59 protein-coding genes (2 of these 59 only partly in view) are annotated in these 55279 nt (G+C 69.3%); 34 read left to right on the top strand and 25 right to left on the bottom strand.

Annotated features, from left to right (window positions below; all coding sequences use genetic code 11):
* Positions 1-257: the 3' portion of an ABC transporter ATP-binding protein gene (locus ACGFMK_RS09365; RefSeq protein ID WP_247059524.1), read on the top strand. It extends 445 nt beyond the left edge of the window; the window shows 257 of its 702 coding nt (coding positions 446-702); its start codon lies beyond the left edge, outside the window; the stop codon is at positions 255-257.
* Positions 254-2503 (top strand): FtsX-like permease family protein, encoded by a 2250-nt coding sequence (locus tag ACGFMK_RS09360; RefSeq protein ID WP_392759937.1) that lies wholly within the window; start codon positions 254-256, stop codon positions 2501-2503. Before ACGFMK_RS09365 ends, ACGFMK_RS09360 begins: the two co-directional genes overlap by 4 nt.
* Before the next feature lie 92 nt (positions 2504-2595).
* Here ACGFMK_RS09360 and trmB read toward each other — a convergent pair whose 3' ends face one another.
* The 6 genes from trmB to ACGFMK_RS09330 form a co-directional block, all read right to left on the bottom strand.
* Positions 2596-3279: a tRNA (guanosine(46)-N7)-methyltransferase TrmB gene (trmB, locus tag ACGFMK_RS09355; protein WP_392760121.1), complete on the bottom strand. Its 684-nt coding sequence runs from the start codon at positions 3277-3279 to the stop codon at positions 2596-2598.
* A 44-nt stretch (positions 3280-3323) separates the two neighbouring features.
* On the bottom strand, positions 3324-3875 hold the full coding sequence (locus tag ACGFMK_RS09350; RefSeq protein ID WP_392760119.1) for a hypothetical protein: 552 nt from the start codon (positions 3873-3875) through the stop codon (positions 3324-3326).
* A 176-nt stretch (positions 3876-4051) separates the two neighbouring features.
* On the bottom strand, positions 4052-4810 hold the full coding sequence (locus ACGFMK_RS09345; protein ID WP_392759934.1) for a hypothetical protein: 759 nt from the start codon (positions 4808-4810) through the stop codon (positions 4052-4054).
* Positions 4807-5718, bottom strand: coding sequence for an ABC transporter ATP-binding protein (locus ACGFMK_RS09340; RefSeq protein WP_392759932.1), 912 nt, complete (start codon positions 5716-5718; stop codon positions 4807-4809). Before ACGFMK_RS09340 ends, ACGFMK_RS09345 begins: the two co-directional genes overlap by 4 nt.
* A gap of 99 nt (positions 5719-5817) precedes the next feature.
* Positions 5818-6570 carry an ABC transporter permease gene (locus tag ACGFMK_RS09335; RefSeq protein WP_323325080.1) on the bottom strand — a complete coding sequence of 251 codons (753 nt, stop codon included), beginning with the start codon at positions 6568-6570 and terminating at the stop codon, positions 5818-5820.
* 29 nt (positions 6571-6599) lie between these two features.
* A complete protein-coding gene (locus ACGFMK_RS09330) occupies positions 6600-7538 on the bottom strand; it encodes an ABC transporter ATP-binding protein (RefSeq protein WP_392759930.1) in 939 nt (312 codons plus the stop codon).
* Between the two features lie 207 nt (positions 7539-7745).
* On the opposite strand from ACGFMK_RS09330, the gene ACGFMK_RS09325 reads away from it, so the two are divergent.
* Together ACGFMK_RS09325 and ACGFMK_RS09320 are read left to right on the top strand one after the other, a co-directional pair.
* A complete protein-coding gene (locus tag ACGFMK_RS09325) occupies positions 7746-8342 on the top strand; it encodes a TetR/AcrR family transcriptional regulator (protein ID WP_392759928.1) in 597 nt (198 codons plus the stop codon).
* On the top strand, positions 8339-9250 hold the full coding sequence (locus ACGFMK_RS09320; protein WP_392759926.1) for an SDR family NAD(P)-dependent oxidoreductase: 912 nt from the start codon (positions 8339-8341) through the stop codon (positions 9248-9250). The genes ACGFMK_RS09325 and ACGFMK_RS09320 overlap by 4 nt, the downstream gene beginning before the upstream one ends.
* On the opposite strand, the gene ACGFMK_RS09315 is transcribed toward ACGFMK_RS09320, so the two are convergent.
* Both ACGFMK_RS09315 and ACGFMK_RS09310 read right to left on the bottom strand, forming a co-directional pair.
* Positions 9247-9903, bottom strand: coding sequence for a response regulator (locus ACGFMK_RS09315; RefSeq protein WP_392759924.1), 657 nt, complete (start codon positions 9901-9903; stop codon positions 9247-9249). The genes ACGFMK_RS09320 and ACGFMK_RS09315 overlap by 4 nt on opposite strands.
* Positions 9900-11054 (bottom strand): sensor histidine kinase, encoded by a 1155-nt coding sequence (locus ACGFMK_RS09310; RefSeq protein WP_392760117.1) that lies wholly within the window; start codon positions 11052-11054, stop codon positions 9900-9902. The genes ACGFMK_RS09315 and ACGFMK_RS09310 overlap by 4 nt, the downstream gene beginning before the upstream one ends.
* 209 nt (positions 11055-11263) lie before the next feature.
* Between ACGFMK_RS09310 and ACGFMK_RS09305 the strand changes: the two genes are divergently transcribed.
* From ACGFMK_RS09305 to ACGFMK_RS09245, 13 genes are all read left to right on the top strand, one after another.
* A complete protein-coding gene (locus tag ACGFMK_RS09305; RefSeq protein WP_392760115.1) occupies positions 11264-12778 on the top strand; it encodes a dynamin family protein in 1515 nt (504 codons plus the stop codon).
* A 60-nt stretch (positions 12779-12838) separates the two neighbouring features.
* Positions 12839-13486 carry a hypothetical protein gene (locus ACGFMK_RS09300; RefSeq protein ID WP_392759923.1) on the top strand — a complete coding sequence of 216 codons (648 nt, stop codon included), beginning with the start codon at positions 12839-12841 and terminating at the stop codon, positions 13484-13486.
* 46 nt (positions 13487-13532) lie between these two features.
* Positions 13533-14012: a hypothetical protein gene (locus ACGFMK_RS09295; RefSeq protein WP_392759921.1), complete on the top strand. Its 480-nt coding sequence runs from the start codon at positions 13533-13535 to the stop codon at positions 14010-14012.
* Positions 14009-14623: a TetR/AcrR family transcriptional regulator gene (locus ACGFMK_RS09290; RefSeq protein WP_392759919.1), complete on the top strand. Its 615-nt coding sequence runs from the start codon at positions 14009-14011 to the stop codon at positions 14621-14623. Before ACGFMK_RS09295 ends, ACGFMK_RS09290 begins: the two co-directional genes overlap by 4 nt.
* 191 nt (positions 14624-14814) lie before the next feature.
* Positions 14815-15156 carry a nucleotide exchange factor GrpE gene (locus ACGFMK_RS09285; protein WP_392760114.1) on the top strand — a complete coding sequence of 114 codons (342 nt, stop codon included), beginning with the start codon at positions 14815-14817 and terminating at the stop codon, positions 15154-15156.
* Positions 15153-16991, top strand: a complete 1839-nt coding sequence (locus ACGFMK_RS09280; RefSeq protein WP_392759917.1) for a dynamin family protein — start codon at positions 15153-15155, stop codon at positions 16989-16991. The genes ACGFMK_RS09285 and ACGFMK_RS09280 overlap by 4 nt, the downstream gene beginning before the upstream one ends.
* A gap of 103 nt (positions 16992-17094) precedes the next feature.
* Positions 17095-17808, top strand: coding sequence for a hypothetical protein (locus ACGFMK_RS09275; RefSeq protein ID WP_392759915.1), 714 nt, complete (start codon positions 17095-17097; stop codon positions 17806-17808).
* Positions 17809-18157: 349 nt separating this feature from the next.
* Positions 18158-19981: a phosphoenolpyruvate carboxykinase (GTP) gene (locus ACGFMK_RS09270; RefSeq protein WP_392759913.1), complete on the top strand. Its 1824-nt coding sequence runs from the start codon at positions 18158-18160 to the stop codon at positions 19979-19981.
* A 58-nt stretch (positions 19982-20039) separates the two neighbouring features.
* Complete coding sequence (locus ACGFMK_RS09265) at positions 20040-20882, top strand: TIGR03621 family F420-dependent LLM class oxidoreductase (protein ID WP_392759911.1); 843 nt, start codon at positions 20040-20042, stop codon at positions 20880-20882.
* A gap of 13 nt (positions 20883-20895) precedes the next feature.
* Entirely contained in the window at positions 20896-21771 is an 876-nt protein-coding gene (locus ACGFMK_RS09260) for a TIGR03621 family F420-dependent LLM class oxidoreductase (RefSeq protein ID WP_392759910.1), read from the top strand.
* Positions 21768-22373: an ATP-binding cassette domain-containing protein gene (locus ACGFMK_RS09255; protein WP_392759909.1), complete on the top strand. Its 606-nt coding sequence runs from the start codon at positions 21768-21770 to the stop codon at positions 22371-22373. The genes ACGFMK_RS09260 and ACGFMK_RS09255 overlap by 4 nt, the downstream gene beginning before the upstream one ends.
* Complete coding sequence (locus ACGFMK_RS09250; RefSeq protein WP_392759907.1) at positions 22367-23647, top strand: hypothetical protein; 1281 nt, start codon at positions 22367-22369, stop codon at positions 23645-23647. The genes ACGFMK_RS09255 and ACGFMK_RS09250 overlap by 7 nt, the downstream gene beginning before the upstream one ends.
* Before the next feature lie 30 nt (positions 23648-23677).
* Positions 23678-24256, top strand: coding sequence for an EndoU domain-containing protein (locus ACGFMK_RS09245; RefSeq protein WP_392759905.1), 579 nt, complete (start codon positions 23678-23680; stop codon positions 24254-24256).
* On the opposite strand, the gene ACGFMK_RS09240 is transcribed toward ACGFMK_RS09245, so the two are convergent.
* The 3 genes from ACGFMK_RS09240 to ACGFMK_RS09230 form a co-directional block, all read right to left on the bottom strand.
* Positions 24253-25068 (bottom strand): GNAT family N-acetyltransferase, encoded by an 816-nt coding sequence (locus ACGFMK_RS09240; RefSeq protein WP_392759903.1) that lies wholly within the window; start codon positions 25066-25068, stop codon positions 24253-24255. The two genes, ACGFMK_RS09245 and ACGFMK_RS09240, sit on opposite strands and share 4 nt — an antisense overlap.
* On the bottom strand, positions 25069-25341 hold the full coding sequence (locus tag ACGFMK_RS09235; protein WP_392759901.1) for a helix-turn-helix domain-containing protein: 273 nt from the start codon (positions 25339-25341) through the stop codon (positions 25069-25071).
* Between the two features lie 114 nt (positions 25342-25455).
* On the bottom strand, positions 25456-27075 hold the full coding sequence (locus ACGFMK_RS09230) for an alpha/beta hydrolase (RefSeq protein ID WP_392759900.1): 1620 nt from the start codon (positions 27073-27075) through the stop codon (positions 25456-25458).
* 189 nt (positions 27076-27264) lie between these two features.
* On the opposite strand from ACGFMK_RS09230, the gene ACGFMK_RS09225 reads away from it, so the two are divergent.
* Positions 27265-27546 (top strand): DUF3311 domain-containing protein, encoded by a 282-nt coding sequence (locus tag ACGFMK_RS09225; RefSeq protein WP_392759898.1) that lies wholly within the window; start codon positions 27265-27267, stop codon positions 27544-27546.
* A complete protein-coding gene (gene mctP / locus ACGFMK_RS09220; protein WP_392759896.1) occupies positions 27543-29201 on the top strand; it encodes a monocarboxylate uptake permease MctP in 1659 nt (552 codons plus the stop codon). Before ACGFMK_RS09225 ends, mctP begins: the two co-directional genes overlap by 4 nt.
* On the opposite strand, the gene ACGFMK_RS09215 is transcribed toward mctP, so the two are convergent.
* Positions 29195-29800 (bottom strand): hypothetical protein, encoded by a 606-nt coding sequence (locus ACGFMK_RS09215; protein WP_392760113.1) that lies wholly within the window; start codon positions 29798-29800, stop codon positions 29195-29197. The genes mctP and ACGFMK_RS09215 overlap by 7 nt on opposite strands.
* A 32-nt stretch (positions 29801-29832) precedes the next feature.
* On the opposite strand from ACGFMK_RS09215, the gene ACGFMK_RS09210 reads away from it, so the two are divergent.
* On the top strand, positions 29833-30408 hold the full coding sequence (locus ACGFMK_RS09210; protein ID WP_323325036.1) for a peroxidase-related enzyme: 576 nt from the start codon (positions 29833-29835) through the stop codon (positions 30406-30408).
* Here ACGFMK_RS09210 and ACGFMK_RS09205 read toward each other — a convergent pair.
* The 3 genes from ACGFMK_RS09205 to ACGFMK_RS09195 all read right to left on the bottom strand — a co-directional run bounded on the left by ACGFMK_RS09205 (position 30405) and on the right by ACGFMK_RS09195 (position 33131).
* Complete coding sequence (locus ACGFMK_RS09205) at positions 30405-31331, bottom strand: GNAT family N-acetyltransferase (RefSeq protein WP_392759894.1); 927 nt, start codon at positions 31329-31331, stop codon at positions 30405-30407. The two genes, ACGFMK_RS09210 and ACGFMK_RS09205, sit on opposite strands and share 4 nt — an antisense overlap.
* A 221-nt stretch (positions 31332-31552) precedes the next feature.
* The gene (locus ACGFMK_RS09200; RefSeq protein ID WP_323325032.1) at positions 31553-31702 is read right to left on the bottom strand and encodes a hypothetical protein; all 150 of its coding nucleotides are present in this window, start codon (positions 31700-31702) and stop codon (positions 31553-31555) included.
* 238 nt (positions 31703-31940) lie between these two features.
* A complete protein-coding gene (locus ACGFMK_RS09195) occupies positions 31941-33131 on the bottom strand; it encodes an AAA family ATPase (protein ID WP_392759892.1) in 1191 nt (396 codons plus the stop codon).
* 124 nt (positions 33132-33255) lie between these two features.
* Here ACGFMK_RS09195 and ACGFMK_RS09190 point away from each other — a divergent pair, with 124 nt between their 5' ends.
* The gene (locus tag ACGFMK_RS09190; RefSeq protein ID WP_392759890.1) at positions 33256-33747 is read left to right on the top strand and encodes a hypothetical protein; all 492 of its coding nucleotides are present in this window, start codon (positions 33256-33258) and stop codon (positions 33745-33747) included.
* A 59-nt stretch (positions 33748-33806) separates the two neighbouring features.
* Here the strand turns inward: ACGFMK_RS09190 and ACGFMK_RS09185 are convergent, their stop codons facing one another.
* A complete protein-coding gene (locus tag ACGFMK_RS09185; protein ID WP_392759889.1) occupies positions 33807-34541 on the bottom strand; it encodes a MerR family transcriptional regulator in 735 nt (244 codons plus the stop codon).
* 176 nt (positions 34542-34717) lie between these two features.
* On the opposite strand from ACGFMK_RS09185, the gene ACGFMK_RS09180 reads away from it, so the two are divergent.
* Positions 34718-35257 carry a DoxX family membrane protein gene (locus ACGFMK_RS09180; RefSeq protein ID WP_392759888.1) on the top strand — a complete coding sequence of 180 codons (540 nt, stop codon included), beginning with the start codon at positions 34718-34720 and terminating at the stop codon, positions 35255-35257.
* 49 nt (positions 35258-35306) lie between these two features.
* On the opposite strand, the gene ACGFMK_RS09175 is transcribed toward ACGFMK_RS09180, so the two are convergent.
* Complete coding sequence (locus tag ACGFMK_RS09175; protein WP_392759887.1) at positions 35307-36596, bottom strand: acetyl-CoA C-acetyltransferase; 1290 nt, start codon at positions 36594-36596, stop codon at positions 35307-35309.
* A gap of 93 nt (positions 36597-36689) precedes the next feature.
* On the opposite strand from ACGFMK_RS09175, the gene ACGFMK_RS09170 reads away from it, so the two are divergent.
* Positions 36690-38024: a 3-oxoacyl-ACP reductase gene (locus tag ACGFMK_RS09170; protein WP_392759885.1), complete on the top strand. Its 1335-nt coding sequence runs from the start codon at positions 36690-36692 to the stop codon at positions 38022-38024.
* 3 nt (positions 38025-38027) lie between these two features.
* The gene (locus ACGFMK_RS09165; RefSeq protein WP_392759883.1) at positions 38028-38885 is read left to right on the top strand and encodes a MaoC family dehydratase; all 858 of its coding nucleotides are present in this window, start codon (positions 38028-38030) and stop codon (positions 38883-38885) included.
* Here ACGFMK_RS09165 and ACGFMK_RS09160 read toward each other — a convergent pair.
* Positions 38877-39533: a TetR/AcrR family transcriptional regulator gene (locus tag ACGFMK_RS09160; RefSeq protein ID WP_328446940.1), complete on the bottom strand. Its 657-nt coding sequence runs from the start codon at positions 39531-39533 to the stop codon at positions 38877-38879. The two genes, ACGFMK_RS09165 and ACGFMK_RS09160, sit on opposite strands and share 9 nt — an antisense overlap.
* Before the next feature lie 127 nt (positions 39534-39660).
* On the opposite strand from ACGFMK_RS09160, the gene ACGFMK_RS09155 reads away from it, so the two are divergent.
* A complete protein-coding gene (locus ACGFMK_RS09155) occupies positions 39661-40323 on the top strand; it encodes an SCP2 sterol-binding domain-containing protein (RefSeq protein WP_392759881.1) in 663 nt (220 codons plus the stop codon).
* A 93-nt stretch (positions 40324-40416) separates the two neighbouring features.
* Positions 40417-40968, top strand: coding sequence for an SCP2 sterol-binding domain-containing protein (locus tag ACGFMK_RS09150; RefSeq protein WP_392760111.1), 552 nt, complete (start codon positions 40417-40419; stop codon positions 40966-40968).
* A 45-nt stretch (positions 40969-41013) separates the two neighbouring features.
* On the opposite strand, the gene ACGFMK_RS09145 is transcribed toward ACGFMK_RS09150, so the two are convergent.
* Positions 41014-41202: a hypothetical protein gene (locus ACGFMK_RS09145; protein ID WP_392759879.1), complete on the bottom strand. Its 189-nt coding sequence runs from the start codon at positions 41200-41202 to the stop codon at positions 41014-41016.
* 1461 nt (positions 41203-42663) lie between these two features.
* On the opposite strand from ACGFMK_RS09145, the gene ACGFMK_RS09140 reads away from it, so the two are divergent.
* From ACGFMK_RS09140 to ACGFMK_RS09130, 3 genes are all read left to right on the top strand, one after another.
* Complete coding sequence (locus tag ACGFMK_RS09140; protein WP_392759877.1) at positions 42664-43341, top strand: hypothetical protein; 678 nt, start codon at positions 42664-42666, stop codon at positions 43339-43341.
* A 69-nt stretch (positions 43342-43410) separates the two neighbouring features.
* A complete protein-coding gene (locus ACGFMK_RS09135; protein ID WP_392759876.1) occupies positions 43411-44817 on the top strand; it encodes a transcriptional regulator in 1407 nt (468 codons plus the stop codon).
* A complete protein-coding gene (locus ACGFMK_RS09130) occupies positions 44818-46644 on the top strand; it encodes a DEAD/DEAH box helicase (RefSeq protein WP_392759874.1) in 1827 nt (608 codons plus the stop codon).
* Here the strand turns inward: ACGFMK_RS09130 and ACGFMK_RS09125 are convergent.
* Positions 46637-47944, bottom strand: coding sequence for a DNA cytosine methyltransferase (locus tag ACGFMK_RS09125; protein WP_392759872.1), 1308 nt, complete (start codon positions 47942-47944; stop codon positions 46637-46639). The genes ACGFMK_RS09130 and ACGFMK_RS09125 overlap by 8 nt on opposite strands.
* On the opposite strand from ACGFMK_RS09125, the gene ACGFMK_RS09120 reads away from it, so the two are divergent.
* Positions 47932-48456: a very short patch repair endonuclease gene (locus tag ACGFMK_RS09120; protein ID WP_392759871.1), complete on the top strand. Its 525-nt coding sequence runs from the start codon at positions 47932-47934 to the stop codon at positions 48454-48456. The two genes, ACGFMK_RS09125 and ACGFMK_RS09120, sit on opposite strands and share 13 nt — an antisense overlap.
* An 81-nt stretch (positions 48457-48537) precedes the next feature.
* Here the strand turns inward: ACGFMK_RS09120 and ACGFMK_RS09115 are convergent, their stop codons facing one another.
* A complete protein-coding gene (locus tag ACGFMK_RS09115) occupies positions 48538-49008 on the bottom strand; it encodes an FxsA family protein (RefSeq protein ID WP_392759869.1) in 471 nt (156 codons plus the stop codon).
* A 190-nt stretch (positions 49009-49198) separates the two neighbouring features.
* Here ACGFMK_RS09115 and ACGFMK_RS09110 point away from each other — a divergent pair, with 190 nt between their 5' ends.
* The 3 genes from ACGFMK_RS09110 to ACGFMK_RS09100 are packed head-to-tail and all read left to right on the top strand — an operon-like array spanning position 49199 to position 50041.
* The gene (locus ACGFMK_RS09110) at positions 49199-49465 is read left to right on the top strand and encodes a hypothetical protein (RefSeq protein ID WP_392759868.1); all 267 of its coding nucleotides are present in this window, start codon (positions 49199-49201) and stop codon (positions 49463-49465) included.
* Complete coding sequence (locus ACGFMK_RS09105) at positions 49456-49680, top strand: hypothetical protein (protein WP_392759866.1); 225 nt, start codon at positions 49456-49458, stop codon at positions 49678-49680. Before ACGFMK_RS09110 ends, ACGFMK_RS09105 begins: the two co-directional genes overlap by 10 nt.
* 31 nt (positions 49681-49711) lie before the next feature.
* Positions 49712-50041: a hypothetical protein gene (locus ACGFMK_RS09100; RefSeq protein ID WP_392759865.1), complete on the top strand. Its 330-nt coding sequence runs from the start codon at positions 49712-49714 to the stop codon at positions 50039-50041.
* Here ACGFMK_RS09100 and ACGFMK_RS09095 read toward each other — a convergent pair.
* Positions 50030-50581 carry a TetR/AcrR family transcriptional regulator gene (locus ACGFMK_RS09095; protein ID WP_392759864.1) on the bottom strand — a complete coding sequence of 184 codons (552 nt, stop codon included), beginning with the start codon at positions 50579-50581 and terminating at the stop codon, positions 50030-50032. The genes ACGFMK_RS09100 and ACGFMK_RS09095 overlap by 12 nt on opposite strands.
* Before the next feature lie 80 nt (positions 50582-50661).
* Here ACGFMK_RS09095 and ACGFMK_RS09090 point away from each other — a divergent pair, with 80 nt between their 5' ends.
* The gene (locus ACGFMK_RS09090) at positions 50662-51570 is read left to right on the top strand and encodes a zinc-binding alcohol dehydrogenase family protein (RefSeq protein ID WP_392759862.1); all 909 of its coding nucleotides are present in this window, start codon (positions 50662-50664) and stop codon (positions 51568-51570) included.
* On the opposite strand, the gene ACGFMK_RS09085 is transcribed toward ACGFMK_RS09090, so the two are convergent.
* The 3 genes from ACGFMK_RS09085 to ACGFMK_RS09075 all read right to left on the bottom strand — a co-directional run.
* Entirely contained in the window at positions 51567-53513 is a 1947-nt protein-coding gene (locus ACGFMK_RS09085) for an ABC transporter ATP-binding protein (RefSeq protein WP_392760109.1), read from the bottom strand. The genes ACGFMK_RS09090 and ACGFMK_RS09085 overlap by 4 nt on opposite strands.
* A 20-nt stretch (positions 53514-53533) precedes the next feature.
* A complete protein-coding gene (locus ACGFMK_RS09080) occupies positions 53534-54115 on the bottom strand; it encodes a TetR/AcrR family transcriptional regulator (protein ID WP_392759861.1) in 582 nt (193 codons plus the stop codon).
* Between the two features lie 152 nt (positions 54116-54267).
* Positions 54268-55279 carry the 3' portion of a dihydrolipoamide acetyltransferase family protein gene (locus ACGFMK_RS09075; protein ID WP_392759859.1) on the bottom strand. The gene runs 332 nt beyond the window's last position, so the window shows 1012 of its 1344 coding nt (coding positions 333-1344); its start codon lies off the right edge, out of view; it ends in the stop codon at positions 54268-54270.

Raw genomic sequence — 55279 nt, 5'->3', positions numbered from 1 at the left:
AGCTCTCCGGCGGCGAGGCCCAGCGCGTCGCGATCGCGCGGGCGCTGACCCACCGGCCGAAGGTGATCTTCGCCGACGAGCCGACCGGCGCGCTCGACACCCGGACCGGCCGCGACACGATGGACGCCCTGCTCGGCGCCGCCCACGAGACGGGCGCCGCGGTGATCGTCGTGACGCACGACCGCGAGCTGGCCGAGTCGATGCCGAAGACCGTCGCCATCCGCGACGGGCTGATCGCCACGAGGCTCGCGGCATGAACTCGCTCCAGATCGCCCTGCGGGTATTGCGGGTCGACCGGCGGACCCGGACGTCGGCGATCCTCACCGCGGTCGGGGTGGCCGTCGCGACCGGGCTGGTGCTGCTGCTGGCGACGCTGCCGTTCGCCACGCAGAACCGTGAGCAACGCGCCATCTGGCAGGGCGAACACTTCTACAGCCGCGGCACCGACACCCCGGCCAAGCTGGTCTTCGCCGAGTCGAAGGACTACTTCGACGGCAAGCAGATCATCCGGGTCGACGTCGCGGTGGCGCCCGGGGCCACCGCGGCCGACGTCCAGCTGCCGGCCGGGGTGCCGCAGCTGCCCGGCCCCGGCGAGACCGTGGTGTCGCCCGCGCTCGGCCGGCTGCTGCAGGCCAATTCCGCCGCGCAGCTCGGCGACCGCTTCGGCAAACCCGTCGGCGCGCTCGGGGACGACGCCCTCCGCTTCCCGGAGCAGCTGGTCGCGCTGAGCGGGCACACCCCGGACGCGATGCCGGAGTCGGCGTCGCCGGTCGCGGGCTTCCCGAGCGGGAAAGCCGGCGCGGACCCCCTCCTGATGCTGCTGTCCTGGGTCGGCATCGTCGTGCTGCTGGTGCCGAGCCTGGTGCTGGTCGCGTCGTCGGCGCGGCTGACGGCGGCCCGGCGCGAGCGGCGGCTCGCCGCGCTCCGGCTGGCCGGTGCGACGCCGGGGCAGGTCACGAACATGGTGGCCGCCGAGACGACGCTGTCCGCGGGCATCGGTGCCCTGCTCGGCCTGCTGCTCAGCCCGGCGCTGCACGGCCTCGCGTCGTTCGTGCCCTGGGCCGGCGGCACCTGGCAGGCCGCCGACTTCACGCTGCCGGTCGGCCTGACGGTGTTCATCGTCGTGGCGATCCCGGTGCTCGTGGTCCTGGCCGGTGTCCTCGGTCTGCGGCGGGTGCTGAAGAACCCGCTGTTCGCCACCGGCGGCCACACAAAGAAGCCGTTGCGCTGGTGGCGTCTGCTGGCTCTTCCGGCGGCCGGTCTGTTCTTCCTCTACGCGGTGTCGACTTCAGGCGACTCCGGCGGCATCGGCATGGTCATGGTCGGCCTGTTCCTGCTGGTCGGCTCGGCCGCGATCGTCGGCCCGTGGGTGACGTCGGCGGTGGGCGGCACGTTCGTCCGGATCTGGCGGCGGCCGTCGTCGCTGCTCGCCGGACGTCGTCTGCGTGACGACCCGAAGAGCGCCTACCGGGCGTCCGCCGGGATCGTGCTCGCGGTGTTCGCCGGGTCGATGGCCCTGACGCTGCTGCCGACGTTCGAGTCGATGGCGGGCGGCGGACGGTCCTTCCTGGACTCCGTGCTCTACGTCGACACCGACGCCCAGCACGCGGGCCGGATCGTCGACCAGGCCAACGGCTCGCTGCAGAAGTACGGCCAGTCCGAGAAGGCCGTCGCGGTCGGCGAGGTCTACCTGGTCCAGGGCGACGGGGGCCGGCGCACCGGCCATCGGGCCCTGGTGATGAGCTGCGCGGACGCGGCCAAGCTGACCCGGTTCGGGCTCACCGCGGAGAACTGCACCGGCGGTCCGGCCGTCTTCGGCGACTCGGCGCTCGACCTGGCGCAGTACAAGATCGCCGACAACTGGGAAGGGCCGGCCGTGGCCGTCAGGTCGGGGACGCGGGCGGAGGCCATCCACCTGCCGGACGCCGACCTGTCGAGCACGTCGATCATCGACCCGGCCGCGCTGCCGGACGGCCTGGTGCCGAAGTACGTCACCGTGGTCGCGCCGACGACCGACGCCAACCACGAGATCGTCCGGACGGCGCTGGCCGGGCCGGCCGCCGGCGAGGAGATCGGCAGCCGGGACCAGTACCTGTTCAACCAGCAGACCGAGCTCGGCGACCTGCGCCGGGTCACGGTGATCGGGCTGATCGCGGCCGGGATCCTGGCCGGCTGCAGTGCCGCCGTCGCGACCGCGGGTTCGGTGATGGACCGCCGCCGGACGTTCGGGGCGCTGATGGCTGCCGGCACGCCGGTACGGGTGCTGTCGCGGGCGCTGCGAATGGAGGCCGCGCTGCCGGCGCTGGTCGCCACCATCGGCGCGGGAATCGTCGGGGTGCTCGTCGGCGTTGGGCTCTACAGCATGGTCGATCCACGCGGGATCGTGCTGAGCCCGTGGCTCCTGGCGCCGGTGGTGCTCGGGGTGGGCGTGGCCCTGCTCGGCGCGTCGGTCTGCACGCCCGCCCTGAAGCGGGTCCAGGCCGAGCCGCTGGCCGAGGAGTAGGACGTTCGCCCCTCTGTCGGGGGAGGGGCGAGCACCGGGGGTAGTGAGCTGAAGGGGACCTTTCTCCGCGGGGATCCGGGGAGAGGTCCCCTTCAGCGCTTTTCGAAGATCAGGTCGTGCGAGACGCGGCCCTCGACGTCGGCGCGCTGCTCGAACTTGGTCACCGGCCGCCACTCCGGCCGCGGCGCCCAGCCGCCCGGCTCGTCGGCGTACCGGTTGCGCAGCGCGGGCTCGGCGGAGCAGACCTCGAGCATCTGCTCGGCGTAGTTCTCCCAGTCGGTCGCCATGTGGAACGTGCCGCCGGGGGCGAGCCGCGACGCGACGAGCGCGGCGAACGCCGGTGACACGATCCGCCGCTTGTGGTGCTTCTTCTTCGGCCACGGGTCCGGGAAGAACAGCCGGACACCGTGCAGCGTCCCGGGCTCGACGTGCTCGGTGAGCAGCACGACGGCGTCACCGTGCAGCAGCCGGAGGTTCTCGACGCCCAGCTTTTCGGCGCGCAGCATCAGCTGCCCGAGGCCCGGGTCGTAGACCTCGACGGCCACGTAGTTCAGCTCCGGCGCCGCGGCGGCCAGCTGCGACGTCGTCTCGCCCATGCCGGAGCCGATCTCGACCAGCACCGGCGCCTCGCGGCCGAACCACGCGGTGAAGTCCAGCTTCCCGCCGGGCAGCTCGCCGACCGTGCGGCCGAGGTCCGGCCAGAGTTCGTCCCAGGCACGCTGCTGCCCGACGGTCATCCGGCCACCGCGTTTGACGTAACTGACCACGCTGCGCAGCCGTCGACTGTCCTCGTTCTCCACCCACCGAGGCTAACGAATGGTCACCGAGCGGCTTCGAACTCCCCGAGCCGGGACCGCAGCCCGGCCAGTCCGGCGACCGGGATCGGGTCCGGCGTCGCCCCGGTGTGCGCCGGGAGGACGTCGATCCAGCCGGCGTGCCGGTCGGTGTTCATCACGGTCGTGGGAATCGCGTGCCCCGATTTCCCGCGTTCGGACGGCATGAACTCCCAGTAGCCCGATTCGCCGTCTGCCGCCCACGGGACGAATTCCCAGCCCGGCCGCCGGCCGAGCAGTTGCGCGATGCGGTCCTCGACGCGGAAACCCTGTTCCCGGGAATCGAGCCTGCCGTCCGCGACCGCGCGCAGCCACCACGGCGCGGGGATCGGCCCGGCCATCCCGGCCGACGCGCGGAACAGGGCCAGGACGCTGTCTTCGGGCGCGCGATGCACCCAAGCACGGCGAAGTTCGGCCGGTGTGGCCGCGGCCATGGCGTTCTGCGGGAGTTCGATGGCCCGCGACCATTCAAGATCCAACATGGGTTCGAGCCGTGGTGCGTCGTCTTCGACGCGGGCTCGGGGAATCGTGCTGCCCAATTCTTGACCGGTGTCCACCGCCAAGGATCACCTCCAGGGGAGCTCAGACGGGTCCGGTTCGCTCTCTTACGAATATTGCCTGGTCATAACATTATGTCCGGCGCCTGTGAGAGAAGCCACAACGTTTTCATCTTCTCTTAACACAGTTTTGTGGAGTAGTGAGACGGCGATCACGCTCAGGCGTCACGCTTCGCCGTCACGAGCACCCCGGCCACGAACAGGGCAGCGCTGATCGCCGCGAAGTAACCGAGGTAGCCCCACGGGCTCAGCGGCGCGGGCGGCAGCTGCGTCGGCCCGCCGGTGAACCCGCCGGCGCCGACGAACTCGTTCGCCGCGTGGAACGGCATCCACTGGTAGATGTGCTTCCCGGCGCCCGGGATGAACATGACCAGCCCCTCCAGCAGCTGCGTCCAGACGAGCACCGCCGTCAGCGCGAAGGCGACGTTGCGCAGCAGCAGCGCGACGCCGACCCCGGCGACCGCGGTGAGCAGGAAGACCAGGCTCTGGCCGAGCACCGAGCGCCACTCGGCGCCCGAGTGCAGCGCGAGGTCGGCGTCCGGCTGCACCAGCGTCGCCATCCCCCACGACCCGAAGCCGACGACCAGGCCGAGCACGGCACCCACGGCGCCGATGACCGTCACCTTCGCCAGCAGCGCGGGCACCCGCTTCGGGACCGCCTGGAAGGTCAGCCGCATCGTGCCCCAGCCGAACTCCGACGCGGTCGCGAGCACGGCGAGCACGAGCAGCACGGTCCGGCCGTTGCCGCTCGCGAGCTGCGTGTTGCCGACGGTCGCCGGGATCTCCGGCCCGGCCAGCGCGAAGAACAGGGCGGTGAAGCCGAGCGGCGCGACCAAGGCGAGCGCCAGGCACCACCACGGCGACCGGGTGCTGAAGAGCTTGATCCGCTCGGCGCGGAGCAGGTTGCCTGTCGTCATCGTGCGACCTCCGGAGCGGCACCGAACTCGACGGCCTCGCGGGTGAGGTCGAGGTAGGACTGCTCGAGCGAGCCGGCGATCGGGCTCAGCTCGTGCAGCGTCGCGCCGGCGTCGAAGGCGAGCTGCCCGATCCGGTCACTGTCCACTCCGGACACCACGAAGGCGCCGTCCTCCTCGGTGAACTCCACCTGCGCGGTAAGGGCGGTGCGCAACTTCTCGGCGTGCGGGGTGCGCACGCGCACGCCGTGCCGGCTCGTGCGCGCCACGAACTCGTCCATCGTGCCCTGGTAGATCAGCCGGCCCCGGCCGATCACCACCAGGTCCTGCGCGGTCTGCGCCATCTCGGGCAGCAGGTGGCTCGAGACGAACACGGTCCGGCCCTCGGCGGCCAGTGAGTGCAGCAGCTGCCGGATCCAGGCCATGCCCTCGGGGTCGAGGCCGTTCACCGGCTCGTCGAACAGCAGCACGCGCGGGTCGCCGAGCAGCGCGGCGGCGATCCCCAGCCGCTGCTGCATGCCGAGCGAGTACCGGCCGACCCGGACCTTCTCGACGCTCTTCAGCCCGACGAGCTCCAGCAGGTGGTCCACCCGCTGCTCCGGGATGCCGTTGGTCGCGGCCAGCCAGCGCAGGTGGTCACGCCCGCCGCGGCCGGGGTGGCGCCAGGTGGCGTCGAGCATCGCCCCGACCGTCCTCAGTGGATCTTCGAGCTCCCGGTACGGGACGCCGTCGACGAGCACGGTGCCCGCGTCCGGGGAGTCGAGGCCGACGACGAGCCGCATCGTCGTGGACTTGCCGGCGCCGTTCGGCCCCAGGAAGCCGGTCACGCGCCCGGAGCGCGCGGTGAAGGTCAGCTCGTTCACCGCGGTCGTGTCGCCGTACGCCTTGGTCAGTGCCGTCGCTTCGATCATCGGCTCACCCGCCCCTCCCGGGGAGCGTACCGACAACGAGAAATCCGGGTCGCCCCCCGACAGCGCGACCCGGATTTCCCGTTTTTCCCCTGTTACCCCTCAGGCGTCCCGCTTCTTCGCGACCCCGAGCGCGACGAGCAGGAACACGATCGAAATCCCGGCGAAGTACGCCAGGGCCCAGCCGGGGCTCAGCGGCGAGTCCGACGGCGGCGGGCCGTTCTGCGCCGGCGCTGAGCCGACGAGGAACTTGTTGACCACGTTGAACGGCATCCACTGGTGGATGTTGTCGCCGATCTTCGGGATCAGCTGCACCAGGCTCTCGACGGCCAGCGTGTAGATCAGCAGCAGGGCGATCGCGCCGGCACTGTGCCGGATCAGGATGCCGACGGCGACGGCGAGCACCGCGCTGAAGGCGAAGACCAGGCCGAGGCCGGCGACGTTCGCCCAGTCCTGGCCGGTGGCCAGCGCGAGGTTGTCGTTCGGCCGCATCAGCTTCGCGAGGCCCCACGAGCCGAACCCGGCGATCTCGCCGAGGACCAGCGACATCAGGCCGACGACGACGGCCTTGGCGACCAGCGCCGGCGAGCGGTGCGGCACCGCCTGGAACGTGGTGCGGATGGTGTTGAAGCGGTATTCGGTGGTCACCGCGAGCGCGGCGAGCACCATGACGACGGCGATGCCGAACTGCGAGCCACCGAACTGGGTGGCCGAGACGGTCAGCGAGTCGTTGGCGTCGGTGGCGCCGGCCAGGATGGCGGCGAAGCCGACGGACAGGCCGATGGTGATGAGCGCGCACCACCACGGAGACCGGGTGGTGAACAGCTTGATGCGTTCGACCGCGAGCAGGTTCATGACTTTTGGTTTCCCCGTGTGGTGTTCGGCTACTTGGCTGACTCGAGCACGTGCTGCGCCTCGGCTTCGAGACCGGTGTGGTACTCGACGGAGTCGCCGGTGATCTGCATGAAGGCCTGCTCGAGCGAGCCGGTCTGCGGGCTCAGCTCGTGCAGCACGATCCGGTGCTCGGCGGCGATCTCACCGATCTTGTCGCTGTCCATCCCGGACACGATGAGGGCCTTCTCGTCACCGGTGACGCCGGCGCTCGCGCGCTGGAGGACGTCACGCAGCTCGGTCAGCTGCGGCGAGCGGACCTTGACCGTGTTCTCCGCGGCGCGGGAGACGAAGTCCTCGGTCGACGACTGCGAGATCAGCTGCCCGCGGCCGATCACCACGAGGTTGCTGGCGGTCAGCGCCATCTCCGAGAGCAGGTGGCTCGACACGAAGACCGTGCGGCCCTCCTCGGCCAGCCGGTGCATGAACTTCCGGATCCAGAGGATGCCCTCCGGGTCGAGGCCGTTCACCGGCTCGTCGAACAGCAGCACCTCGGGGTCGCCCAGCAGGGCGGCCGCGATGCCGAGCCGCTGCGACATGCCGAGCGAGAACCCGCCGGCGCGCTTGTTCGCGACGTTGCTCAGGCCGACGGTGTCGAGCACTTCGTCGACGCGGGAGTTCGGGATGCGGTTGGACTTCGCCATCCACTGCAGGTGGGCGCGCGCCGAGCGGTTCGGGTGCACCCACTTCGCGTCCAGGAGCGCCCCGACGGTGCGCAGCGGCTGCTTGAGGTCGTGGTACTTCTTGCCCCCGATGGTGACCTGGCCCCCGGTGGGGTTGTCCAGGCCCAGGATCATGCGCATGGTGGTGGACTTGCCCGCCCCGTTGGGGCCGAGGAAGCCGGTGACCTGACCCGCGGCCACGGAGAACGACAGGTTGTTCACCGCCAGCGTCTTTCCGTACCGTTTGGTGAGGCCCGTTGCCTCGATCATGGCTTGCTCCTCTTGTCCCCTCGCTTACGACGTACCCATCGTCGCGGGTGGAGGCCTGTTCGCGCGTCACCCTGTAGACCGAACCGGTCCCCCTACCTGAGTAGTACCTTCCTGGCTTTTCGGCCGATGCGCGATCGGTGAAGACCCTGACCCGACCCTGATCCGAACCCGGGTGACAGCATTAATGAACTGTGGTTCAATAATGGTGTGGCGCGGCCGAGGAGCATCACCGACGAGCGGCTGCTGGCCGCCGCGGAGACCGTCATCGGCCGCTGCGGCCCGGGGTTCACCCTGGCCCAGGTGGCCGCCGAGGCCGGCGTCGCGGTCGGCACGGCCGGCCAGCGGTTCGGGTCGAAGGCCGGATTGCTGCAAGCGCTGAGCCGGCGCGCGACCACCCGCGCCGTCGAGCAGATGCGGGAGTGCGCGGATTCTGCGGAGTTTTCGGATGACCCGATCGTGGGACTGCGTTCCGCGGCGGTGACGGTCTACGCGTCGCTCGGCGACGCCGAAGAGGCGGCCAACCACCTCGGCCAGCTCGGCGTGGACATCGGCGACCCGGTGCTGCGGTCGCTGCTGGGCGAGCACTACGCGGCGGTGGAAGCGGAGCTGGCCCGGCTGGTCGGCGTGGCGGCGAGCGAGCTGCCGCACGCGCCGAGCGTGCCCCGCGCCGCGCGGGCGCTGCTGGCGGTGATCAACGGGGTGTCGCTGGACTGGTCGATCCGGCCGGAGGGGCGGCTGGCCGACCGGCTGGCCGAAGACGTCGACGCGGTGCTGGCCGCGTGGCGGGGACGGGAGGGTGCATGAGCTTGCTGGGCAAGGTGGCCGTCGTGACCGGGGCGACCCGGGGCTGCGGCCGCGCGATCGCGGTGGAACTGGGCCGCGCGGGGGCGACGGTGTACGTCACGGGCCGGTCGACGCGCGAAACGGCGTCACCGATGAAGCGCCCGGAGACGATCGAAGACACGGCGGAGCTGGTCGAGGCGGCGGGCGGCCGGGCCGTGGCGGTGCGCTGCGACTTCACGTCGGTGTCCGATGTGGACGCGCTGAAAGCGCGCATCGAGTCCGAAGCGGACGGAGTCGACATCCTGGTCGACGACGTCTGGGGCGGCGACATGTTCTTCCACTTCGACGCCCCGTTCTGGGAGACGCCGCTGGAGGACGCGCTGAACCTGACGCACAACGCGCTCGACACGCACCTCATCGCGCTGCACAAGCTGCTGCCGCTGGTGGTCGCCCGCCGCGGCCTGGTGCTGGAGGTGACCGACGGCGACAACGACGACTACGTCGGCGCGGGCCTGCCCTACTACCTGGCCAAGTGCGGCATCCGCGCGCTCGGCCGCGCGCTGGGTGTCGAGCTGAAGAAGAACGACTCCGTCGGCCTGGCCGTCACGCCGGGCTTCCTGCGCTCGGAGTCGATGCTCGACCTCTTCCAGGTCACCGAGGACAACTGGCGCGACGCGGTGGGCGAGCTGGCCCCGGTCGACTTCAAGATCTCGGAGACGCCGTACCTGCTGGCCCGCGGCGTCGCGGCCCTGGCGCAGGACCCGGACGTCGCCCGCTTCGCCGGCCAGACACTGGCGTCCTGGACCCTGATGAAGGAGTACGACTACACGGACATCGACGGCGCCCGCCCGGACTTCGGCCGCTGGCTGACGGAAGTCCGCAACGGGGGCAAGGACCCGGCCACCACCCCGCCCGACGACTACCGCTAGGCGAGGCCGGGGCGGGCGAGGCCGGTTTCGTAGGCCAGCACCACCGCCTGCACCCGGTCGCGCAGGTCCAGCTTCGCGAGGATGCGGCCGACGTGCGTCTTCACCGTCGCCTCCGAGAGGAACAGGGCTTCGGCGATCTCCAGGTTCGACATGCCCTTGGCGATCAGCACGAGCACCTCGCGCTCGCGGTCGGTGAGCACGTCCAGCTCGGCCGTGTCGCGCATCGGCGAGCCGCCGGCGCCGACGAAGCGGTCCAGCAGCCTGCGCGTCACCGACGGTGAGACGACGGCGTCGCCGGACGCCACCGCGCGCAGCGCCGAGACCAGGTGGTCGGGCTGGGTGTCCTTCAGCAGGAACCCGCTCGCCCCGCCCTGCAACGCCGCGTAGACGTACTCGTCGAGGTCGAACGTCGTCATCACGAGCACCCGCGCGGTGCCGTCGGCGACGATCCTCTTCGTCGCCTCCACCCCGTCGAGCACCGGCATCCGGACGTCCATCAGCACGACGTCGGGGCGCAGGTCCTCGGCCATCCGGATGGCCTGGGCGCCGTCGCCCGCCTCGCCGACGACGTCGATGTCCTCCTGCGCGCCCAGCACCATCCGGAACCCGACACGCATCAGTTCCTGGTCGTCGACGACCACCACACGGATCACTGCGCCAACCTAACCGGCAGGGCCGCGCGGACCTGCCACCCACCACCCGGAGCCGGGCCGACCTCGAGGGTTCCGCCGTAGACGTGCGCGCGCTCGCGCATCCCGATCAGCCCGTTGCCGCCCGGGACGGTCAGCCGGCCGCCGGCCGGGGTCAGCTGGGGCAGGCGGCCCGCGCCGTCGTCCGAGACCAGGACCTCCACCAGGTCGCCGGTCCGGTGCACCCGCACGGACGCGGTCGCGCCGCGGCCGGCGTGCTTGAGCGTGTTGGTCAGCGACTCCTGCACGATCCGGTACACCCCGAGCGAGACACCGGCGGGCAGGTCACCGAGCTCGTCGGCCTCCAGCTCCACCGGCACGCCCGCCGCGCGCATCCGCTCGGCGAGGTCGGCGATCGCGTGCGCGTCCGGCTGCGGGACGCGCGGCTCGCCCTCGGCGCGTTCGTTGCGCAGCACGTCGAGCAGCGCGCGCAGCTCCCCGAGCGCGCCGCGGCCGGTCTCGGAAATCGTTTGCAGGGCCCGCTGGGCGAGCTCGGGGTTGCTGCGGATCGCGTACGACGCGCCGTCGGCCTGCACCACCATCACGCTGACCGCGTGCGCGACGACGTCGTGCAGCTCACGCGCGATGCGGCCGCGTTCCTCCGCCACCGCGATCCGGGTGGCCTGGTCGCGTTCCGTTTCGAGCAGGTGCAACCTCGCCTCCACTTCCACGTCGTAGGCGCGGCGCGCCCCGACGAACTCGCCGAGCGTCCAGCAGAGCGCGATGCCGAACGCCAGGAACAGCACCGAGACCAGCAGGCCGCCCGGGGGGTCGAGCAGCATTCCCACCGCCGACGCGGCGACGACCGCGGCGACGTAGACCAGCCCCTGCCGCCGTCCGGCGTAGACGACGACGGAGTAGATGCTCATCGCCAGCCCGGCCACGCTGCCGATACCCAGCAGCAGCGTCGCGTGGATGACGCTGATCACCAGCACGACGTAGGCCGACCAGAGCGGCGCCTTCCGCCGGAAGACCAGCGGCGCCACCATCGCGATGATCACCGGCACGCCGACGTACCAGGGCGGCAGCTCGGGCACTTCGGCGAAACCGTCGGCGGCGAAGAGCAACAGGTCGATCAGGCCGAGCAGGACGGCGAGCACCGAGTCGCCCGCCATGGGGTGGGCACGCATCCAGAGGCTCAGCCGTCGCACCAGACAACACTAGGTCCCGGTCCGGGGCCCGCGCGTCGGTCGCCGGTACCACCTTCGGTGCGACCCGAGGATGACGGACATGGCACGATTCACCGGGTCGTGTCCGTTCGACCGGGGAGGGACTGGGGGCCGTGACGTCACCGGAGCAGCACCGGCTCGCGGGACCGCTGTCGATGTCGGTGGCCAACCTGTGCCACCGCCTGCAGTCGCAGGTGTCCGCACGGACGGCCGCCGGGTTCGCCGAGGTGCTGCGCCGGCTCGGCGCGCCGCTGCAGGTGGCCGTCGCCGGGCGGATCAAGTCGGGCAAGTCGACGCTGGTCAACGCGCTGATCGGGCGCCGGGTCGCGCCGACCGACATCGGTGAGTGCACCCGGCTGGTGACCCGCTTCCAGTACGGCACGGTCGACCGCGTCGAGATCGTCTTCACCGACGGCCGCAAGCAGGTGCTCCCCTTCGCCTCGGACGGGATGATCCCGGCCGAGCTCGGCGTCGACATCACCAAGGTCTCGCACATCGAGGCCTACCTGACCAACGCCGTGCTGCAGGGCATGACCGTGATCGACACCCCCGGCCTCGGCTCGCTCGACGCCGCGTCGGTGTCCCGCACCGAACTGCTCCTCGGCGCGGCGAAGCAGAGCAAGGACGAAGAAGGCTCGGACGAGCTCGACGACACCTCGCGCAACGCCGTCGCCGGCGCCGAGGCCGTCCTTTACGTCGTCACGCAGGGCGTGCGCGCCGACGACCAGCAGGCCCTCGCCGCCTTCACCGCCGCCACCGCGAGCCGCGAGGCCGGCCCGGTCAACGCCATCGCCGTGCTGAACAAGGCCGACACCATCGCCCCCGAGTCGGTCGACGGCTCCGACGGCGACATCTGGAAGGCCGCGACGATCCTGTCGGAGAAGCAGGCCTCGACGCTCAAGCCCCGCGTCGCCGACGTGCTGCCGGTGATCGGGCTGATCGCCGAGTCCGCCGAGTCGGGCGGCTTCACCTCCGCCGACGCCGAGGCGCTGCGGCAGCTGGCCGAGCTCGACGACGACGTCCTGCAGACCATGCTGATCTCGGCCGACATCTTCACCAGCTGGGAGTGCGACGTCCCGGCCGGCACCCGGCTGCGGCTGCTGGAGAAGCTCGACCTGTTCGGCATCTCGCACGCCGTCGACGCCGTCCGCAAGGAACCGGAGATCACCGCGGGCGCGCTGCGGCGCTCCCTGCTGGACGCCTCCGGCCTGGAAGCCGTCCGGCACCGGCTGTCGATCGTGTTCGCCGCCCGCGCCGACGGGATCAAGGCGGCCGCGGCGCTCGCGTCGGTCACCGCGCTGGCCCACGCCTCCGGCGACCCGGGCGAGCGCCAGCGCGTCCACGACGCCATCGAGGTCCTGCTCGCCAAGCCCGAGGCCCACCAGCTGCGGCTGCTCGAAGCGCTGACGCTGGTCGCTTCCGGCGCCGTCGACATGCCCGAGGACCTCTCCGAAGAGGTGCTGCGGGTGGGCAGCAACGCCGACATCGGCGCCCAGCTCGGCAAACCGGGCGCCAACCGGCCGGAGCTGGCCGCGCACGCCTTGGAACGTGCGGGCTGGTGGCGGTCCTTCGCGTCGTTCGGCGCGACACCCGCGCAGAGCCGCGTCGCGCACGTCGTGCACCGCGCGTACTTCCTGATCTGGCAACAGCTCCGGGAGTCCCCGGCCTGAGCTTGTTTCTGCTTGCCGACTTTGCCTAGCCGGGCCCGTTTCCCGCGTACTGTGGGAAACGTGCAGCTGGAGAACACGACATCCTGGCGAGCGAGGTGGAGCAGCGAGGCCGAGATCGACGTCGCGCTGTTCATCCGTGACGCCCTGGCGCTGTCCGTTTCCGAAGGACAGGTCCTGCCGCCGGTGGAGCCGCAGGTTCCGGTGCACATCCCGCCGGAGGTCGACCGCACCGCCGTCCAGGCGCAGTGGGCGGACTGGTGGAACGACCTGCTCGCCTTCCTCCGCAGCCGCGAGGACCCGGATCCACGCAGCCCGCGCAATCGCTACGGCCGGCCCGCGCTCGCCCACGACTCGGCGATGCGGCAGGCGATCGAGTACTTCACGCCGGCCGCGGCCCGGCACTTCGCGAACGCGCGCGGCCCGGCGCTGCGCGGTGCGGGCGTCCCGGCGGGCGGCACGCCCTGGGCACCCGGCTTCTACCGGCGCCAGATCGTCGCCGGTGAACGGCTCGGCCAGCTGGTGCGCGAGGCCGAAGTGCGGCAGGGGCGCCGCGCGTACCCGTTCCGGCTGAACGTCATCGAGATCTCCGTGGCCGGCTCGATCTGCCTGCGCACGGCCGACGACCAGCTGCTGGTCTCCTCCCGGCTCGCCGAAGACGGCCCGGGGCTGGAGGCCAAGCTGCGCGAGGTGATCACCGAGCTGGTCTGATCCCCGGGCTTTCATAAACCGAGCGCGCGGTCTAATAATGGGCGGCATGGAGACGACCGTCGACGAGCCGTCGTGGCTGCGCACCGGGTCCTGGATCGGCTGCCCGCTGGTCGGCGCCGCTCTCGGTGCCGGGGTCTGGGCCATCGCCGCGTGGGTCACCGACCTGCCCGCCTTCCCGTTCCAAGGTGTGTTCAAGGTGCTCACGAAGCTGCCGCAGCCCTGGGCGACGCTCGTCGCCGTCGCCGGCGGCCTGGTGCTCGGGTTCGTGTTCGCGGTGATCTGGGCGCACGACCGGCTGGTCGTCACCGTGGCGCCGGACCGCGTCACGCTGGTCCGCGGCGAAAAGACCCGTCGCATCGAGGCCGAGCTCGACGCCGTGTACCTCGACGGCAAGGAGCTCGTCCTGCACACCGCCGACGGCCGCGAGATCGCCCGCGAAAAGACCGACCTCGGCGGGCCCGAGCTGGCCAGGGCGTTCGCCGAGCACGGCTACCCCTGGCGCGACGAGCCGCCGGTCGAGCGATGAGGACCGTCGACCCCGTGAAGCACGCGGCCAAGCGCCGCGCGATCGTCGACGCCGCGGCCGGGTGCTTCGCCGAGAAGGGCTTCGAGCGGACGACGACCGCGGACGTCTGCCGCGCCGCGGGCATCAGCTCCGGCAGCCTCTTCCACTACTTCCCGAACAAGCGCGCGGTGTTCACGGCGATCTTCGAGGAGGACGCCCGCGACACCGCCGAGCGGCTGGCCGCGGCCGCCGCGGCCGCCGACCCGTGGACCGCGCTGCTCGACGTCGCCACGGACCTGGCCGCCGAGGTCGCCCACCCCGCCACCGCCCGGCTGGTGCTCGAGGCCGCGGCGCAGGCCGCGCGCGACGACGAGTTCGCCGAGCTGATCCGGCGCAACGAACGCGCGGTGGCGGAGGGCCTGGCCGTGCTGATCGAGCGGTCCGCCGAGGCCGGGCTGATCGACCCCGGCGTCCCGCCGCCCGCTGCCGCCGGCTGGGTCGCCGCCCTCGCCGACGCGCTGATCACCCGGGCGGCCTTCGACCCGGACGTGGATACCGCGGCCGAACTGGCGATCCTCCGAACTATCCTGATCCGCTTCCTTCGCCCGGTTTCGCCCCCGGATGGCGCCTGAGTGACGCAAACTGGTGGAATCTCTGCGAGCCGGACGGGGTGGTGCGGGTGGCGTGGTTTCGCAAGGACGGCGTGGTGGATGCCGATGACACCCCCACCGGCCAGATCCCGGCGATCAGCATCGCGCAGATCGTCGAAGAGGCTGACGCGGAGAAGGGAACCGACGGCGGCAACCCCGCGTCGGACACCGATGTGCACCCCTTGCAGCCGGTCATCACATCGCCTGTCGGCCTTGAGCGCGCACTCGCCGATCGCGAAGCGCTGATCCAGATGTGCCTGTACGCACTGGATCGCGCCCGCAGCGGCGGTGTCGTCGAACGCCTCGAGGAAGGGCTGGCCGCGATCGGCGTCCAGGCACTGAGGCCGGACGGCGAGCGGTTCGACCCGGCCCGTCACGAAGCGGGCGGCGCGGTCCCGACCGAGGACCCCGCCCTGGACGGTGTCGTCGCGGAAACCGAGGTCACCGGCTTCGCCGACCACGACCGCCTGCTGCGCGCCCCGATCGTCATGGTCTACGCGAAGAAGACACCGTGAGCGCACCCACCGCGCCGAGCCTGCCCGCACAGGTCCAGGCGGCCCGCGACCAGCTGCTGACGGTCGTTCGCGACGCCGATCCGGACGCCGCCCGGTGGGTCGACGACATCCGGAAGGCGCGGCCGAAGAAGCCCGCCGTCGTGGTCGTCGGCGAAACGAACCGTGGCAAGAGCTCCCTGGTCAACGCGCTGCTCGCGCGGCCGGGACTGTCCCCTGTGGACGCCGACGTCGCCACCGCCACCTACCTCGTGTTCGACCACGCGGACACCTGGGGCGCGCAGGCCTGTTACCCCGGCCAGCTGGCGCCGGTGCCGATCGACCTCGGCCAGCTGATCAACTGGGTGTCGGCCGCGCACGAGCTGCCGCCGGGCCAGATCCCGCCGCGCTACGTCGAGGTCACCGGCCCGGTGCCGCTGCTCGAACGGCTTTCGCTGGTCGACACCCCCGGCGTCGGCGGGCTCGACTCGATGCACGGCGAGCTGGCCAAGGAGGCGGCCGCGGGCGCGACGGCGCTGCTGTTCGTCGTCGACGCGTCGGCGCCGTTCACCTCGACCGAGCTGCAGTTCCTGCGTGACGTCGGCGAGCGCGTCGAGACCGTGGTGTTCGCGCTGACCAAGGTGGACATGTTCCGCGGCTGGCGCGAGGTGCTGGAGGCCGACCGGCGGCTGCTGGCCGAGCACGCGCCCCGCTTCGCCGACGCGGTGTTCCACCCGGTGTCGGCGCGGATGTTCGAGACCGCGTCGAAGGCGCCCAACGAGCAGATGGCCGCGATGCTGCGGGAGAAGTCCGGCGTCGCCGCGATCCAGACCGCGTTGCAGGAACTGCTGGTCGGCCGATCGGCGATGCTCGGCGAGGCCAACACGCTGCGCGCGCTGTCCACCGCGCTCGGCGAGCTCAAGGCGAAGCTGCAGGCCGAGAGCCGGGCGCTGTCCGCGGGCGAGGCCGAGGCCGAGCAGCTGCGCGAACGCCGTGACCAGCTGACCGCCGAGCGCCGGACGTCGACCCGCGGCTGGCAGCTGAAGCTGCGCGGCGAGGTCCAGCGCACCCGCGTCGAGGTGCTCCACGAGAGCAGCCGCCAGATGCGGGACGCCCAGACGCACTTCCGCCAGCTCATCGACGGCGCGAAGCGGGACGCGCTGGCCGCGCTGCCGCAGCAGGTCGACATCGCGCTGCAGACGACGTCGCAGCGGATCTCGATGCTGCTGTCCCAGCGGCTCAACCACGTCACGAACGTCTCGCTGTCCGAGCTGTTCTCGCCGGCGGAACTGGACGTCATCCGTGCGCAGTTCGCGCGGGCCGGCGGGCCGCCGGTGGTGCTGCGCCCGCCGGACAAGAAACCGCCGACGGCCGAGGACAAACTGCTCGTCTTCATGGGCATCTCGGGCGGTGTCGGCGCGGGCAAGGTGGCCGCGCTGCCGCTGGCCGGCGTCGCGATCCTCAACCCGGTCGTGCTGCCGGCGACGATCATCATCGGCCTCGGCGCCGGCTGGTGGATGGCCCGCACGCGCAAGCACGCGGCCGACAAGCAGCACATGAAGCAGTGGCTCGTCGAAGCCATCGCGGACGCCCGCTCGACGCTCGACCAGCTCGTCGCCGAACAGCTCATCGAGGCCGAGCAGCAGCTGTCGATGGCCCTCGACGAGGCACTCGGCCGCCGCATCGAGGCGATCGAGGCCGAGCTCAAGGAAGTCGACAAGACGATCAAGATGGGTGCCCAGGAACGGGCCAAGAAGATCGCGATCGTCTCGAAGCGCCTGAAAGAGGTCAGCGACGGCCGCGACCGGGCCGAAGCCTTCCTCACCCGGATCCGGGCATTGCGGGACAAGACGGCCTGAGCGCGCGTCCGGTTGTGGTGGGGAACCGAACCGGCCTACGGTGAGTCATACCCTCAGACAGCAGGTCGGAGACGGCGTAACCCGGTTCGAAGGGGGAAGTCCCATGTGGGTCGACGAGAGTGGCGGCAGCGACACCGACGCCAGCGGTGCCGAGGCGATGACCGTGCACGTCGACGGCCAGGAGTACCAGGCCGAGGTCAACTACGACGTGAACGAGGACGGCGTCAACGACACCGCGATCGTCGAGCACGACGACGGCACGGCCCAGGCCTTCATCGACTCGAACCACGACGGCCAGGCCGACCAGTACGCCGTCCTGGACGAGACCGGGCACGTCGTCGAGCAGGCCGTCTACGACGAGGCCAGCGGTGAGTGGGTCCAGTCGGGCGGCGACGGCCACGACGGCTCCGACACCGGCACCGGCCACGAAGACAGCTCCGGCGGCCACATCCACGCGGACATGCCGGACGGCGAGGTCGACGCGGGCGTCGCGACCATCGACACCGACCACGACGGACACAACGACACCGCCATCGTCGAAACGAAGAGCGGCGGCACCATCGCCTTCACCGACAAGGACGGCGACGGCGAAGCGGACGTCGCGGTGCAGGTCGACGCGGACGGCACGACCACGACGTTCGAGCACAGCGGCCCCGGCCAGTGGACCGAGGTCTCGAGTGGACTGATGGACTCGGGGAGTGACCAGCAGCTCGGCGACCCGGCGGCGGACGCCGAGTGGGGCGGCGCCGGCACGCAGACGCTCGAGGGCGTCGCGCGCATCGATTCCGGCACCGGGCAGTGGATCTCGCCCAACTGAAAAGTTACCCAGGTCACAGTTTGAAAGCCCGGCGCACGCGCGCCGGGCTTTTTTCATGTCGCAAATGAAAACGGCCAGGTCACGGGTGTGACACCGGGCACCGCAAGATTTACTGCGAATGCACCGATCCGGTGACGTCTGAATCGATTCCCTTATCGTTCTTGTGAGAGAACGTACACGTCAGCTCTCGGTTACCTGCCGGTCATGCGGCTACTCTCGGGGAATCCCAAAAAACGCACACCGGCTTCGCCAGCCGGTGTGCGAAGCCATTCGGTCGCCGGCAACGAAGCCCGCCCGGAACACCGTCGTTCCGAGCGGGCTCATTTGTCGTCGGAAGTCAGGAGTAGAGATGACCGCAGTCGCCATCCCCGGACTGGACACCGCGCCGACGACGCACAGTGGCGTGCTGTCCTTCGTCCGGGAGGTCGCCGAACTGACCACCCCGGACCGCGTGGTGTGGGTCGACGGGTCTGACGAAGAAGCCGCCCGGATCAACCAGGAGCTCGTCGAAGCCGGCACGTTCGTGCAGCTCAAGTCGAAGCCGAACTCCTTCTGGGCCACCTCCGACCCGAACGACGTCGCCCGCGTCGAAGACCGGACCTTCATCTGTTCGGAGCGTCCCGAGGACGCCGGCCCGACCAACAACTGGACCGACCCGGCCGAGATGAAGGCCACCATGACCGAGCTCTTCCGGGGCTCGATGCGCGGCCGCACGATGTACGTCATCCCCTTCTGCATGGGCCCGCTCGCCGACGAGAATCCCAAGCTGGGTATCGAAATCACCGATTTCGCCTATGTTGTCGCGTCGATGCGCGTGATGACCCGCGCCGGTCGCGCCGCGCTCGACAAGTTCGTCGGACCGGACGGCAGCGAGCGCGAATTCGTGCCCGCGCTCCACTCCGTCGGTGCGCCGCTCGAGCCCGGTCAGAAGGACGTTTCCTGGCCGTGCAACGAAACCAAGTACATTTCGCACTTCCCCGAAGAGCGTGCGATCTGGAGCTACGGCTCGGGTTACGGCGGCAACTCGCTGCTCGGCAAGAAGTGCTACTCGCTGCGCATCGCCTCGGTGATGGCGCGCGACGAGGGCTGGCTCGCCGAGCACATGCTGATCCTCAAGCTGATCTCGCCCGAGGACAAGGTCCACTACGTCGCGGCGGCGTTCCCGAGCGCCTGCGGCAAGACCAACCTCGCGATGCTGCAGCCGACCGTTCCGGGCTGGCGCGCCGAGACCCTCGGCGACGACATCGCCTGGATGCGCTTCGGTGAGGACGGCCGCCTCTACGCCGTGAACCCGGAGTTCGGCTTCTTCGGCGTCGCGCCGGGCACCGACTGGCACACCAACCCGAACGCCATGCGCACCATCGAGCAGGGCAACACGGTCTTCACGAACGTCGCCCTGACCGACGACGGCGACATCTGGTGGGAGGGCATGGAGAACCAGCCCGAGCACGCCACCTCCTGGAAGGGCCAGGAGTGGACGCCGGAGTCGAGCGAGAAGGCCGCGCACCCGAACTCGCGCTACTGCACGCCGATGTCGCAGTGCCCGATCCTCGCCGACGAGTGGGACGACCCGAAGGGCGTGCCGATCTCGGCGATCCTGTTCGGCGGCCGTCGCAAGACCACGGTGCCGCTGGTCAACGAGGCCCGCGACTGGCAGCACGGCGTGTTCATGGGCGCCACCATGTCGTCGGAGACGACGGCCGCGGCCGCCGGCGCGGTCGGCAACGTGCGCCGCGACCCGATGGCGATGCTGCCGTTCCTCGGCTACCACGCCGCCGACTACTTCAAGCACTGGCTGACGCTGGGCAAGAACGCCGACGCGAACAAGCTGCCGAAGATCTTCTACGTCAACTGGTTCCGCCGCGGCGACGACGGCCGTTTCCTGTGGCCGGGCTTCGGCGAGAACTCGCGGATCCTGAAGTGGGTCGTCGAGCGCGTCGAGGGCAAGGGCAACGCCGTCGAGACGCCGATCGGCTTCGTGCCGCGCGCCGAGGACCTCGACACCGAGGGCCTCACCGAGCCGCTCGCGGACATCCAGGCCGCCCTCGACGTCAAGCCCGAGGAGTGGCGCGCGGAGCTGCCGCTGATCGAGGAGTGGTTCGAGAAGATCGGCGACAAGGTGCCGACGTCGCTGCGTGACGAGCTCGACGCGCTGGCCCAGCGCCTCGCCTGAGTTCTCCTGCCGAGAAGGGGACGTCCTGCGGGACGTCCCCTTCTTGTAGGTTCGCGCCATGAGACCGTTCCGCTTCGGGGTGGCCCTGGTGGCGCCCGGCTCACGGGCCGAGTGGGTGGCGAAATGCCGTCAGGCCGAGGACCTCGGTTACGACGTCGTCGGCGTGGTCGACCACCTCGGGCGGGTCGCGCCGGTGCCGGCGTTGCTGCTGGCGGCCGAGGCCACCGAGCGCGTCAAGCTGAACACGTACGTGCTCAACGCGAGTTTCCACAACCCGGTGCTGCTGGCCCGTGACCTCACCGGGCTCGACGAGTTCACCGGCGGCCGCCTCGAGATCGGGATCGGCGCCGGGTACGTCCGCGCCGAGTTCGAGGTCGCCGGGATCGAGTGGGGCACGCCCGGGCAGCGGTTCGCGCGGCTGAAGCACGTGGTCGCCGAGATCGAACGCGCGTACGCGGGTCGCCCGCGGCCGCCGCTGCTGCTCGGCGGCCGCGGCGACCGGATGCTGGAGTTCGCCGCCGAGCACGCCGACACCATCGCCTTCACCGGCACCGCGCCCGGCGCGGCCGAGGGGCGGCTGGCGCTGGCCGGGCCGGCCGCGGTCGCCGAGCGCGTCGACTTCGTGAAGCGGGCACTCGGCGAACGGGACGCCGAGCTCAACCTGATGGTCCACCTCGTCCGGATCACCGACGACCGGCGGGCGGCGCTCGAAGCGGCCCACCAGCTCGTGCCGCACCTCGGCGTCGACGAGCTCGCCGAGCTGCCCACCGTCCTCATCGGCTCGGCGGACGCGGCGGCCGAGCGGCTGCTGCGCACGCGGGAGACCCTCGGCGTCAGCTACTTCACGGTGATCGAAGAGGACCTGACCAGGCTGGCCCCGGTGATCGGGAAGCTCCGCTGAGTACCTTGTCGGTATGACTGGGGATTTCCGCTTCGGCGTGAACATGGTCGTGCCGGACAGCCGTGCCGCGTGGGTCGGGAAGTGCCGTCAGGCCGAGGACCTCGGCTACGACGTCGTGTCCGCGGCCGACCACCTGGGGATGGCGCCGCCGTTCCCGGCGCTGGTGCTCGCCGGCGAGGTCACCTCGCGCGTCAAGCTGAACACCTTCGTGCTCAACACGCCCTTCTACAACCCGGTGCTGCTCGCCCGCGACGTCACGGGCACCGACCAGTTCACCGACGGCCGCCTCGAGCTGGGGCTCGGCGCGGGGTACGTGAAGGCGGAGTTCGAGGCCGCCGGGATGCCGTTCCCGGCCGCCCGCGAGCGCGTCGACCACCTCGAACGCACGATCCTCGAACTCAAGCGGCGGTACGCCGACCCCGAGCACAAGCCCGCGCCGGTGCGCCCGGAAGGACCGCCGCTGCTGCTCGGCGGCCGCGGTGACCGGATCCTGACGCTGGCCGCCGGGCACGCCGACATCATCGGCTTCACCGGCACCGGGAAATCGGCCGACGGTGCCCCGCTGACCCTGGCCACGGCCGAGGACATCGAGGAGCGCGTCGCGTTCGTCCGCGGGAAGCTCGGCGACCGGGACGCCGAGTTCAACCTGCTCGTCCACTTCGTGAACACCGCCGAAGACCGCAAGACCGGGCTGGAAAACCTCGAAAAGCTCGTGCGGGGCGAGCAGCCGATCGATCAGCTCGCCCAGCTCCCGACGGCACTGGTCGGCTCCCCGGCCGAGGTCGTCGAGCAGCTCCACGCGCACCGCGAGCGGTTCGGGCTGACCTACTACACCGTCCTGGAACACAACATGGCCCAGTTCGCGCCGGTGATCGAAGCACTCCGGTGATCGACGCGAAGGGGATCGGCGTCCGCGCCGGCGACATCTGGCTGTTCGACGACCTCGACTTCAGCGTCGACCCCGGCGAGGTCGCCGCGATCGTCGGGCCGAACGGCGTCGGCAAGTCGACGTTGATGCGCTGCTTCTACGGCATGCAGACCCCGCAGCGGGGCCGGGTGCTGGTGGACCGCAAGGTGCCCGACGAACGGGACGTCGAGTTCCGCCGGAAGGTGTCGGTGCTGTTCGACGACTCCGACTTCTTCGCCGAGCTGACCCCGTTGCAGCACCTCGACCTGCTCGCCGGCACGTTCGGCGCCGACCTCGGTGACCACCAGGAACTGCTGCGCGACGCGGGACTCGGCGAACGCATGCACGTCACCTCCGGGCACTTCTCCGCCGGCCAGCGCCGCCGGTTGCTGCTGCTCGGCGTCACCGTGCGGCCGCACCGCGTCCTGCTGCTCGACGAGCCGGAGCGCGCGCTGGACACCGCGGGCAAGGAGTGGCTGGTCGAGCTGATCGCCCGCTCGACGGCGGCCGGCGCGGCGGTCGTGGTGGCCACCCACCACCCGCCGCTGCTGGAGGCCGCGGACAGCGTGCTCGAACTGTGGTGACGTTCGCGCCGCGGCGGATGAAGATCCCGGGCCGCAAGCGGTTCGGCGGGATCTTCAGCGGCGACACGGCGTCGTTCGTCTTCCTGTTCGGCTTCGGGTTCCTCTTCACCGCGTTCTTCCACGTCGACGGCTGGCGCCCGGCCGTCTACGGCTCGTCCAGAGTGGACTTCCCGGCCGTGCTCGGGCTGCTGACGCTCTGCTGCGCGGTCGGCTGGCGCGGCCTGCTGCGCCGCGGGTTCGCCTGGGTGGAGCCGGCCGAGCTGACCTGGCTGGACTTCGCGCCGGTCGACCGCGGCCGGGTCGTCATGCTGCGGCTGCTCGGCGCGTGGACCGGGGTGGTGGTCGTGACCGGCTACCTGGTCGCGCTGCTGCTCGCGGTCGGCGGGGCCGGGCTCGGCGAGTGGCGCGCGGGGATCGCCGTCGTCGCCGCGACCGCCGTGATCGCGTACGTGACCGCGCGGCGGACGGCGTTGTGGTTCGACGCGGCCGGCCCGCTGGTGCTGGCCGGGCTCGGGCTGGCGATCGCCGCGTTCCACCTCGGCGCCGTCACGGTGGAGTTCGTCGCGGCCGGCGTGGTCGTCCTGGCGCTGCCACTGGCGTTCGGCGGCGAGCCGGTGACCCGTGCGGGCCGGTCGGCGCTGCTCGCCGGGTGGGACGGCCGCGTGCTGCGCTCGGTCGCCGTCACCTTCCTCGACCCGATGATGCTGCTCCCGCCGTCGGCGCCGGTCGGGCGGATCTCCGTGCGCCGCCCGACGCCGCTGCGCCTGGCCTGGGCGGGCACGATCGGCCGGTCCAAGTACGCGGGCGCCGGCGTGCTCGTCGGCCTCGCGATCGTGGTCGCGCACACCGCCCTCCCGACCTTGCCGGGCCCGGTCCTGATCGGCCTCGGCGGGTACGTCGCGTTGATGCCGTTCAGCGCCGGCCTCGGTGAGCTGTGGCGCAACCCGGGACGTCGCCGCTGGCTGGGCTCGCCCAACCGCGACCTGGTGCTGGCGAACGGCCTGGTGCTCGCGGTGGTCGGGCTGCTGTGGGCGGCGATCCTGTTCGGCGTCACGCTGGCGGCCGGGACGTCGTTCGCCGGGCCGGCGTGGCTCGCCGTGCCGCTGTCGGTGCTCTCGATCCTGCGCACGGTCACCCGCAAGGCCGTCGACTACGGCAACCCGGCGTTGGTCGACACCCCGATGGGCCCGATGCCGGCCAACCTCGTCCGCCAGCTCTTCCGCGGTCTCGACCTGCAGGTTCTCGGGATCGTGCTGCTATCGCTGCGCATCTGACCTACCCTCGATGCGACGAATGGAGCAGTCATGGGTGGCGGACACGCGTCGGGGGTAGGGCGTCGGGCGACCAGCGAGTTCCCGCCGGGCTGGAGCGACGAGCACATTATCTCGGTGATCAAGGACGTCGCGAACGACCCGAGCGAGGCCCGGCGGCAGCAGAAGAACGGCCGCTGGCGGTGCGCCGGCGAGCGGTTCAACGTGCACCTGGTCGTGCTGGTCGAGGAGAACGGGCACGTCCACACCGCCTACCCGGTGGCCGGCCCGGGCGTCATCCGCAACCCGGACGCGGCCCGCGACCCGGCGAACCCGACGGTCGCCGACCTGAAGGAGAACCGAATCAGCTTCTTCGCCGACAGCGTCCTGACCACGCTCGGCGACCGGCTCTCCCCCGAGGACTTCACGCACTACCGCACGCTGCTGTGGTCAGGTGAGTGGGAGGAACTGGCCGACGTCCTGGCCGCGCACGCGACAAAGGTGAACCTGAAGTTCTCGGCGGACGAGCTGTCGGACTTCGAGAAGCTGCTGAACAGCTACGACCTCCCGGTGGCGGGCTGCGCGTTCCTCAACGACCGCGACCACATCCTGACCCAGCTACGCCAGGGCTAGGAGAAGACGTATCCGGTGAACTCGGCGATCGGGACGTAGCCGATCCGCCGGTAGAGGGCGTTGCTCGTGACGTTGGCGGGGTCCGTGTACAGCACGACGTCGGTGGCGCCCGCGGCCAAGGCGGCCTCGCTCACCGCGACCGTGACGGCTCCCGCGTAGCCCCGCCCTCGCAGGTGGGCCGGGGTATAGACGGGATCCACCCGGATCATCCCGGCGACCATCGACGTCGAACCCGCCATGGCGACGGGGCCGTTGGTCTCCCAGAACGTGTAGTGCTTGTCCCCGAACGGCGACGCCGCCCAGGCGTCGGCGTCCGTTACGGGCGTTTCCCCGACGGCGCCGGAGAACTCGGCGCACCAGCGGATGATCTCCGCGCGATCCCGCGCGCCCGCTGCGGGGCCTTCGGGCGCCGGCGCCTGCGGGGTGAGCGTGCCGAGCCGGTGGAGCCGCGCCCGCCAACCCGGCGCTGGTGTTGCGCCGGTGTGCCGTCGCCAAGCCTCGGCGAACGCGGTGGCGGTGTGGTCCTCCGCGATGACGCTGGCGAGGGAGGTGCCGAAGTCGGCCAGGTGGGCGGCGATGGCGTCGGCGCCTTCGAGATCGAGGCTCGTGAGAGTCAGGCGCCCGGTCGGCCGGCGGTAGCAGACCGCGCTGACCTCGCCCGCGCCCTCCAGCCAGCCGAAGGTGGTGCCGTCGGTGCCGTTGAGCCGCAGCTTCTCGACCGTCGTCAACGGCGACGTGTGCAGTGCGGGACGTGAGCACAGGAAGTCCCCGGCCCGGGCGAGGAAGTCGTCGACGTCCTCGGTCAGCTGCACCTAGCTGGCCTGGGAAAGCGGTGGTGACGCGGCCGGCGTGACGGCCGCCCGCAGCTCGTCCAGCGGCAGCCCGACGGCGTCCGCGATGGCCGTGACCGTGAAGAACGTCGGTGTCGGAATGCGGCCCGTCTCGATCTTCCGGAGCGTCTCCACGGAGATGCCGGCTTCCGCCGCGACGTCGACCATGCTGCGGCCGGCCCGTGCCGTCCGCAGCGCCTGGCCGAGGCGTTCGCCCCGTTCGCGCTCTTCGTCCGTCAGCGGCACCCGCACCATGAAGCCGATTCTAATACCAGTAGTTGTCCACTGCCTGTGGACAACTCTGTGCACAGGTGTGGAAAAGGCCCCGCCGAGCCGAAGCTCGACGGGGCCCCACTAGCCCTTGTGGTGTCAGGCGCCCGGAGGCACCGGAAGTGCCACACCCGGCAGGCTCTGGTCGTTCGGCACGACGCCGTCGATCAGGTAGGCCTCCACGACCTTGTCCACACCCGCGTTGCCGCCGGCGTAGATGCCGTGGTCACCCTCGCCGGTGATCGTCAGCATCCGCGAGTTCGCGAACGCCTTGTGCGCGCGCCGCGCGCCCTCGATCGGCGTCGCCGGGTCGTGCTCCGACTCGACGATCAGCACCGGCGGGACCCCCTTGCCGTCCAGCACGGGCAGCGGCGCCGGGGTCTTCTTCCAGAACAGGCACGGCTGGATGAACCAGCCGGCGCCCAGCAGCGGCTGCTGCTTGTCGATCAGCTTCTGCGAGTCCTTGATGGCACTGTTCGTCGTGCCGGTCCACGGACCCTCGTTGCACGGGATGGTCCAGAAGCTGGCGTCGTAGGCGTCGCCGTCGGTCGGCACCATCAACGGCTGCGCGCCGTAGGTCGTGGTGCTCTTGTCGGCGGCCTTGACCTTCTGCGCGGCCGCGGTCTTCGCCTGGGCCGACGTGCCGCCCTGGGTCAGCGTGCGGACGCTGACCAGGTAGTCGGCCAGGCCCGGGAAGGAGCGCTTCGAGTAGATGCTCGACGCGATGAAGGCGTCCAGGCCGTTGGCCGACACGCTCGAGCCGTCGGGCAGGGTGACCGCGCCCTGGGTCAGGACGTATCGGACCTGCTCGTAGGTCTGGCGAGCGGCTTCGCCGGTGGTGCCGAAGTGGTAGAGCTTGTCGTACTTCGCCATCCACGGGAGGAAGTCCTGCCGCCAGCGGCGCTCGAAGCCGAGCGGCTGCCAGTCGAACGACTTCTGCCAGGTGGTCGTGAACTCCGTCGACGAGTCGAGGACGAACCGGCCGGTGCGCGTGGGGTAGGCCTGGGCGTAGTGCGCGCCCATCCAGGTGCCCGCCGAGTAGCCGACCCAGTTGATCTTGTCGCGGCCGAGCAGCACGCGCAGCAGGTCGATGTCCTTGACCGTCTGGTCGGTGTTGATCAGCGGGCCGAGCTCGCCGGACTTCACCTGGCACGACTGCGCGGCGTACTTCGTCGCCTGCAGGATCAGGTTCAGGTTCGCCCGGTCGCGGTCACGCGGGTCCAGGTCCGAGCCGGTGCCGATGGCGCCGCCGCACGTGATGTTCGTGCTCTTGCCGGTGCCGCGCGGGTCGAAGCCGACGATCTCCTGGTGCTCACGCAGCTTCGGCTGGTTGCGCAGCCGGGCCGGGAAGTTCCGGCCGGGCGCGCCGGGGCCGCCGGGGTTGGTGACGACGCTGGCCGTCGCGTCCCCGGTCGCCTTCAGGCGGCTGACGGCGATGGTCAGGTCGATCTGGGCGTTCGCCTGGTACCAGTTGCGCGGCGTCTTGTAGGTCGCGCACTCCATGTCCTCGGCGCCCGCGGGCGGGGCCGTCGGCAGCTCGGCGGGGACGGCGCACTTGTGCCAGTCCAGCTTCTGGTTCGCGTACTGCACCGGGATGTTCGTGGAGTTCAGCGGCTGCTTGCCGGCCGCTGCCTCCTGACCTGCGAAGGCAGGCGTGAACCCGGCCAGCAGGGTGCCGGCGACGGCCGGGATCACCACCGCGTAGCGGAGTCGTGTCATACGGTTGCCCCTTTGGGTTTTCACATAGTGGAGTCGCGCTATTGATATAGGGCGGGTAAGGACGGGGCAACCGACGTTGGTCGGCAACGCGGTGCGTGGCGATCAAATCGATATCGGACAGACGTGACGGTCCCGTCACCCAGGTTCTAAGGTCGGACGGTCGGTTACGGGAGTGTTAGGTGAGGTCCGATGTCGACTGTGAAGCAAGACAGGAAGGTGCCCCGGAAGCCGTTCAATCCGTGGAACCTGCTCCTGATCGTTCCGCTGCTGGTCCTGGTCACGCCACTGTTCAACATGGACGGTCCACGGCTGTTCGGGATGCCGTTCTTCTACTGGTTCCAGTTCCTCTTCGTCGCGGTCGGCGTGCTCAGCACGTGGATCGTCTACCTGATGACGCGGGACAAGCAGCCGGCCGGTGACGCCCCGGACAAGCTGAGCGTCGACGACCTGGACGAGGGGGACGCTCGATGAGCAACCTGCAGTGGCCGGAACTGATCATCTTCACGGTCCTCTTCCTGCTGGTCACCGTGCTCGGGTTCATGGCGGCGCGCTGGCAGCGCGGCGGTGGGCTGGACCACCTCGACGAATGGGGCCTCGGCGGCCGCAAGTTCGGCTCGTGGATCACCTGGTTCCTGCTCGGCGGTGACCTCTACACGGCGTACACGTTCGTCGCGGTGCCCGCGCTGGTGTTCAGCGCCGGCGCCCTCGGCCTCTACGCGCTGCCGTACACGATCGTCGTCTACCCGATCGTCCTGCTCCCGGCGCTGCGGATGTGGTCGGTGTCGCGGGTGCGCGGTTACGTCACCCCGGCCGACTTCGTGCGCGGCCGCTTCGGCTCGCCGATCCTCGCGCTGCTGATCGCCATCACCGGCATCGTCGCGACCATGCCGTACATCGCGCTGCAGCTGGTCGGCCTCGAAGCCGTGCTGCGGACGATGGGCATCAACGGCTCCGGCATCGTCGGGCACCTGCCGCTGCTGATCGCCTTCATCATCCTGGCGGTCTACACCTACCAGTCCGGCCTGCGGGCGCCCGCGCTGATCGCGTTCGTCAAGGACATCCTGATCTACATCGTCATCCTCGTGGCGATCATCTACCTGCCCTCGAAGCTGGGCGGCTGGTCGCACATCTTCGACACGGCGGCGGCGAAGCTCGGCACGAAGAGCCCGGCCACCGGCAAGCCGGCCGGCTCGATCCTGCTGAACACCAACAACCAGCTGCAGTACGCGACGCTGGCGCTGGGTTCGGCGCTCGCGCTGTTCCTGTACCCGCACTCGCTGACCAGCGTGCTGGCTTCGCGCGGCCGCAGCGTCATCAAGAAGAACATGGTCGCGCTGCCGGCGTACTCGCTGGTGCTGGGCCTGCTGGCGCTGCTCGGGTACGTCGCGATCACGGCGGGCGTCAAGCCGCTGACGAACGCGGCCACCGGCAAGCCGGACGGCAACACGATCGTCCCGGTGCTGTTCGACAACCAGTTCTCGTCGTGGTTCGCCGGCATCGCGTTCGCCGCGATCGGCATCGGCGCACTGGTGCCGGCCGCGATCATGTCGATCGCCGCGGCCAACCTGTGGACGCGCAACATCTACAAGGAGTACATCCGCAAGAACGCGACCCCGCAGGAAGAGGCGAAGCAGGCGAAGCTCGCTTCGCTGGTTGTGAAGCTCGGTGCGGTCGCGGTGATCATCCTGATCGACCCGCAGTTCTCGATTGACCTCCAGCTCATCGGCGGCGTGCTGATCCTGCAGACGCTGCCGGCGGTCGCGCTCGCGCTGTACACGCGCTGGTTCCACCGCTGGGGCCTGATCGCGGGCTGGGTCGTCGGCATCGGCTGGGGCCTGATCATGCTGTACGGCATCCCCAACCCGGCCAACGGCAAGCTCCACTTCGGCGGTTCGGCGCTGGCGCTCGGCAACCTGTCTATCTTCGGCTGGCACCCGTTCTCGGGTTCGCTGGTCCAGATCTACGTCGGCTTCGTGGCGCTGATCGCCAACCTGGTGGTCGCCGCGATCGTCACGGTGATCGCGCGGCGGATGAAGGTGTTCAACGGCACCGACGACACCAACCCCGGGGACTACCTGGCCGACGAGCACGACAAGGACCTGCGCCCGATCGGCGCGGCTCACTGAGTGGTGCGCCGGCGGATCAGCGTGCGGGAAACGAGGTAGAGCACCACGCCGTTGAGCAGGTGCCAGAGGAAGTGCGTGCCGACCGGGACGTAGTCGCACACGTCCCGGTCGAGCGTGCGCAAGCTCAGTGACAGCGCGAAAATCGCGCCCGCCACGGCAAAGCGCGTCCAGTCGTCGTCGCGCGAGAACACGAGAAGCGCGACCACGACGCCGAACGCGATGAGCGCGGAGAGGTAGAGCCCGCCCCCGAGCAACGCCGTGACGGCGGTGAGCACGAGGAACACGGGCGCGGCGAGCCACGACAGCCGCCAGCCGTAGAAGACGCGTGCGAACAACACGACGTACACCAGCACGAAAACGAGGATGCTCACCGAGTCCGCGACGCCGGCCCAGCGCGTCGCGAGCAGGTTGAACACCGTGCTGGCCGCGAAAACGAGCCCGATCAGCCCGGCCAGCACCCGCCCGGCCCGGTCGCCGGCGGCCAGCCGCCACACCAGCACCGCGGCCACGAGGAACGCGAGATTGCTGAGACTGTCGAGCGGCTCTCCCCAGAGACCGGGCGCGACCCGTTCGCAGTACCCGTCGACGTAGTCCGTCACGGTGACAGCCAACCATGACTAGCGTGGGGTGGATGAGCGACGCGGTGAGCCGTTTCCCGGTGACGGAACTCGAAGACCTGCCCGACGACCTGCGCGAGCGCGTCGGCGTGATCGCGGAGAAGTCCGGGTTCACGCCGAACATCTTCCGCGCGCTCGGCCACCGGCCGGCCGAGCTGCGCGCGTTCCTCGACTACCACGACGCACTGATGGAACGCTCCGGCGGACTCAGCAAGGCCGAGCGCGAGCTGGTCGTCGTCGCGACGTCGGGCGCCAACCACTGCACCTACTGCGTCGTCGCGCACGGCGCGATCCTGCGCATCCGCGCCAAGGACCCGGAGCTCGCCGACCGCGTGTCGAGCAACCCGTGGCAGGTGGAGCTCGACGAGCGCGGCCGCGCGATCGTCGACCTGGCGCTCGCGCTGGCCCAGGACTCGGCGCTGTTCGGCGAGGGTGACCTCGAGGCCGCGCGCGACGCCGGCCTGACCGACGACGAGATCTGGGACGTCGGCGCGATCACGGCGTTGTTCGCGATGTCGAACCGGCTCGCGCACCTGACGGCCCTGCGGCCGAACCCGGAGTTCTTCCTGCTGGGCCGAACTCCGCGCTAAAACTCCCGGCGCCAGATCTCCTCGGTCAGCTTCGGGCCCCAGTCGTCGAAATCCTCTTCGCCGACGACCTCGAACCCGGCCGCGCGGTAGAGCGCGCGGGCGGCGCCGAGGATCGACACCGTCGACAGCTCCATCGCGCGGTAGCCGTGGGCCCGCGCGAACTCGACGCACTCGGTGACCAGCCGCCGGCCCACACCGTGGCCCCGGGCGGACGGCTCCAGCAGCAACAGCCGCAGCTGTGCGGTGTCCGCGTCCGGCCCGCGAGCGCACGCGATGCTGCCGACGCGCTCCCCGTCGAGCTCGGCGATCCAGAACGCCTGGCGCGGGTCGTCTTGAGCGGCGAAGTCCGCGACGATCCGGGCGACGAGCCCTTCGAACCGGTGGGTGAAGCCGTACTCGCGGGCGTACAGCGCGCCGTGCCGTTGCACCACCCATCCGAGGTCCCCTGGTCGTGGCGGACGGAGAACAAGCACCGGGTCGTGACGGCGCTCGCCGACGACGTCGCCGATGGTGCGCATGGCGGTCAGCAGGCGCTGTTGGTCCTCGTCGGCGAAGCGCCGGAGCAGTCCGCCGATCTGGTCGGTGGACCGGCGGTTGAGCAGCGCGAACGCGTCCCGGCCCGCCGGCGTCGGCCGCACGAGCTGGCGGCGGGCGTCCTCGTCGGACCGTGCGCGGGAGACCAGGCCGCGGGACTCGAGGCGGGCGAGCAGCCTGCTGGCGTACCCGGCGTCGAGATCGAGGCGTTTCCGCAGGTCGGTGACGGCCAGCGGATCCTGCTGGGCGAGCTCGAACAGCACCCGGGCCTCGGGGAGGGAGAACTCGGCGTCGGCCGGGCCTTCGTCGAGCACCCCGATGACTCCGGTGTACAGCCGGTTGAAGGCGCGGACCGCGGCGACCCGTTCGGCCAGCTCGGCGTCGTTCATTGACCACCTCAACAAAGTCGTTGACGGAGTCAATGATTACGCGACGCGGCGGCGCGGGCAAGAAGTTTTCGGGCAATGGGAAACCCCGTGATGCTGCCAGGTCGGGGGTCCGCCAGCATCACGGGGTCGTAGGGGGTATCGACGCGGATTTGCGCGGCGTTACACCTTCACTAGTTTGTGGCATAGGTCACTCGAATGGGTGACCGCCACGGGGTGAGAGCTCAGCGCATGTAGCCCTGGCGAGCCTGCGCGATCGCGATGAGTTCCTGACGGACCGTCGCGGTCGCGGCGGTGTCGATCGCCCGGTTCAGCGCCCGGCGAGTGCGAACCTCGGCGCGACGGGCACGGAGCTTGGCGGCGATGTTGTTCATCGGTGTCTGCATCCCCTTCAAGGGTCTTGGTTGGCTTGTGCCTCTAGTATGCACCTTTTTTCACAAGGAAGCCAACGGATGTCCGGTGATGTGGCGCACTCGCCGATGAATCATCGGCAAATTTGGGAAAGAGCCGGAGATATGAGGGTGGCGGCGGTCACGACAAGGCAACCCCGCTAGGGGTTTATAGCGCTGTCTAGCGATGGAGCTAGATGTTCTTAGTGAGCGGGATAGGCCGTCAGTCGCGGCCGAGCAGGTAGTGCCCGAAGTGCGGCACGGTGAAGGCGATCTGGCCCCGCTCGGCGGAGTACACGAGGCCCTTCTTCATCAAGCTGTCGCGCGCCGGCGACAGGGACGACGGCTTCCGTCCCAGGAAGACGGCGACGTCGGCGGTGCCGGCGGCTTCGTCCCGTCCCTGCGTCAGCTCCGCCATCGCGAGCAGGTACTCGCGCTCGGCGGGCGTCGCGCGCTCGTAGCGCGAGCCGAAGAACCCGACGGCCAGCTCCGACTCCGCCTCGGGTGCGGCGACCTGGACGTCCTTGAGCGTGATCGGGTCGGCCGGCGCCGCGTCCCAGGCGGCCTTGCCGTAGGCCTGGATGAAGTACGGATAGCCGCCGGACGCGTCGAAGAGCGCGTCGAGGGCCTCCGGCTCGATGCTGGCGTCCTCACGCTCGATCGGCGCCATCACGGCGAAGTCGGCGTCCCCGCGGTCGAGCCGGTCGATGCGCGCGTAGCGGAAGAGCCGCTCGGAGTAGGACTTGGACGCCGAGAGCACCGCGGGCACGTGCGGCAGCCCGGCACCGACGACGACCAGCGGCGCCCCGGACTGCGAGAGCTCGTGGCAGGCGGCGCAGAGCGCGGAGACGTCGTCGGGCTGCAGGTCCTGGATCTCGTCGATGAGCAGCGCGACCCCGGTGCCGACGTCCGCGGCCAGCTCGGCGACGTCGGTGAACAGCTCGACGAGGTCGATCTCGATGTCGCCCGAGTCGGCGCGCCCCTGCGCGGCGGGCACGTCGATGCCCGGCTGCCACCGGTCGCGCAGCTTCGCGTCGGCCTTGTTGGCCCGCAGCGCAAACGCTTTCAGCACCCCGAGCACCTCTTCGACCCGGTCGGGCGCCCGGTGCCGCACGGCGAGGTCCCGGATGGCCCGGTGCAACGCGGCGGACAGCGGCCGCCGCAGTTCGGCGTCCGGCCGCGCCTCGATCTTCCCGGCACCCCACTTGTGCCGCACGGCCATCGCCCGCAGCTCACCGAGCAACACGGTCTTCCCGACCCCGCGCAACCCGGTCAGCACCAGGCTGCGTTCGGGTCTCCCCCGCGCGACGCGCTCCAGCACCACTTCGAAGGCCTTGAGCTCACGCTCACGCCCGGCCAGCTCGGGAGGCCGTTGCCCGGCGCCCGGCGCGAAGGGGTTGCGGATGGGGTCCACTCTGCCAAGCTATCGACGTATCTAGCGCGAGCCCGATATTCCGCCATAGACGGCTAGCGCGTGTCGCCGAGGTTCGACCGGATGGCCGAGCGCATCGACGGCATCGGCGTGGCACGGTGGCACGGTGATCGGGTTCGAGGTGGGTTCGGTGGTGACCGGCACCATCTGCCTGATTCCACGGCCGGGCGCCATCGGGATCATCGTGGACCTGGACGGCGAGCCCGAGGGTTTCGTCGATGTCATGTGCCTGCCGAGGCAGGTGGAGTCGTGGCCGGCGGTCGGCACGAAGACGACGTTCGAAGTGCTCGACCGTCGCCCTGGGCAGATCCGCCTGTGGCCGTTCGATCCGCGGTTCCGGTCGGGGCCGTGGGACAACGGGGTGTCCGAAGACGACTGGCGGGCCCGGAAGAGCCGCTACCCGGTCGGCGTGATCTTGACGGCAGAGGTCAGTCAGGCGTTCCTCTCGGACGGCTCGTACTTCGTCCGGTACGAAGGAGGCTGGTCGGCCCTGGAAGGCGAAGGTGCCCCGCCCGTGGTCGGCAGCCGCGCCGACTACGAGGTGGTCCGCCACCTCGACACGACCCGGCGCACGCTGCTGCGTCCACTGGGTACATAGAGACGAACAGGTCTGCAGCCCTGCTCGTCTCTACCCCCAGCGCGCACTACGACGCAGCGCTAGTCGTTCAGGTTCCGCTCGGCGTAGATCTTCATCGCGTCGCGCACGAATTCCGCCGTCGCGCCTTCGAACCCGTAGCGCGGGTCGTCCACGTACAGCTGCCCCAGGCCCGCGAAGTAGCCCGCGGACACCGACGAACCCGCCGGTCGGAGCCACGTGTGCAGCCGGCGCGTGATCCCTTGGACCTCGGCGGAGTCCGGAAGCAGGCCGGCGTCGCGAGCGGTCCCGAACGCGGCGGCGATGTCCCGTTGCTCCTGCTGGTGGGCCTTCTTCTCCTCGGCCGACAGCGAGCTCCACCACCGGTCCCCCGTCTCGTACGCCGAAGCGCCCCAGCGGCGGGTGACCTCTTCCTGGTGCCGCGTGTGGTCGAAGCCGTCGAACACCTCTTCTGCCATCAGTCGTTCACCTCCCTTCAATTTCCGTAGCGTCGTGCGGACCGAGGCGATCTGCCGCTCGATCCGACGCTGCTCCTGTTCGAGAAGGTCCAGGTGGGTCTCGAGCGCGGTCGCGCTGTCGCGTTGCCCGTCGAGGACCTCGGCGATCGCCGGGAGCCCGAAGCCGAGCTCGCGCAGCAACAGGATCCGCTGCAGCCGGACGAGCGCCTGCTCGTCGTAGTAGCGGTAGCCGTTGCCGCCGATCCGGCTGGGCTCGAGCAGGCCGACCGCGCCGTAGTGGCGCAGCGTCCGGCTCGTGGTCCCGGCCGAGCGGGCGATGTCCTGGATCGACCACTCCATGTCGTCGACGATAGAAGTTGACGCGGCGTCAAGGTCAACCGCTAAAGCTCTCTAGGCATGTCTAGTGATAAACAGATATTCGTTCAGACAGGGCTAGCAGGGTTCGGCGCCGAGCCGAGCGGGCACTCAAGTTGTAGGTTGACCAGGAAGAAGCCCGGACCAGGAAGGCAACGACCGTGATACTCCGTCGTGTGGCTCGTCCACTGATCGCCGCGACATTCGTGTACGGCGGGATCAACGTGCTCCGGAACACGCAGTCGCACGCGAAGACCGCCGAGCCGTTCCTCACGGATGCCTTCGACAAGCTCGAGGGCGTCATTCCCGAGCAGGTGCCGCGTGACCCGGCCACGCTCGTCCGCATCGACGCCGCCGTGAAGATCGGCGCGGGCCTCGCGTTCGCGACGGGCCGGGCGCCCCGGCTGGCGTCGGCGCTGCTGCTCGGCAGCCTGGTCCCGACGACGCTGGCGGCCCACAGCTTCTGGACGTTCCAGGACCCGGCCGAGAAGAAGAAGCAGCAGATCCAGTTCCTGAAGAACGCCGGCCTGGCCGGTGGCCTGATGCTGGCCGTCGCCGACACCGCGGGCAAGCCGTCGGTCGGCTGGCGGGCGCGTCGCGCGGCGAAGGACGCTGGTCACGGCGTCGAGAAGCTGGGCCGCAAGGCCGAGAAGCGCGCGAAGAAGCTGGCGAAGAAGGCCGAGAAGGCCCTGCCCAACTGACGTACGCGAAAAGGGGCCGTCCCACCCGGGACGGCCCCTTTTGCGTGCCTTACTTCTCCAGGATCGCGGTGACGCCCTGGCCGCCCGCCGCGCAGATGGAGATCAGGCCGCGGCCGGATCCCTTCTCGTGCAGCAGCTTCGCCAGCGTCGCGACGATCCGGCCGCCAGTCGCGGCGAACGGGTGCCCGGCCGCCAGCGACGAGCCGTTGACGTTCAGCTTCGCCCGGTCGATCGAGCCCAGCGGCTCGTCCAGCTCCAGCTTCTCCTTGGCGAACGCCGGGTCCTCCCACGCCTTGAGCGTGGCCAGCACCTGCGACGCGAACGCCTCGTGGATCTCGTAGAAGTCGAAGTCCTGCAGCGAAAGCCCGGCGCGCGCGAGCATCCGCGGCACGGCGTAGGCGGGCGCCATCAGCAGGCCCTCGTCACCGTGCACGTAGTCGACGGCGGCGGTCTGCGAGAACGTCAGGTAGGCCTGCACCGGCAGGTTGTGCGCCTTCGCCCACTCGTCGGTGGCCAGCAGCACGGTCGACGCGCCGTCGGTCAGTGGCGTCGAGTTGCCCGCGGTCATCGTGCCGCCCGGGCCGCCGAAGGCCGGCTTGAGCTTCGCGAGCTTCTCCGCCGTCGAGTCCGCGCGCAGGTTCTGGTCGCGCGCCAGCTTGAGGAATGGCGTCACGAGGTCGTCGAAGAACCCGCGGTCGTAGGCCGCGGCGAGGTGCTGGTGGCTGGCGGCGGCCAGCTCGTCCTGCGCCTCGCGCGTGACCTCCCAGACCTTCGCGGTCAGCGCCGCGTGCTCACCCATCGACAGCCCGGTGCGCGGCTCGGAGTTGCGCGGGATCGCCGGGACGATGTGCCCGGGGCGGATCTTCGCGACGAGCTTCAGCCGGTCGGCGAGCGTCTTCGCGGCGTTGAGCTGGATGAGGATCTGGCGCAGGTCCTCGTTCACGGCCAGCGGCGCGTCACTGGTGGTGTCGACGCCGCCGGCGATGGCCGAGTCGATCTGGCCGAGCGCGATCTTGTTCGCGACGTTGACGATGGCCTGCAGGCCGGTGCCACACGCCATCTGGACGTCGGACGCGGGTGTCGCGGGCGAGAGCCTGCTGCCCAGCACGCTCTCGCGGGCCAGGTTGAAGTCCTTCGAGTGCTTGAGCACCGCGCCGGCCGCGACCTCGCCGATCACTTCGTCCTGCAGCGAGAACCGGCTGACCAGCCCGTCGAGCGCGGCGGTGAACATGTCCTGGTTCGACGCCTTCGCGTACGGGCCGTTCGACCGCGCGAAGGGGATCCGGTTGCCCCCGATGATCGCGACCTTGCGAACGGCAGGTGTCTTCTTCGGCGGCATGAACGTCACCTCTCTGGTCGGCTCTCTCACACTGTAACCTACTCGCAAGTAGGTTAGACTGCGACGTGACGCAGACTGCACGGGAGGCAACCGATGGCTGACAGGTACCAGCAGTTCACGAAAACCCCGGTGGGGAAGTTCGTGGTGCCGAAGCTCGGCCTGCCCAACCCCGCCACGCTGCGCCGGTACCAGCCCGGGCAACCCGCCCTCGAGGGTCCCGCACTTCTCGGCGCCGCGCCCGGTGGACGTCTGGAGAAGAAGGTCCGTGACCAGCTCGCTGACGCGGGCATCAACGTCGTCACCACATCGGGTGACAGGCACGCGGCGCTGGTGTTCGACGCCACGGGCGTCACCGAGCCCGGCGGCCTGCGCGCGGTCTACGACTTCTTCCACCCGGTGATCCGCAGCGTCGGGCCGTCCGGCCGCGTGGTCGTCCTAGGCACCCCGCCGGAGCAGGTCGAAGGCCGCGAGCGGATCGCGCAGCGCGCGCTCGAAGGCTTCGTGCGCTCCGTGGGTAAAGAGCTGAAGCGTGGCGCGACGGCTCAGCTCGTGTACGTCGCCGAAGGCGCCGAAGAGGCGACGGAGTCGACCCTGCGCTTCCTGCTGTCCGCGAAGTCGGCGTTCGTCGACGCGCAGGTGATCCGGATCGGCGCCGAAGGAAAGACGGCGACCGCGCCGGCCAGCTGGGAGAAGCCCCTCGACGGCAAGGTCGCGCTGGTCACCGGCGCGTCCCGCGGCATCGGCGCGGCGATCGCCGACGTACTGGCCCGCGACGGCGCGCACGTCGTCGCCCTCGACATCCCGGCTCAGGGCGCCGACCTCTCGAAGGTCGCCAACAAGATCGGCGGCTCGGCGCTGCAGCTCGACGTCACGTCGCCGAGCGCGCCCGCGAAGCTCGCGGAGTACCTGAAGGAGCGGCACGGCGGCGTCGACGTCGTCGTGCACAACGCGGGCATCACCCGCGACAAGACACTGGGCAACATGAGCGAAAGCGCGTGGGACTCGGTGATCGCGGTGAACCTCGCGTCCCAGCTCGCGGTGAACGACAAGCTGCTCGGCGATCGCGTGCTGAACGAGAACGGCCGCATCATCGGCGTCTCGTCGATCGCGGGCATCGCCGGCAACGTCGGGCAGGCGAACTACGCGACGTCGAAGGCGGGCGTCATCGGCATGGTGAACGTCGGCGCGCCGCAGCTCGCGGCGTACGGCGGCACGATCAACGCCGTCGCGCCGGGCTTCATCGAGACGAAGATGACGGCGGCGGTCCCGCTGTTCATCCGCGAAGCCGGCCGCCGGCTGTCCAGCCTCGGCCAGGGCGGCCTCCCGGTGGACGTCGCCGAGACGATCGCCTGGTACGCGAACCCGGGCTCGGCCGCGGTGAACGGCAACGTGGTCCGCGTCTGCGGCCAGGCCCTGCTGGGGGCGTGAGGCGTGGCGATCCGCGAACTCAACAGCACGCCCAGCCTGGCGACGCTGTACCCGAAGGCGCTGCTCGGTGGCGTCCTGCGCAGTGTTGGTTCAAAGCGGCCGTCCGGCTCCTCGCTGCCGGACACGGAACTGGTGCGCACCGGCATCGTCGTCGACCCGGCGCACCTCGCCGCGTACAACACGGTGTGCGGCTTCCGGCTGAGCGACGAGCTGCCCGCGACGTACCCGCACATGCTGGCCTTCCCGTTGCAGATGGCGCTGATGACCGAGCAGGGCTTCCCGTTCCCGCTGCTGGGGATGGTGCACGTGGCGAACCGCATCACCCAGCACCGCGCGCTGCGGCTGGGTGAGGCGCTGACGGTGCGCGTCCGCGCGGAGAACCTGCGCCCGCACGAGAAGGGGCAGCAGTTCGACGTCATCAGCGAGGCACAGGTCGGCGACGAGACGGTGTGGACGGACGTCAGCACGTACCTGCGCCGCGGCGGCTCGTCCGGCTCGTCCGCTCACCGCCAGCAGCTGGCCCCGCCGACCCCGGACGCGATCTGGCGAATCCCGGGCGACATCGGAAGGCGCTACGCGGAGGTCTCGGGCGACCGCAACCCGATCCACCTGCACCCGCTGACGGCCCGCCTGTTCGGCTTCCCGCGCGCGATCGCGCACGGCATGTGGACGAAGGCCCACGCGCTCGCGGCGTTCGAGGGCCGTCTGCCGGAGGCGTTCACGGTGGACGTCCGCTTCAAGCAACCGGTGCTGCTGCCGGGCAAGGCGGGCTTCACGTCGTGGTCCACCCCGGAGGGCTGGGCGTTCGAGCTGTGGAGCAAGTCGAAACCCCACCTGGACGGCACGATCACCTCACTCTGACGGCTTCCAGACCTCGCCCTCGATGAGGTCGTTGAAGCCCAGCCAGACGAGGTTCATCAACCACGACGCCAGCACGCCGTCCGAGATGTCGGGGTGGTCCAGGGCCCAGTCGGCCAGCGACTCGGCCGCCCCGACCAGGGCCGCGGACAGACCCTCGCCGGAGAACTCGGCCTGCTCGCCGACGCCCTTGCGGGTGCCCGCGGACACCACCAGGGCCGCGACCAGCTGGATCGCGCGCGCCCGCATGTCGGTGATCTCGGCGGCGAACGCGCCACCGACCGTCATCGCCTGGCGGTGCAGGACCGTCCACGACTCGCGGTACTCGGCGACGAACCGGTAGAACGAGCGCAGGCCGTGCCACAGCTGCATGTCCGGCGGCAGGTCGGGCTTGACCCCGGCCTGGATGGCCTCGAGCAGCCGCGTCGCCTCGCGGCGGATGCAGGCGCCGAACAGGTCCTCCTTCGAACCGAGGTAGGTGTAGATCATCGGCTTCGAGACGCCGGCGACGTCGGAGATCTCGTCCATCGACGCCGCGTGGTACCCGTGGCGCGAGAAGACCTGGACGGCCGCGTCCAGGATCTGGCGCTCGCGCACCGCACGGGGCAGCCGCCGAGCCCGTTCGGGCGGACGCTGATCATCCTCTGACACGCTGGACCTCCCTGTTACTGACCGGAGACGGTACCGGGCGCTGACCCGGAGGGGTGATTTCGGCACGCTTGCCCGCCTACCTACTGACGGGTAGCCTTACGCTCGGGTAACTGGAGAGGGAGTGACCATGGCCGACAATGCCGGGATGACCAGCGCCGATCAGGTCATCGGCCTCCGCGGCGCTGCGCTGCTCGACGCGCTGGAGCGGCTCGACCCGCTCGGCCCCGAGGCGCACGCCCTCGACGTCAACGCACTCGCCGACGCGGTCGACCCCCGCGATCTCGGCAAGGACGACTTCCGCCGGCTCCTCAACGCCCTCCTGCGCCTGGCCGAGCGCGCCCCTGCGTTCGACCTGAGCAAGGTCGAGCCGGCGCGCTTCGCGTCGCTGGTGTCTTCGGCGTCGCGGGCGCAGCTCGAAAGCGTCGTCGCCGAGCGGCCGCTGCGCGAGCGCGTACTGGACGAGATCTTCGCCCGGATGGGCGCCCACATCCGGTCCGATCGCGCCCGTGACCTGCACGCGGTCGTCCACTGGCGCATGGCCGGCGGAACCGGCGACGGCGGCTACGACCGCTACGAGACGGTCATCTCGAAGGGTTCGTGCACGGTCAGCCGCGAGATGCGCGAACGCCCACGCGTCACGATCACGATCGCCCCGGCCGACTTCTTCCGGCTCATCACCCACCAGGCGACACCGGCCGTGTTGTTCGTCACGGGAAAAATCAAAGTCAAAGGTGACCTCGCCTTTGCCGCCGGCCTGATCGGTTTCTTCGACCTTCCGAAACCCGTATAGTTCGTCGTCGTGCCCCGAAATGCGGACGACCGCCCCTGGCGATCCCGCCTGCGCGCTTCCCGCCGTCCGGTGCGCATCCGCGCGAGCCACGCGATCAACGGCTTCGCCGAGAAGCTGGTGATCGGCAACCTGACGGCCGACCAGTTCATCCAGGTCCTGGAAACCCTGCACATGCTGGGAAACGCAGGCGCGGGCATCGAGCTGAGTTCACTGTCGACAGACGTCCTGGTGGACGTCGTCCGCCGCGCCTCCCGCGACCAGTTGAAGGCCATCGCCGATCACCCGGAACTCCGCTCGGTGTTCCTGGACGAGATATTCCGCAGAATGTCGGAACACTTTCTCCCTTCCCGGGCCCGCCACGTGGACTTCGTCGTTTCTTGGCGCTTTTCCGACGGCGCCGGCGAGGACGGTTACGACCGCTTCCAGACGGTGATCGAGGACGGAGTGTGCGTTTCGTCGACGGACCTGTCCAGGACCCCGGACACGACGATCACCCTGTCGGTGGACGACTTCATCCGCATGGCCACGGGCAACGCAGCGGTAGCGGCGATGTTCGTGACGGGCAGGGTGAAGGTGAAGGGCGAGTACGCGCCGGCGGTCAGGTTCTCGAGCTACTTCGACATCCCCAAGCCAAGCGGTGCATAGGGCTCGCCGGCGCGTTGACGAGCCCTATGCACCGCCGTTTCGTGACTAGCTGTCGTTGGACGTCGCGATGTCGATCACCCACTCAACGGCGGCCTTGCCCAGCGCGTAGATTGCGCCGCGCGCGAAGGTGGACGGCCAGCTGGGCTCTCCGCCGGCTCGCGCCGGCTCACTGAGGCGCGAGCCGGCGGTCGCACGGGGACGCGAACTGCCGGTCGAACGCTTAGACTTGCTCATGGAGCTCCTGACTTGTTTGCCCAGGTGAGGGGTTCTGAAGGGGAAGGCCCGCCGGTAATCGCTTCCAGGCAAACCGGCTGGCTTTCCCCGACAACAGTTGATTGATCCGGATGTCTCGACGACACATCCGGCGCTAGGGTGCGCACGCGGCCGAGTGGTCACGTTCCGTGTTCGATGAGAAGTTCTCACATGCTGTCCCTTGCGGTCACCACATGTAACTGCACTCCTATAACTGTCACTCCATGTAAATGTGCCACCCGTCACAAACCCTGTTCGGGGACCGCGGCCCAGGTTTGCAGGTCCGGTCTTCCGATGTCCCGGTCTGCCCGTGTCCCAGGCTCGATGTGATGTCGATGCCGTCGCGGCGCGATGTCGGTAGCAATGGTGCAGGTGCGGGTAGCATGATGGGCAGTTCGATGGCGTCGGCAGAGGGTTCCTCTCCTTGCTCTTCGTTATTGGCGGGCGATGGTAATCCCTGTTGCGCCGGTCGACTTTGAGGTAATCCCTGTTGCGCCGGTCCCTTTGGGGTTGACCCCCCCCGGCAGCTTGATCCAGCGTGCATCACGCTATCGGGCATGGTCGCCGAAGCTTGGACATGTCCAGCTGGTACTTGACGAGTTCGCGCAGGTTGAGAAGCTCGGGCAAGGTGCAGGGAACCCGAGTGTGGTCGCCCTCCTGTGCGAGTGAGTGCAGCTTCTTCAAGGTTCCGACGTCGGGAATCCTGTGTGCATTCGCGAAGCGTGATAGCAATGCGGGGGAAACCCGCAGCCGCCTAGCTCGATCAGCCTGCGTCCGCTGTTTCATGCAACCGCACAGTTTCACGATGAGATCCGCGAGTTCGCGGTGCTCGAGGGTTGAATCCAATGGGTAGTTCCCCCCAGTGCCACCTAACCTCATCTGCTTCCTCTCGAATTTGGGCGCGCTTAACAGAGGTAATGACCTCGGCTCCTGTTGCAGGCGAGGCGTCTCGGAGATGTGTCCGCTCGGCGAGTCGACCTTGGCGGATCAGCGTGTTTCAGTGTGTGGACAGTCCAGCTTCGACCTCTCCTGCCTGCAGGATGTTGCGGTGCCTGCTCGGATGGGTGACAACCCGTACGGGTTGGAGCGTAGCGTACTTCGCGCGCTTCGGGGCCGCGAAGCGCCTCTGATGTCAGGGAATTCGCGAGAGGGCCGGAGTCGACGTCGCTGACGAGGGCTGAACCGTTTCCCGATGAGGGCGCGACTGCTCGGACCTGTTTGCTGAGGTCAGGGCAGTCACTGTTGGAGCGCTCACTGCCGTGCCTCGATGTTGAAATGATCTTGATTTGCAAGCCACCCCTTCGGGTGTTTACGATTTTTGTAAACACCCGAAGGGGTGGCTCTCCTGTGATACAAAGGAAGAGCGCCGAAGCATTCCGAACCGGCCTTCCGAACCCGGCGTCTCCGATGTGTGACTGGAACGTGAACAGAAAGTGATGGTGGATGATGCTGCCTTCGTGGGAAGACCCCAACCTGGGGACGATGAAGCGCGTTGCGTTGTGGCTGCTGACCGAGGTCGGCGAAGGGAACGAGTTCACCAAGGAGCAGATGCGTTCAGCTTTTCCCGGTGTTTCGCAAATCGACCGCCGGATGCGTGACCTGCGTAGCTTCGGCTGGCGTATTGACACGAACCGGGAAGACCCGACCCTCACGGCTGCACAGCAGCGCTTCGTGAGCAGCGGTCAGCCGGTGTGGGAGAAGGGAATGGCGTCGCGGGTCGCTTCCGCGTCGGCCATCGGAGCAGTGCAAAGGCGGGAAATCATCTCCAATGACGGCAACATGTGCCGTTCATGCGGGATCACCCCCGGCCAGTTCTATGCCGGCACCTTCGAAGGCGCCCAGCTCGACATCGCCCGGCGGGATGTCATCTTGTCCGGTGAGCAGACCGAAAGGCAGCTGGTCACGGAGTGCAACAGGTGCCGGGTCGGCGCGAAGAACCTCATTGCTGACCTTCCTGCAGTGGTGGATCGCGTTAACGCGCTGTCACCGGACGAACGAGCGCTCCTCGCCGGCTGGATCGCAGCCGACGAGCGAGTCTTCAGTCCTGCTGAGCGAGCGTGGGCCGAGTACCGCGCCCTGCCGGAGGACGCTCGCGCTGTGGTGCGCACTTCTCTGGGTTGACCAGGGGGTGTGACACGAGTCCGGTTATGGTTTGTAGCTGCCGCGGCACGTAGGTCGTACAGGAGAAGCATGATCAAGGATTACGGTCGGCCGCCCCGGTCTGACGAGAACCAGTCCCTTATCGAGCGTCGCCTCAAGGAAGTCACCGAGACCGGCGGCCCGCGTGAGACGCAGACTGTCGACTGGCGGGGCGGCCAAGCCCATCTGGATGTCATCCAGCTGCCGGCCGGTGACCTCTACTACAACCCGGCGACCCATCGCATCCGCGCACAGCGAAGTCATGATCCGCAGCTCGACCAGCTGGTCGATGAGGATCCCTGGAGCAGCGAGAGCCAGGACTACCTCGGGTATCTCCTGCAGGCGTTGCCGGCGGACCCCAGCAGGACCGATCCAACCTTCACTGAGCTGCTGGAAAGCCTTCGCGAGTACGACCAGACCGAACCAGGCCTGATCACGCGAGACGGCGTGCTGGTAAACGGCAACACGCGCCGGGCCGCGTTGCTGAAGATGGGCGGGCCACAGCAACCCATCAGGGTTGCTGTGCTGCCGGAGTCCTGTGACTGGGAGGATATCCGGGACGTCGAGCTGTCCCTTCAGCTCAGGAAAGAGCACCGCCGCGACTACTCCTACATCAACCGGCTGCTGGCCATCGACGAGCTGGTAAACCAGGGCCTGCCAATCGGGAAGATCGCCGCGATCTTCCGGAGCACCGTGCCGGCCTGCAAACAGGACCAGTGGGTCTTCGCCTGCATCAAGTCGATGATCGAACGCAGCGAGGTGAACGGGCACCGCATTCCGCTCGTAGCGTTCGAAGATCATCAGGAGAAACTGAAGGAGCTGCACAGGCGCTACCAGAAGGACCTGTCAGCGAACGGTGAGCGTGCAGAGCTGACCAAGGAGTCGCGGCTCGCGGCGATCATGCTTGGCTTCTCGAAGACCGATGTCCGTTTCATCGAGTCGGACTTCCAGTCGCGTTACCTGGACAAAGCTCTACCCGCGGAACTCAAGCCCGAGCCGGCGTCGGCGACGGTGGCCATTCCAGGTTTGGGTGTCTCGGTGAAGGGCGCGTCAGACGAGGTGGCAGCCGCCCGTGAACTGACGAACACCGTGCTCAAGGCTCGCACAGTCGAGATCACACACACCAGCGGATATGCGGGTGAGCCGGTCGAGCAAGCTGCGGAGCTCAAGGAAGCGATGGACCAGGCCATCGAGCGGGCCGGACGCCAGATACAGCTGCGAAAGCGCAAGCAGGCTGCGCCGGACCGGCTGAATTCCGCGACGGCGGAGATTGATCAGTGCATCACGGAGCTGGTCATGTCGCGCGCGTCCCGGGCGCTCGACGAGGAGGCGTTCAATGATGCGCTTCTGAGCTTCCGCCGAAGTCTGCGCGGCCTCGCTGTCGAGACGTCCCGGACGGTGGAAGAGCAGAACGACGGGGTTGCGTGGCTGCGCCAGATCCTCGAACTGGAGTCCTGAGTGGAGGTAACCGGTTCTAGCCTGTTCATCGGTTTCGACCTGACCCGGACACAGGCGAAGCTTCAGACCGTAGGCCAGTTCCGGGAGAACCTCGCTGGCCTTCTTGCTGCTTTCCCGAACGGCCAGATGACAGAGCGTCTTGTTGCGCTGATCCCGATCGACGAGTTCATCGGAAGTGTCGAGGCGCTGGCCGAGTGGCCAGCGCCGGAGTCGGTCGTCTGGGAGGATTCGTTCCGCAACCTGGTCATGGAGATGATCAGTGACGCGGAACGGTCGGAACGTCTCCTCGACGGTGAGGAAGACGACCTCGTCGTCCGCGAAGACGAGGTCGTCGACCAGCTTGAGCCAGGCTGGTCTGGCGATCTCACGCCGTTTCAGCGGCGAGACGTGGCAAAGCTCGTTTCGCTCGGCCATGGTGCGAACTTCAGCGTTCCCGGTGCGGGTAAGACCCGCGTGGCTCTGGCGGCGTTTTCTGCTTTTCGCCGGCGCGGCCGCGTACGGCGTCTGCTAGTCGTCTGCCCGAAATCGGCGTACGAGGCGTGGGAGGAAGAGGGAGAGAAGTGCTTCGCCGGCACGCTCGAGGTCCAGGTCTACGACGGCAGGTCGTCGTTGTCCGCGGACGTGCTGCTGGTGAACTACGAGCGCCTGGATCGATCGCAAGGGATCATCACCGGCTGGCTGCAGGAGGTGCCGACGATGATGATCCTGGACGAAGCGCACCGCATGAAGCTGGGGAGCGCTGGCGTGTACGGAGCTGCGTGCATGGCCCTAGGCCCGCTCAGCATGATCAGGATGATCCTTACCGGTACGCCTGCCCCGAACGGTCCCCGAGATCTCGAAAGCTTGATGGCTTTCGTGTGGCCTGGCCGAGGGAGGCGCGTGGTCACCAACGCGATCGACGGCGGCAATCTGATCTATGCCAGCCGTGCGCTCAAACCTCTTTACACCAGGACCACCAAGAAAGAACTCGGGCTGCCGCCGGTGTCGTTGAGCATGCGCATGGTCGACCTCCCTCCACTACACCGGGAGATCTACGACGCCCTTGTCGGGCGGTTCTCTGCCAGAGCTGAGCGGAGCAGGTCCGGTTTTGATGCGCTCGGCCGGACTGTGCTGAGGTTGATCATGGCTGCGACGAGCCCAGCTCTCCTGGCCGAGGGAGCTTCCAAGTACGAACCACTGTCACTTCAGGTGCCGCCGCTGGAGGTCCCGCCCAACGATCCGCTGCACCTGCTGCTCGGATCACTTTCCGAGTACGAGATGCCGCCAAAGTACCAAGAGGTGCTGGCGATCGTGAAAGAGAACGCCGAGCGAAAGCGGAAAACACTGGTGTGGGCCAGCTTTGTCCGCTCCATCAGCACCCTCGAAGTTCTTCTCGCCGACTTCCAGCCGGCTGTCGTGCACGGGGGCACCGTCGATCGTGATGAACAGATCGAGGCCTTCCGCAATGACCCGGACTGTGCGGTGCTCATTTCCAACCCAGCGACTCTTGGTGAAGGCATCAGCCTGCACCAGGTCTGCCACGACGCTGTCTACGTCGACCGCGACTTCCAGGCCGGCCGGTTCCTGCAGAGCCTAGATCGTATTCACCGGCTAGGCTTGGCGCCTGACACGGAAACCCGGATAACCGTTCTGGCGACGCGCGGAACCGTTGACGAGATCGTGGCGATGAGGCTCGGGGAGAAGCTCGAGTTCATGGGCAAGCTTCTCGACGACGCTGCTGTCCAGCAGCTCGGCGACCCGTTCGAGGAGCCGTCCGTTGTCGCCGGCATGGACTCTGCGGACGTCAACGCGCTGCTAGCCCATGTCCGGAAGCTGGACGCTAGCTGATCTTGGCCCGGTTCTGGCTGAACTTCTCGTGCCGGTCGTGGTCTTCCTGCCCGACGAACGCCTTGAATTCACCCAGCCGGTAGGTCAAAGTCGAGTCTGATGCCGACTCGTGGGGAACGTGGAAGTCACGGCGCAGCTGGGCAATACGTTCTTCCAGCTCGGCGACCCCATTGCGAAGCTTGGCCCGTTTGATGATCACCTCGGCAGGTACGTATCCCCCCAGCTCCCGCAGGACCTTGTACACAGGGTCGTGGCTCGAGATCTCACGCGAAACGGTCTCGCCCTCGTGTTTGAGGGCCCTCATGATCGCCGTTCCCACCGCTTCGGCGACCGGAGGCGGGAAAGCATTGCCGATCTGCCGGTAACGAGTCGTTTTCCGCCCGGTGAACGTCCACTCGTATCCGGGAAGCCAGCCTTGGATACGGGCCACCATTTCGTTCGTCAGCTTCGGGCCGGGAGCTTGGTTTTTCTCGGTCTTGAACCGGGCGTCTGATGCCGGCGGGGCGTCGGCGAGGCCCATCGCATCGACGCTGAGCTCAGCCCAGGCGCGCTTAGCTCTGGTCGGCCCCAGATCGGCGCCGCCATGTTTCTTGGAACCACCGACGATGGTGGGGCCGATCTTGTCAGCATCTTCTATCCACTGTTCGAGCCCTTCCCAGCCGTCCGCGCCCATGAGGTCAGCGATGGCGGCGCTGACAGTGAGCTGCTCGGCGACCGGCTCCGGCCACTTGAAGTACTTGGCATCCTCTTCCTGCATGGCAACGAGGACGAACCGGGGGCGCAGCTGGGGAACTCCGTAGTCGCACGCGTTGAGCAGCCGCCACTCGGCGACGTACTTGAACTCGGCGAGGCGATCCAGGACGTACTGCCGGTAGCCCGAGAACCGGGGCAAGCTGAGCCCGCGCACGTTTTCGAGCATCAGTGCGCGTGGCCGGACTTTGTCGACCTGCTCGACGGCCCAGGCAAAGAGGTCACGTTCGTCGCTCGCGCCCAGCTGCTTTCCGGCGATCGTGAACGGCGGACAGGGAACTCCACCGGCCAGCAGTGCGACCTCGTGGTGCTCTTCGGGGTCGAAGACAGCGGGGTCGGCGACGTCGCCCTGCTGGACGATATCGCGCTTTTCCTCGTTGATCTCGATCTGCCCAGGGATGTTCGTCCGCAGGGTCTGGAAGGCGTTGACGTCGAGCTCCACGGCCAAGCGGTGCTTGAACCCCGCTCGGTCGAGGCCCAGAGCTTGTCCACCTGCGCCCGCACACAGCTCGACGACCTCGAAGGAGCTGTCGTCGGATGCGCGGGTCATCGGAGTCCTTCCGGGGGTGGCGTAGCGATGTGGCGCCTGAGACTATCTGGCTCATGCCGCGCCGTGTAACACCCCCGGCAGCTGAGAACGAGGCGAAGCCGAAGCCGTACCCCGCTGCCGCGAACGAGGGCCGATCTCGCAACATGAGAGCCAATCGGCGAACGGACACGAAGCCCGAGGTGACTCTTCGTAAAGAACTGCATCGGCTTGGTTACCGATATCGCAAAGATCTGCCGATCGTGCTCGATGCCGTACGAGTCCGCCCTGACATCGTCTTCACCAGCCGCAAAGTCGCCATCTTCGTTGATGGCTGTTTCTGGCACGTCTGCCCCCAGCACGGCAGGCAACCGACGAGCAACGAGTGGTATTGGACGCCGAAGCTCCGGCGTAACGTCGACCGCGACAAGCTGGTCACGGGCGCGCTCGAGGAGGCTGGCTGGCAAGTGGTGCGGATTTGGGAGCACGTGCCGCTGCCAGACGCCGTCACGGCTGTCGAGAACGCGATCACGTAGGGCGAACACGCGTTCGATCCTAACGCTGACCTCTGACAACGCCCAGCAATGCTTGCATGGCGTGTCGGTCGTACGGGTTTGTCAGCCCTCGATGATGCGGCCTTCGATCACCGGGTGCGGCTTCTCTTTCGATGGCGACGACGGTGGCACCACTTCGCTGTCCACCACCATCACCGGACCACGCCTTTGGTTGGCGAAGCGCACCGCTCGCTTCTCCATCCGTCGCAGCCACAGCTTGCGGGCCACCGCTCGGGACGGCGGCAGCATCAGCAGCAAGCCCAGGACATCGCTGACGAACCCCGGGAGCAGGATCAGCACCCCGCCCAGGCCGACCAGCATGCCGTCCGTCAGTTCCTTCTCCGCTGAACGCCCTGATCGGGATGTCTCGATGAACGCGCGCATCGCCTTGGCGCCTTCGCGGCGGGCGAGCCAGGAGCCGATGAACGCGCCGGCCAGCAGCAGGCCCAGCGTGCCGAGCACGCCGACGGCCGAGCCGACCGCCCAGATCGCGGCGATCTCGGCGATGACGTAGAGCAGGAACGCGACAGCCATACCCGGACAACGAACGAGCTGTCCGATTTGCTCCCGGGCCTGCTGGCCACCGGCTAGTCTTACCGATCGTGTCCGACTGGCTCCGCTGGCTCCTCATCGCGCTCGCCGTGCTTGCCGCGGTCGCGGTCGCTGTCGGCGGCCTCGGCTCACGCTTCCGCAGGTCAGGGCGCGTGGTGGGATCGCCGCCTCCGTGCTGGTGTGGCTGGTCATCGCGATCGTCGTCGCCGGCGGGACGGCCGGCGGGTTGCTGTGGTTCTTCGGCTGGCCGCACCTGCCGACGGCCGCTGTCTTCGACGTCACCCAGTTGCTCGACCTGCTGAAGATCGCTCTCTCCGTGGTCGCCGGGTTCGGTGGGGTCGTCTGCTGGCCGTCAACTACCGCAAGCAGCGGGTCACCGAGAAGGAGCACGCTCTCGCCGCCGAACAGCTCGCTCACGACAGCCCCGCGGTGCGCCTGACCGGTGTCTACGCGCTCGCGGGCCTCGCCGACGACTGGGACGACAAGCGCCAGGTCTGCGTCGACGTCCTGTGTGGCTACCTGCGCATCGCGCCGGAGGTGGTGTCGCCCGGTGAGGCCGAGGTGCGGCAGGCGATCCTGTGGATGTTCCGCGATCGGGTCGGCCCTGGTGGCGGGTGGCGTCGGTCGCCCGTCGATTCGACTTTACCGGGGTGACTTCTCGTCGCTCGGCCTCCAGTCCGGCGTGGTGCGCTTCGGGAAGGTCGACTTCATCGACATCGAACTGGACCTGCGGAACGTGGTGAGCAACTGGGTCGGCGACGGTGGCCTCGCACGGCTGACCTTCGAAGACGTGCGGTTCCTTCGATGCAGGCTCGACTTGGAAACGCATTCGTCCCACGAGCGCATGATCTGGTTCGTCAACAGCGTGCTGGACACGGTAACGGTGGCGGTCGACGAGCTCGAAGAACTCAAGCCCTGGCTGACCGCCGGAGAGCCGTGGTTGAACTTCCGCGACGTTGAACTCCGAGGTGGCACCGTCGTGCCAGAGCGATATCTGCGGCGGTCAGCGCAGTAGCGTCTCGATCGTTGACCGCAACCCCACCGCCAGGCGGTGGGATTCGCCGGTGCGCAGCAGGTGGATCATCAGGTCGCTGTGCAGCGAGCCCAGCAGCAGGTGCGCGATGAGGTCCGCGTCCAGCGACGGCGCCGCCGATGTGAGCAAGCCCGCGACGTGCGCGTGCCAGGACAGGTAGATCGGGCTGTTCAGGCGGTCCGTCGAGGCCTGCTCGAACGCCGCCATCACCGTGACGTTCTTCGTCGCCAGCTCGACCACCGCGTCGAAGAACGCCGCCAGGCGCTCGGCCGGTGGGGCGCCCGGGCCCAGCGGGGGTGGTCCCGATTCGAGAGCGGACGACAACGCCCGCACGCGTTCCTCCACCACCGCGCGCATCAAGCCTTCTCTGTTGCCGAAGCGGTGGAACACCGTCCCCTTGCCGACGCCCGCCGCCTGCGCGACGCGGTCCATCGACACGTGCTCGAGGCCGTGGGTGGCCAGCAGCTCCTCGGTCGCGCGCAGGATCGCCCGGCGGTTGCGGGCCGCGTCGGCGCGTTCCATGGAGGCTCCTCGACAAGTTGACTGACGGTCCATATAGTAGGCGACCGTAAGTTGACCGTCAGTCCACTTGTGGAGCGCAGATGCGAGCAGTGGTGCAGCACGGGACGGGTGGTCCCGAGGTGCTGAAGGTGGAAGAACGCCCTGAGCCGGTACGCGGCGAAGGCGAGGTGCTGATCCGGGTCGAGGCGATCTCGGTGCCGTTCTACGAAACCCAGCTGCGGTCCGGGATGCTGCCCGGTGGGGAGCCCGCGGTGTTCGGGCACGAGGCCGCCGGCGTTGTGGTCGAAGCCGATGACGAACAGCTGGTCGGCCGTCGCGCCGTCAGCATGTCCTACGTCGGCGGTGCGTACGCCGAGTTCGTCGCCGCGAGTCAGTACACGCTGGTGCCTGAGCAGATGTCCGCCGAGAACGCCGTCGCCGCGGCCGTTCCGGCGGCGGTCGCGGTCGCCTTGGTGCGCACCGCCGAGATCGTCGACGGCGAGACCGTGCTGGTCGAGGCCGCGTCCGGGTCGATCGGCGGTTACCTGACGCGGCTGGCGAAGGACGCGGGCGCGCGAGTTGTCGCGACCGCCGGCCGCGGGAAGGCCGCCGCCGACGTGGTGCTCGACCACAACGACCCCGACTGGCGAGCCAAGGCGCCGGACGGCATCAACGTCGTCTTCGAGTCGATCGGCGGGCCGCGCGCCGCCGAGCTCGTGCCGAAGCTCGCGCCGCGGGGGCGGATCCTCGCCTACGGCCTGCTCAGCGGCGAGTTCCCGGTGATCACGGTCGCCGATCTCATCTCGCGGGGACTCACCCTGATCGGCTTCGGCGGCCCGGACGCCTATGGGAAGGACGTCGCCGCCGCCCGCGGCGAAGCACTGGGCCTCGTCGCGGACGGCACGCTGACGCCGGTGATCGACCGGACGTACGCGCTCGAAGACGCCGCCGAGGCGCACGCCCGGGTCGAGAGCCGCGAAGGCGTCGGCAAGGTCCTGCTCGTCCCCTAGCTCGGGATCTCGTCCAGGTACGCCTGCGCCTGGAGCGTGAACAGCTCCGCGTAGCCCGCCTTCGCCGCCATCAGCTGCTCGTGCGTGCCGTACTCGGCGACCTTTCCGTGCTCCAGCAACAGAATCCGCTCCGCCTGGCGCACGGTCGAGAACCGGTGCGAGATGTACAGCGTCGTGCGGCCCTCGGACAGTTCGCGCAGGCGCGAGAACAGGTCGTGCTCCGCCTGCGCGTCCAGGGCCGACGTCGGCTCGTCGAGGATCAGGATCGGTGCCTCCCGCTGGAACGCCCGGGCCAGCGCCACCTTCTGCCACTCGCCGCCGGACAGGCTGACGCCCTGGTCGAACCAGCGTCCCAACGGCGTTTCGTACCCCTGGGGCAGGCGCTCGATGCGCTCGTCCGCGCCGGCCCGGCGGGCCGAGTCCTCGATGTGCGGGCGGTCTTCGAGCCGGGTCAGGTCGCCGAGGCCGATGTTCTCCGCCGCGGTGCCCTGGTACGTCACGTAGTCCTGGAACATCGCGCTGATCCGCGTCCGCAGCTCGTCCGGGTCGTACTCGCGGATGTCGACGCCGTCCAGGCGGATCCGGCCGCCGGTCGGGTCGTAGAGCCGGCACAGCAGCTTGAACAGCGTCGACTTGCCCGCGCCGTTGCGGCCCACGACCGCGACCGTTTCGCCCGGCCGGATCTCGAAGCTGACGCCGTCGAGGGCCGGCTCCTCCGCGCCCGGGTAGGCGAACGTCACCGAGTCGAACTCGATGTGACCCTCCACGGTGGACGGCATCGGCCGCGGTTCGGCGGGCGCCGTGATCTCCGGTTTCGTGCCCAGGAAGCGGTAGAGCGTGTCGAGGTAGAGGTTGTTCTCGTACATCCCGGAAAACGCCGTGAACAGCCCGGACACCGATGTCTGCACGGACGCCGCCGCGGCCGTGTACAGCGCCAGGTCGCCCAGCGTGAGCCGCCCGCCGACCGCCTCCAGCGCGATGTACAGCGCGATCGCCGACCCCACGAGCGTGCTCAGCAGTCCCCAGGACGTCGAGCTGATGTTGCGGTTGATCGTCAGCTTCCGCTGTCGCTCGTAGGAGACGACGCCGAGCCGGCGGAACCGGTCGACGAAGTACGGGCCGAGCCCGAACAGCTTCGTCTCCTTGGCGTAGGTGTCGGTGGTGACCAGCGAGGACAGGTAGTCCATCCGCCGCTTGATCGGCGACATCAGGAAGGTGAGCCAGAACGCCCGCGAGCCGTACTTCGACTGCGAGATGAACGCGGGGATCGGCGCGAGCAATGCGACCAGCGCCAGCAGCGGGCTGACGGCCACGAGCAGCGCGATCATGCTGCCGAACGTGATCAGGGTCCGCACGAGCCCCAGCGCGGAGTTCATCATCGACAGCGGCCGGGTCGGCGCTTCCTGCGCGGCCTGGCGCAGCATGTCGTAGGACGCCGAGCCCTCGAAGTACGCCAAGTGCAGCTCGCTGGAGTGCGCCATCACCTGGTGGCGGATGGTCAGCGTCATCCGCTCCTGCAGCAGCGTCTGCGCGATCGAGGTCGCCGCGCTGCTGATCGCGGTCGCGGCGAGCACGCCGAACTGGAACAGCGCGACGTTGACGATGTCCATCGTCGTGCCGCGGTGCTGGATCGCCGCGACGACCGAGTCGAGCAGCAGCTTCGCGATGTACGCGGTCACCGTCGGCAGCAGGCCGGACAGCAGCGTGATCAGCGCCAGCAGGATGGTCAGGACCGGGCTCGCCTGCCAGGTCAGCTTGATGACCTTGGGCAGGCCGCGGACCGTGCCCGAGACCGACGTCTTCGCGCGTTTCAGCCGGGAACGCCAGTCCTTCGGCTGGTCGTCCTGCTTCGGCTCCGGGATGTCGACCGGGCCGGTCAGCCCGCTGTCCGGGACCGTCGAGATGGCTCGCCGCCGGCCGCGCCGGGCGATCGCGAACTCCATCCCGCCCCCACCGCCCGGGATCATTTGGCCTCCACGGCGCCGTGCAGGAAGACGTCGACCACCTGGCGCGTGGTGGGCGCGTCGTCGTCCGGGGCCATCCGGCGGCCGCTGAACAGCATGGTCAGGAACAGCGCGGCCAGGTGCTCGGGCGACAGCCGCAGGCGGTCCTTCTCGGGCTCGAACAGTTCGGTCATGGCGCCGCGCATGGCAGCCATCGACTCCCGGCGGCCGCCCTTCCAGCTACCGCGCAGGCGCTGTTCGGGGTCGCGGTGCTTGATCCGGCCGGACGCGTGCAGGGCGCCCATCAGCGCGCCCATCCGCTCGAGGTGCGCGCCGAGCGCTTCGGCCGCCTCGACGAGCCGGTCCTCGAGCGGCTGGTCGACGGGGATTTCGGCAATGGCGTCGAGGACGTGGTCGGGACGCAGGGCTTCGGCCGTGCAGGCGTCGAACAGCTCGTCCTTGTCCTTGAACGCGCGGAAGATGGTGCCCTCGCCGATGCCGGCGGCGCGGGCGATCTGGCTCGTGGTGACGGTGGCCCCGTGCTCCATGAGCAGGGGCAGCACCGCGTGCACGATCATGCTGCGCCGGGCTTCGACGCTCATGCCCGGCGCTCTACGCCGGGTTTCGGGTGCTGGTGTCATGCGACCAGTGTGCGGAGTGAGTGCTCACTCCGTCAAGCGAGTATGCCGTGGGCGAAAGCCGTGAAGGCCTCCTTACCGGCCATAAGAGCCGGTAAGGAGGCCTTCACGGACTTTCAGTAGGTCATCGCCATGGCCGGGTCGGCCAAGAGCGCGCCGACGTCGGCCAGGAACTCCGAGCCCTGCTGGCCGTCGACCACGCGGTGGTCGAAGCTCAGCGACAGCTGCAGCACCTTGCGGACCTTGATCTCGCCGTCCACCACCCACGGCTGGTCCTTGATCGCGCCGAGGCACAGGATCGCGGACTCGCCCGGGTTGATGATCGGCGTGCCGGTGTCGACGCCGAAGACGCCGACGTTGGTGATCGTGATCGTGCCGTTCGCCATGTCGGCCGGGGACGTCTTGCCTTCGCGCGCGACCTCCGTCAAGACGGTCAGCGCGTTGGCCAGCTCCTTCAGCGACAGCGAGTCGGCGTCGCGGACCTTCGGCACGATCAGGCCGCGGGGCGTGGCCGCCGCGATCCCGAGGTGGACGTAGTCCTTGTAGACGATCTCCTGCGCCGCCTCGTCCCACACCGCGTTGATGTCCGGGGTGCGCTTCGCCGCCAGGCACACGGCCTTCGCCGCGAACGTCAGCGGCGTGACCTTCACGCCGGCGAACTCCCGCGACTTCTTCAGCTTCTCGCGGAACTCCATCATCGGCGTGACGTCGATGGTCAGGAACTCCGTGACGTGCGGAGCGGTGTACGCGCTCTGCACCATCGCCGCCGCGGTCATCTTGCGGACGCCCTTGATCGGGACGCGCCGCTCGCGGGTGGCCGGGTCGTAACCAGTGTCCACAGTGGACGTCGCCGCGGCCGGGACCGCCGAGCCGTTGGCCGCGCGCTCGACGTCGTCACGCGTGATGACGCCGCCGTCAGCGGTGCCGGTCAGCGCGTGCAGGTCGACACCGAGGTCCTTCGCCAGCTTCCGCACCGGCGGTTTGGCCAGCGGCACGTAACCACCGCGCGGAGCCGAAACCGGAGCAGGAGCGGCAACCGGAGCGGGCGCGACGACCGCGGCCGCGGGAGCCGGAGCCGGCGCCGAACCCTTCCGGGCCCGCCGCTGCGTGACGACGGCCTTGGAGCCG

The sequence above is a fragment of the Amycolatopsis sp. NPDC049252 genome (assembly GCF_043197175.1).
GTDB lineage: Bacteria > Actinomycetota > Actinomycetes > Mycobacteriales > Pseudonocardiaceae > Amycolatopsis.
This window is presented reverse-complemented; position numbering and strand designations above follow the sequence as displayed.

Coding starts and splice junctions, on each gene's coding strand:
- ACGFMK_RS09360 (WP_392759937.1), top strand. CDS start 254: ATGAACTCGCTCCAGATCGCCCTGCGGGTATTGCGGGTCGACCGGCGG.
- ACGFMK_RS09345 (WP_392759934.1), bottom strand. CDS start 4,810: ATGACGACAGGCAACCTGCTCCGCGCCGAGCGGATCAAGCTCTTCAGC.
- ACGFMK_RS09340 (WP_392759932.1), bottom strand. CDS start 5,718: ATGATCGAAGCGACGGCACTGACCAAGGCGTACGGCGACACGACCGCG.
- ACGFMK_RS09335 (WP_323325080.1), bottom strand. CDS start 6,570: ATGAACCTGCTCGCGGTCGAACGCATCAAGCTGTTCACCACCCGGTCT.
- ACGFMK_RS09330 (WP_392759930.1), bottom strand. CDS start 7,538: ATGATCGAGGCAACGGGCCTCACCAAACGGTACGGAAAGACGCTGGCG.
- ACGFMK_RS09320 (WP_392759926.1), top strand. CDS start 8,339: ATGAGCTTGCTGGGCAAGGTGGCCGTCGTGACCGGGGCGACCCGGGGC.
- ACGFMK_RS09310 (WP_392760117.1), bottom strand. CDS start 11,054: ATGGCGGGCGACTCGGTGCTCGCCGTCCTGCTCGGCCTGATCGACCTG.
- ACGFMK_RS09305 (WP_392760115.1), top strand. CDS start 11,264: ATGTCGGTGGCCAACCTGTGCCACCGCCTGCAGTCGCAGGTGTCCGCA.
- ACGFMK_RS09295 (WP_392759921.1), top strand. CDS start 13,533: ATGGAGACGACCGTCGACGAGCCGTCGTGGCTGCGCACCGGGTCCTGG.
- ACGFMK_RS09290 (WP_392759919.1), top strand. CDS start 14,009: ATGAGGACCGTCGACCCCGTGAAGCACGCGGCCAAGCGCCGCGCGATC.
- ACGFMK_RS09275 (WP_392759915.1), top strand. CDS start 17,095: ATGTGGGTCGACGAGAGTGGCGGCAGCGACACCGACGCCAGCGGTGCC.
- ACGFMK_RS09270 (WP_392759913.1), top strand. CDS start 18,158: ATGACCGCAGTCGCCATCCCCGGACTGGACACCGCGCCGACGACGCAC.
- ACGFMK_RS09265 (WP_392759911.1), top strand. CDS start 20,040: ATGAGACCGTTCCGCTTCGGGGTGGCCCTGGTGGCGCCCGGCTCACGG.
- ACGFMK_RS09260 (WP_392759910.1), top strand. CDS start 20,896: ATGACTGGGGATTTCCGCTTCGGCGTGAACATGGTCGTGCCGGACAGC.
- ACGFMK_RS09245 (WP_392759905.1), top strand. CDS start 23,678: ATGGGTGGCGGACACGCGTCGGGGGTAGGGCGTCGGGCGACCAGCGAG.
- ACGFMK_RS09235 (WP_392759901.1), bottom strand. CDS start 25,341: ATGGTGCGGGTGCCGCTGACGGACGAAGAGCGCGAACGGGGCGAACGC.
- ACGFMK_RS09230 (WP_392759900.1), bottom strand. CDS start 27,075: ATGACACGACTCCGCTACGCGGTGGTGATCCCGGCCGTCGCCGGCACC.
- ACGFMK_RS09225 (WP_392759898.1), top strand. CDS start 27,265: ATGTCGACTGTGAAGCAAGACAGGAAGGTGCCCCGGAAGCCGTTCAAT.
- mctP (WP_392759896.1), top strand. CDS start 27,543: ATGAGCAACCTGCAGTGGCCGGAACTGATCATCTTCACGGTCCTCTTC.
- ACGFMK_RS09210 (WP_323325036.1), top strand. CDS start 29,833: ATGAGCGACGCGGTGAGCCGTTTCCCGGTGACGGAACTCGAAGACCTG.
- ACGFMK_RS09205 (WP_392759894.1), bottom strand. CDS start 31,331: ATGAACGACGCCGAGCTGGCCGAACGGGTCGCCGCGGTCCGCGCCTTC.
- ACGFMK_RS09200 (WP_323325032.1), bottom strand. CDS start 31,702: ATGAACAACATCGCCGCCAAGCTCCGTGCCCGTCGCGCCGAGGTTCGC.
- ACGFMK_RS09185 (WP_392759889.1), bottom strand. CDS start 34,541: ATGGAGTGGTCGATCCAGGACATCGCCCGCTCGGCCGGGACCACGAGC.
- ACGFMK_RS09175 (WP_392759887.1), bottom strand. CDS start 36,596: ATGCCGCCGAAGAAGACACCTGCCGTTCGCAAGGTCGCGATCATCGGG.
- ACGFMK_RS09170 (WP_392759885.1), top strand. CDS start 36,690: ATGGCTGACAGGTACCAGCAGTTCACGAAAACCCCGGTGGGGAAGTTC.
- ACGFMK_RS09155 (WP_392759881.1), top strand. CDS start 39,661: ATGGCCGACAATGCCGGGATGACCAGCGCCGATCAGGTCATCGGCCTC.
- ACGFMK_RS09145 (WP_392759879.1), bottom strand. CDS start 41,202: ATGAGCAAGTCTAAGCGTTCGACCGGCAGTTCGCGTCCCCGTGCGACC.
- ACGFMK_RS09140 (WP_392759877.1), top strand. CDS start 42,664: ATGATGCTGCCTTCGTGGGAAGACCCCAACCTGGGGACGATGAAGCGC.
- ACGFMK_RS09135 (WP_392759876.1), top strand. CDS start 43,411: ATGATCAAGGATTACGGTCGGCCGCCCCGGTCTGACGAGAACCAGTCC.
- ACGFMK_RS09120 (WP_392759871.1), top strand. CDS start 47,932: ATGCGCGGGTCATCGGAGTCCTTCCGGGGGTGGCGTAGCGATGTGGCG.
- ACGFMK_RS09125 (WP_392759872.1), bottom strand. CDS start 47,944: ATGACCCGCGCATCCGACGACAGCTCCTTCGAGGTCGTCGAGCTGTGT.
- ACGFMK_RS09115 (WP_392759869.1), bottom strand. CDS start 49,008: ATGGCTGTCGCGTTCCTGCTCTACGTCATCGCCGAGATCGCCGCGATC.
- ACGFMK_RS09095 (WP_392759864.1), bottom strand. CDS start 50,581: ATGGAACGCGCCGACGCGGCCCGCAACCGCCGGGCGATCCTGCGCGCG.
- ACGFMK_RS09090 (WP_392759862.1), top strand. CDS start 50,662: ATGCGAGCAGTGGTGCAGCACGGGACGGGTGGTCCCGAGGTGCTGAAG.
- ACGFMK_RS09085 (WP_392760109.1), bottom strand. CDS start 53,513: ATGGAGTTCGCGATCGCCCGGCGCGGCCGGCGGCGAGCCATCTCGACG.
- ACGFMK_RS09080 (WP_392759861.1), bottom strand. CDS start 54,115: ATGAGCGTCGAAGCCCGGCGCAGCATGATCGTGCACGCGGTGCTGCCC.